Raw genomic sequence first — 57,671 nt, 5'->3', positions numbered from 1 at the left:
GCGAGCGGCCCGATATCGATGCCCGCAACAGTCGGCCACAGACCCTGCGCGATCATCTGCTATGGCAGATGCAAATGACACCGCTGTCGGAAACCGACCGGCGTATCGCCGAAAGCTTGATCGATGCGATCAATGAAGACGGCTACCTCACCTCGCGTATCGAAGAGATTCAACAAATTCTCGCCCGTGGCGCCGTCGGTATTTCTGGTCTCGATGTCGAGGCCGACGAAGTCGAGGCGGTGCTGCACCAAATTCAAAATTTCGATCCGATCGGCGTCGGTGCACGCGACTTGGCCGAATGCCTGACACTTCAGCTCAAAGCGCTCGGCACCGACACGCCGTTCGTGAGCGACGCGTTGCAACTGGCGACGCCCGAACATCTCGCTGCCCTCGCCAACCGCGACTACAACCAGCTGCGGCGCATGCTCAAGGTCAGCCCGGAGACGCTGCACGAAGCGGTACAAATCATCCAACGGTTGAACCCAAAACCGGGTGGCATGGTGCAATCGACCGCCGCCAATTACGTCGTACCCGACATTATCGTTTCGAAGTACAAAGGCGTATGGCGCGCCGAGCTGAATCAAGACGTATCGCCGCGGTTGCGCATTAATCGCCTGTACGAAGGCATGATCCATCGCGGCGATTCGAGCACGCAGAACCGTTACTTGCAGGATCAACTACAGCAAGCACGCTGGTTCATTAAGAGCCTCAATAGCCGCAACGACACCCTGCTCAAGGTGGCGCGCACGATCGTCGACCGGCAGCGGGCGTTCTTCGATCATGGCCCGGAAGCGATGAAACCGCTGGTGTTGCACGACGTCGCCGAAACCGTCGGTATGCACGAATCGACCATCTCGCGCGTCACCACCAACAAATACATGCTGACGCCGCGCGGCATCTTCGAGCTGAAATATTTCTTCTCGAGCCACGTCGGCACCGCCGACGGCGGCGCCTGCTCGGCAACCGCGATCCGCTCGATGATCAAAAAGCTGGTCGAAGGCGAACCGTCGAGCAAACCGATCAGCGACAGCAAGATTGCCGATATTTTGGCCGAACAAGGAATACATGTGGCGCGACGGACGGTCGCGAAGTATCGCGAATCGATCAGTATTCCGCCGTCGAACCAACGTAAATCGATTTTGTAACAGTCGGAGGTAAAGCCTATGCAAATCACGGTAAGTGGTCATCAAATCGACATGACAGAGGCGCTGCGCAACTACGCCTCGGAAAAAATCGGCCGGCTGCAACGCCATTTCGATAACATGACCACGAGTAATGTCGTGCTACATGTAGAGAAAAACCGCCACAAGGCGGAGGCGACGATCTTCGCCAAAGGTGCAACGCTGCACGCCGATGCCCTCGGTAACGATATGTATGCGGCGATCGACGCCCTCGCTGACAAGCTGGATCGTCAGGTGCTGAAGCACAAAGAGAAGATGACGGATCATCACCGCAGCTCGGCGCAGAAGCAGGTGGTATAAGCTTTGCGTACCGCCGCAGCGCCGAGCAAAAAACGAGAGTAATGAATGCCGATGCAAAATCCCCTCTCCCGCCGGGAGAGGGTTGGGATAACGGGATAGTCAAAGCAAACGACGGCGCCATCGAACCGCAGAAATTCGCATCTACGAGCCACTATCCCTTCATTCTTTCCTGCTGCCGAAGGGGGAAGGGACACATTCGCGATTCCATGCCATTGGACGTCGATAAACCTTAGCTATGCCCATCCAAGATCTGCTTTCACGGCAACGCATCGCGCTCGGTGTGCCGGCGACCAGCAAGGATGACCTATTGCGCCAGCTGGGCGTATTGCTGACCACCGACGCCGACGTGCTCAACGCCGCCTTGGCGTCGACCGCACTCGCCGAACGCGAACGTCTCGGCAGTACCGGCCTCGGTTCCGGCTTTGCGCTACCGCACGGTCGCGTGAAAGGATTGGCCCGCCCGATTGGTGCTTTTTGCACGCTCGCGCAACCACTCGACTTTGCCGCCATCGATCACCGGCCGGTCACCGTGGCCTTCGCACTGCTCGTGCCTGAGCATGCTAATAACGAGCACCTTAAAATTCTCGCCGAGCTTGCCGGCTTATTCAGCGACAAGGCCTGGCGCGAACAGCTGCTCACGGCTAAAAATGCCGAAGAACTTTATCAGCATCTCATTCAACATCGCTCAGTCGCGCCGGTACATGACACCCAAGCTCACCGCACAAGATCTGTTTGAAGCCCAGTCGGGCCCGCTCAAGCTCAATTGGATCAGTGGTCAACGCGGCGGTGACCGCCTGCTGGAAGCGGCGACTGCGAAATACCCCGGCATGGCGCTGGTCGGCCATCTCAATTTCGTGCATCCGAATCGGGTACAAGTTATCGGCGACAACGAGGTCAGTTACCTCAAGCGCCTGAAAGGCGACGACCGTAAGGCGCAAGTGAAGGCGTTGTTCGGTTATCCGGCCACTGCCGCCGTCGTCGTTGCCAATGACAACCGTGTGCCGCGCGACCTGATGGCAGCAGCCGATACCACCAAGCTCGCGCTGTTTACCTCGCCGATGCCGAGCCCGGTCTTGATCGACCATCTGCAATATTACTTAACGCGCGCCCTGGCGCCGCGCACTACGGTGCACGGCGTTTATATGGAAGTCATGGGCATGGGCGTGCTGCTGACCGGCGAATCCGGCGTCGGCAAGAGCGAGCTGGCGCTGGAGCTGTTGTCACGCAACCATCGGCTGATCGCCGACGACGTCGTCGAGCTGGTGCGAGTCGGCCCGGACGTGCTGGTCGGTCAGCACCCGAGCGGCACCCTGTCGGATTACCTCGAGGTCCGCGGCTTGGGCATTCTCGATATCCGCACCATGTTTGGCGAGACCGCCGTGCGCCATAAGAAGAAACTCCATCTGATCGTGCGCATGGAATTTCTAAATAAGAAACGCCTGCACAAGGTCGACCGGCTGCAAGCAAAACAACTCACACGTACCCTACTCGACGTCGAAGTCCTCGAAGTTACGCTATTCGTCGGCCCCGGCCGCAACCTGGCGGTCTTGGTCGAAGCCGCCGTGCGCTCGTATATTTTGCGCATGTGGGGTATCGACACGCTCAAAGATTTCATGCAGCGTCACCAAACGCTAATCAACCGACCCGAACCATGAACGTCTTCATCGTCACCGGCCTATCCGGGTCGGGGAAAACTATTGCGCTACAGGCGCTGGAAGACGCCGGCTTTTACTGCATCGACAACCTGCCGGCTGCCTTATTGCCGCAGTTTTCCGAGCATTTGCTGCGCACCCTCGGCAGCGGCAACGCCGCCATCGGCCTCGATGCGCGCAACCGTGCGTTTTTGGCCGACGTGCCGGCAGCGCTGGAACAACTGAAGACCCAGGGCGTTCGCTATCGAATTATTTTTCTCGAGGCCGAGGAAGCGGTACTGGTAAAGCGCTATAAAGAAACCCGGCGCCCGCACCCGATGACCAGCGGCGACACCTCGCTGCCGGAAGCGATTCGTCTAGAAAAGAAACTGCTCGAACCGCTGGCGTTCGCCGCCAGCCTGCACATCGACACCACGCGCCTGACGCCGCACGACCTGCGCAACTACGTGCGCAACTTCGTGCACGGCGAAGAAACCGCCGGCATGACGTTGCTGTTCGAGTCGTTCGGTTACAAGCACGGCACACCGCTCGATGCCGACTTCGTGTTCGACGTGCGCTGCCTGCCGAATCCGCACTGGGAACCGACACTGCGCCCGCACACGGGGCTCGAACAGCCCGTGGTAGAGTACATGGAGCGGCACGACGAAGTGCATGAGATGTACGAAGAGCTCAAGCGCTTCCTCGAAAACTGGCTGCCGCGTTTCGAACGCGAGGACCGCACCTACATGACCGTGGCGGTCGGCTGCACCGGTGGCATGCATCGCTCGGTGTATCTGGTCAACCGATTGGCCAACCATTTCGGCAAACAAGGCTTCAAAACACAGGTTCGCCATCGAGAATTAAAATGATTGGATTATTGATTTTGGGGCAGAAGGAGTTCGGCAACGGCCTGATCAAGGCGGTCGAACATACTTTCAGCTCGCGCCCACCGGCGCTCGAAACCGCCGGCGTCGACTACAGCCAAAAGCCGGAAGCCATCACCGAATTCATCCGCAAAAAAATCGTGCGCGTCGACGAAGGCGACGGCGTGCTGATCTTGGCCGACATCTACGGCACAACTCATACGAATTTAGCGTCGCGGCTACTGGAACGCGGCCGCATCGAGCTCATCAGCGGCGCCAACCTACCGATGTTGCTGCGTGCATTGACGTATCGCCGATTAAAGATGGACGAGCTTATCGACCGCGCCGTTACCGGCGGCACCGGTGGCATCGTCCAAGCTACCAACCCGAACAATAAGAAGGAACGCCGTTCATGAAGTGTATCGACGTCACCATCATCAACAAGCTCGGACTGCACGCGCGTGCCTCGGCCAAGCTCGTGAGCCTGGCGTCCGAGTTCAAGAGCGAGGTCACACTCGAACGCAACGGCCAACAAGTCAATGCCAAAAGCATCATGGGCGTCATGATGCTGGCAGCGGCACAAGGCACGAAACTCAAGATCTGCACCGACGGTAACGACGAGGCCAAGGCATTGGCGGCGGTTGCCGAGCTTGTCGGCAACCGTTTCGGCGAGGACGAATAATGTTGGCACTGCACGGCGCCGGCGTCAGCGACGGTATCAGCATCGGCAAGGCATTCGTGCTCGAGCGCGAACTGCCGGACATTGCCGCGTTGACGTTGGCGCCGGAGCAACTCGACGCCGAGATCGAACGCTTCGTCCGGGCGGTCGACGCCGCCCGGGCGCAACTGATTCACATCCGCGAGCAAATTCCGACCGACGCACCGGTCGAAGCGGCGAGTTTCCTCGACACCCATCTACTCATCCTCGACGACAAAATGATCTCGCAGGCGCCGATCGAGATCATTCGCCATCAACGCCGCAACGCCGAATGGGCGCTCAAGGTACAGAGCGATCGGTTGTCGGAAATCTTCGAGCAAATGGAAGATCCGTACTTGCGCAATAAAAAGACCGACGTGCGTCACGTGGTCGAGCGCGTGTTGCGGCACCTGCTAAACCAGCAGGTCGACGAAGACGATAAGCTCGATCCGGGAGAGATCGTCGTCGCTAACGATTTGACGCCAGCCGATACGGTCGTGCTGAAGCACAAGCGCATTCACGCGTTCGTCACGACCATGGGCGGCCCGATTTCGCATACGGCGATCTTGGCGCGCAGCCTCGGCATCCCAGCGATCGTCGGCGTGCACAATGCCACGCGTTATGTCCGCAGCGGCGAAGAGATCATCGTCGACGGCAAGCGCGGCATTCTGATCGTCGCGCCTGACAAATCGACCATCGCCGAATATCGCCGCCGCCAGCGCGACATTCAGCGCCGGCGGCTGGAGCTGGCGCGGTTGCGTAAGAGCCGCTCGGTCACCCTCGACGGGAAATCGGTGACGTTACAGGCCAACATCGAGCTACCGGCCGACATGAAGGCCGCGCTCGATGCCAATGCCGCCGGCATTGGTCTGTACCGCACCGAATTCCTGTTCATGAACCGCGCGCAACCACCGACCGAAGAAGAGCAGTTTCGCGCCTATGTGCGGGTGGCGCGCGCGCTCGAGGGTAAGCCGGTGACGATTCGTACGATCGACATCGGTGCCGACAAGCAAGTCGACGGCATGGGCCACATCACCGCCGGCGGCCTCAATCCGGCGCTGGGCTTACGCGCCGTGCGCCTGTGCTTACACGACCCGTCGATTTTCCGCCCGCAATTGCGGGCGATCCTGCGTGCCTCGGCGCACGGCAAAGTGCGCTTGATGATTCCCATGCTGTCGAGTCAGGACGAGTTGTTTCGCGTGCTCGATCTCATTGAAGAAACGAAGTGGCACCTCAAGCGCGCCGGCGAGAAGTTCAACCCACGCCTGCCGATCGGCGGCATGATCGAAGTGCCAGCCGCCGCCATTTCCGCCGACATCTTCGCGCCGCACCTCGACTTCTTCTCGATCGGCACCAACGATCTTATTCAATACACGCTCGCTATCGATCGTGTCGACGACTCGGTCAATTATCTCTACGATCCGCTGCACCCGGCGGTTCTGCGTTTGATCTCGATCACGCTCGATGCCGCCCGCAAGGCGCGCATCCCGGTTGCCATGTGCGGCGAAATGGCCGGCGACCCGCGCTACACCGCGCTGCTGCTCGGCCTCGGCCTGCGCGAGTTCAGCATGCACCCGGCGACGCTGCTCATGATCAAACGCAACGTGCGTTTGAGCCATGCCGGTAAACTGGCGCAGTTCGCGCGCAAGGTATTACGTAGTCGGGATACGCACGTGATTCATGACATGGTCAATTCGTTGACCAAAGACGATATTGGTTAACAAAAAACGAGCACGGCAAAAACAAACGGCGCCTAAGGCGCCGTTTGTTTTTATGGACATGATTTACCGCTATGACTAACGCCGCAAATGCTGCGGCCGCGGCGGGCCCATCTCCGCCGCCGTTGCCGGCGGATAAGCGAACCGCGGTGCACTCGACGTTTGGACGATGGCGACTAAACCGTTTTTATATTTGAGCCGCGCGGCACTAAAACCCTCTGTGGTGCGCGGCATGAATGTTTCGCCCACTACCTGGACCGCCGATATTTCCTTGAGGCGGAACGGGCGCCAAAACGGGACCGGGCGGCCGGACGATGAAAAACCGCGAACTTGATAGGCATCGAGCACGAGCGCTGAACGATCATCGGTATATATCGCGTGCGGTTCCACCACACGGATCTCGCGCTGATCGTGGTAGCGCAGCGCCACACAGCGCCGATCCTTGATCGCCTGAGTCAGGACTTGCAGGATATTTGGTGACATAGGACCCCCTCCACTACTCAATATTGCACACACCTAAAGTGGCGCAATTTTCGGCAGACGAAGGGTAGCGATTGGGGGGATCCGCGGCAACCCATCGGGGCTACACCAGTACAAGAGTCGCTAGCCCCAGGAAGGCAAAAAAGCCGACGACGTCGGTCACCGTCGTCAGGATAACGCCGCTGGCTAGCGGCGGATCGATGCCGAGCTTGCGAATCAAGATCGGAATAAGTACGCCGCACAAGGCGGCGAATCCCAAATTGATGACCATTGCCATGGCGATGACCAGCGCCAACAGCAACTGCTGCTGCCAGATCAGCACCACCAAGGCCATCGCCGACGCCCATAACACCCCATTGAGCGCACCTACCAACAGCTCTTTCACCAGCACCCGCCGGGCATTGGCCTCGGTAATAGTTCCGAGCGCGAGGCCGCGAATAACGATGGTGACGGTCTGCAGACCGGCGTTGCCACCCATGCTGGCGACGATGGGCATCAATACCGCGAGCGTCACGACCTTCTGAATCGTACCGGCAAACAAACTGATGACCCAAGACGCCAGCAGCGCGGTCAACAAGTTCACACCGAGCCACACCGCTCGATGGCGGCCGCTGCGTATCACCGGCGCGAACACGTCCTCCTCTTCGGTGAGGCCGGCCGGCGCCAGCAGCGAATGCTCAGCCTCTTCGCGCAACACGTCGACCACGTCGTCGACGGTGATGCGCCCGAGCAACCGGTTGCCGTCGTCGACCACCGGCGCCGAGATCAAGTCGTAGTCCTCGAACGCATCGGCGACTTCTTTCTGCGGCGCCAACACCGGGAATTGCACGACGTCGCGTTCCATCACCTGTGCCACCCGCATCGCCGGGTCGCTAGTCAGGAGCTTGGCGATAGCGAGCTCGCCCGATAGGCGATCGTGCCGATCGACGACGAATAATTTGTCGGTGCTGTCCGGCATCTCGCCGAGCCGGCGCAGATAACGCAGCACCACTTCGATCGTGATGTTCTCGCGCACCGTCACCGCATCGACGTTCATCAGACCGCCGGCGGTGTCGTCGGCATACGACATCACCGCGTCCAGCCGCTGGCGGTTCTGTTTGTCGAGCGCGAACAACACCTCAGCGATGGCTTCGTCCGACAGCTCCGGCAGCAGGTCGGCGATGTCGTCGATATCGAGATTGCGCGCCGCCACCACCACCGACGCCGGATCCATGAGCGCCGCCAGATCGGCACGCACCGGCTCGGACAGCTCGAGCAACGCCTCGCCTTTTACCGCCGGATCGACTTGCGCCCAAATGGCCGGACGCTGCGCCGCCGGAATACTTTCGATCAGCGTGGCGATTTCGGCCGGATGCAGGTCGCTTAAGAGAAGACCGATGCGCTCAGCGGCACCCTCTTCCAGCGCCGCCATGATCTCCGTCAAGGTATCCGGTTTTTCTAGTTGTTCTGTTTGGACCATGCTGACGAACGTGCGTTGTACGGCCGGATGAAAGGTGGCCAATCCTAGAACAAAAATACAGAAAGCACATCCGGCACGTACCTATGTTCACTCAGGAAAAACGATGCGTCATCAGCGATGAAGATCGGCAATGCGTAAGCGTGATAACGGATGCGTTATCACGCTTACATTATAGAAACGATGGAAGATACAAGTGAGACGGTCTTCGTCCGTTTTCTGCGTCGTATATGCGACGCAGAAAACGGACGAAGAAGAGCGGATTAACTACCAGCGATGGTAACGGCGTCGAGCAAAATCGAACCGGTGCGCACATTGCCGCGCACATCGACGTCAGTGCCAACGGCGACGAGATTGCGATACATGTCGCGCAAGTTGCCGGCGATGGTAATTTCTTCGACCGGATACGCTATTTCGCCGTTTTCGACCCAGAATCCGGCGGCGCCACGGGAGTAGTCGCCGGTGAGAAGGTTGACGCCGAAGCCGATCAGCTCGGTGACAAACAAGCCGGTACCCATTTGTTTCAGCAGCTCTTGGAAGCCGAGCTTGCCGGAATCGATCGTCAGATTGTGCACGCCGCCGGCGTTACCAGTGGTTGGCATCTTTAACTTGCGACCGGAATAGGAATCGAGCACGTAACCTTGCACGATCCCGTCGCGAACGATATCGCGCGGCGCGGTGGCCACACCTTCGTTGTCGAACGGCGTGCTGCCGAGTGCGCCGCGCAAATGCGGCTGCTCATGCAAGTGCACGTGCGACGCGAACACCGGCTTGCCAAGGTGATCGACCAAGAACGACGCCCCGCGATAAAGGCTTTCGCCGCGGATTGCACCGATGAAATGCGACAGCAGACTCGCTGCCACCGGCGCGTCGTACAACACCGGCGCCCGGCAGGTGGCGAGCTTGCGCGCCGCCAGACGTTTGACGGCGCGGCTGGCGGCACGCTGGCCGACCGAGACCGGTTCTTCGAGATCGCTGGAACGACGCGAGACGGTGTACCAATAATCGCGCTGCATACCGCTGGCGTCTTGGGCGATGACGGCGCACGACAGGCTGTGGCGCGTGCCGGCGAGGCTGCCGATAAAGCCGGTGCTGTTGGCGTAGACCTCGAGACCTTCGCTGGTCGAGATCGACGCACCTTCGGAGTTGGTAATGCGCGCATCGGCGGCGCGGGCGGCGTCTTCGCATTCGCGCGCTAGCTCGATTGCGCGATCGGCACCGGGGTGCCACGGATGCAGCAAATCGAGATCCGGGATCGTACGCGCCAAGCGATCGGCGTCGGCCAGGCCGGCGCAATCGTCTTCGGCGGTGTAACGGGCGATGGTGCAAGCGGCACGCACAGTATCGCGCACCGCGGTGGGCGATAGATCGGTGGTGCTGGCAGAACCGGTACGCTGACCGAAGTAGACGGTGATCGAAAGACCTTTATCGCGCGTCTGCTCGAGGGTTTCGACCTCGCCCAAGCGCACGTTGATGGAAAGACCTTGCGAAACGTTGGCGGCGGTTTCAGCCGCGCTGGCGCCAAGCTTGCGCGCTTCGGCCAAAGCGGCAGTGGCAACGTCGCTGAGGCGCGTGCGCGCGGCGGCGTCGAAGATCGGGGCTTCGGTACGGATCGGTGCGGTCACGCTCACGTCTGTGTCCCTCCGACGGTAAGCCCTTCGATTTTGAGTGTCGGTTGTCCGACCCCCACTGGCACGCTCTGCCCGTCTTTACCGCAAGTGCCGACACCGCTGTCGAGCTGTAAGTCGTTACCGACCATGGATACGCGCGTCAACACATCCGGTCCGTTGCCGATCAAGGTGGCACCTTTTACCGGCCGGGTAATGCGACCGTTCTCGATTAGATAAGCCTCCGACGCCGAAAACACGAACTTGCCGGACGTAATATCGACCTGACCGCCGCCGAAATTAACGGCGTACAGGCCTTTGTTGACCGAAGCGATGATCTCGCCCGGATCGCTGTTGCCGGCGAGCATGTAAGTATTCGTCATACGCGGCATCGGCAAGTGCGCGTACGATTCGCGCCGGCCGTTGCCGGTAGGGGCAACACCCATCAATCGTGCATTCATCGTATCTTGCATATAACCCTTCAATACACCGTTTTCGATCAACACCGTACATTGCGTCGGCGTGCCTTCGTCGTCGACGTTGAGCGAGCCGCGGCGATCGAGCAAGGTGCCGTCATCGACGACCGTGACGCCCGCTGCCGCCACCTTCTGGCCGACACGGCCGGCGAAAGCCGACGTGCCTTTGCGATTGAAATCGCCTTCAAGACCGTGACCGATTGCTTCGTGCAACAGGATGCCCGGCCAACCGGGCCCCAGGACTACCGTCATCGGCCCGGCTGGCGCGTCGACCGCGTCGAGATTCACCAACGCTTGCCGCACCGCTTCACGCGCATATTCGAGCGCGAGATCACCCTTTAAAAATTCAGCATACGTATAACGCCCACCGCCACCGGCATGGCCCGACTCGCGCCGGCCGCTGCCTTCGACAATGACGGTCACACCCACGCGCACCAGCGGCCGCACATCGGCCGCCATCAAGCCGTCGCTGCGCGCGACTAACACCGTCTCGTGCACACCCGACAGGTTCGCCATCACTTGCTTCACACGCGGATCCTGCGCCCGCGCCTCGCGCTCTATGCGTTCGAGCAACGCGACTTTATCCTGATCGGGCAAGCTCGCCAGCGGATCGGTCGGCTGATAGAACCGCGCCACCTGGCCGCCGCGCCAAGTAATCGGCGCGGTCATCGAATTGCCTTGCGCGGCAATGGCGCGCGCCGCACCGGCCGCTTCGAGCAATGCCGGCAGCACGAAGTCATCGGAATAGGCAAAACCGGATTTCTCGCCAGCGACCGCACGCACGCCCACGCCGGCCTCGATGTTATGTGCCCCTGAATTGACCCGGCCCTCTTCCAGCGACCACGATTCGTGCCGGCTGTACTGAAAATACAGATCGCCGTAATCCACGCGCGCTGCCAGCAATTGCCCCATCAGCCGCGCCAACTCGGTCTCGCCGATACCGGCGGGTTCGAGCAGCGATTTGCGCGCCTGCTCCAAAAAGCTCATCGATGTATCCACGGGAATTCCTCTAAACAGTTGCGCCATGATAACAAAGCGGGGCGGGCGACGTTTGTTAACTACCTGCGAATAAAACCCTTATATCCCCTCTCCCCTTGCAGGAGCGGAGGTCTTTCATAAGTGGGGGGTGTTTGTCAGGCCAACTTAACCAGGCACGCTTGATCCAGCGAAATTACGCCTGCTTTTGCCAATTCCACGGCATGGTGCTCAATTTCGACCATACCGTCGCGCACGGCCTGGGCGCAAATCTGTGCGGCCGGGCGTTTTTCGTTGATTAACTGCCGCACCGCCGCTGTCATCGGCAAAAATTCGTACAGCAATACTCGGCCGACGGTGCCGCTGCCGGCGCACGCCTGACAGCCACGGCTGCGATAAAACATGACGCTCGACGCTATGCCCAAGCGCGCTGCGGTATCTTCGGCAATCGCTTCCGGTTCAAGGCAGTGCGGGCAATTGCGCCGCACCAAGCGTTGCGCCAGCACGCCAAGCAGCGCTCGTCCCAGTAGATACGGCTCGATCTCCATTTCCAGTAACCGACCGATAGCGCCGGCGGCAGCGTGCGTCGGTAGCGTGCTCAATACCAGCTGCCCAGTCATGGCGCTTTCGAGTGCCACCTTGGCAGTGTCACGGTCGAGAATCTCGCCGACGGCGATGACATCCGGATCGTGCCGCAAAATATTGCGCAGCGCGCGATCGAACGTGTAGCCGGCGGCGTTGTTCACTTGAATCTGTTCGACACCGGTTACGTCGACCTCGATCGGCTCTTCGACGCTAATAATGTGCAGATGGCGTTCCACCAGCTTTTTTAATGCGGCATACAACGTCGACGATTTACCGGAACCGGCGCCGCCGGTGATCAAGACGATGCCGGCGCTCCGGCGCAATAATTCTTTCAAGCGCGACAAATCGTGCGGACGCAAACCGAGGTCGTCGAGCGATCTGGCCGCATCCTGCGCATCGAGCACACGGATGACGACGCTCTCGCCGTTCACCGTCGGAATCACCGACACGCGAAAGTCGACCTTGCTATCACCGGCGTCGAACCGCAAGCGCCCGTCCTGCGAGCGCTCGTGCTCGGCGATGTTCATATGCGCTAACAGCTTGATACCGTCCACAACCGGCGCCAGCATCTTTTTTTCGAGCGACTGCTGCAGCTGCAACGTGCCGTTGATGCGGAACAGCACATCGACGGCGTTGGCGTTGGGGCGTATGTGCAGCCCGTTCGCTTGCGCGCGCAGCGCGCCGAGCAAGAGATTATTGACGAAGCGAACGATCGATTCGTGTCCATCAGCGAGCGTCGGCGTTGCGCGCTCGACAACCGGCGGCGTGAACCATGGGTCGGCGCGCCGGCCACCGTAGTGCTTATCGAGCGCCGACGAAATAGCCGGCACCGTCGCCATCACCGCTTCCACCGGCAATTTGCTGCAACCTTGCATCGCTTCGAGCGGCTCCCATTGCATCGGGTCCGCGAGCGCCACAACTAACCGCCCTTCGGCCATTTGCAACGGCACCGCGTGATGCTTACGCGCTAGCTCTTCCGGCACTAACTTCAGCAGCTGTTGGTCGACGTCGAATTGCTGCAAGTCGACAAATGGAACGCCGAGTTTTTTCGCCAACGTCTGCCGCACTGCCCCGTCGTCGGCCAATCCCAGCGCCACCAGAATATCGCCCAAGGGCTGACGCCGACTCTGCTGTTGCTCGTGCAGCGCCGCCGTTAGCTGCTCTTGCGTGATTGCGCCGTCTTGCACCAGCACTTCGCCAACACGAAAACGCGGCGTCTGCTTCTGCCGATCGAGCGCCTGCTCCATCTGCTTGGCCGAAACTGCCTGCACGCTCTGTAAATATTCGCCGATCGGTTGCTCGCGGCGACGCCGTTGCTCTTCTAATCCGGCGGCAACCGCGGTTTCGCTGGCGGCGCGCTCCTGCAGCAAGGCGTTACCCAGCAGCGGACCGATGCGATGACTGTCGATGGCATGGAACGGTACGAACAGGTGGCGATATTCGTTATTGGCTTCGGTTGGAAAAAGATGTAACCCGTTCTTGTCGACACGAAAACTGAAAGTGTACGCGCGCAACGTCGGACCGTTACGTAACGTCAGCTCGAACTCTTGTTGTGGCGGCGGCATCACCACGCCATCGTGCGCCGCCAACGACGGCGGCAGACGAATCAGCTTGCGCGGTTGCGGCACGAACAACTGCTTCAGGTCGCGCAGCACGATGTCCTTCACTTCTATTCCGCGTATCGAGCTAGAACGTAACGTCACCAACGCTTCGTTGACCTTGAACGCCAGCAATCCAGCGGCGAACACTTGTTCGTCGAGCAAGGTGACGTCCACTGGCTCGCCGGGTCGGTAAGCCTGCTGCGGTGGGATATCACTCAGAGGTGGAAACGGCAGCTGAATGGAGTCCATAGTGGAAATTGCTCAGCGCCTCGTTAGTCAATCGCTTTACTAAGTATAGATCCCCGTCAACACGTCATTTGACACGTCGATGCTCGATGCTCGGCAACTGTGCGCGCATGCGGCGCTGACGCTCAAGATCGCAATCGGCGATCGCCATGCCTGGCCCTTGCTCGCAACGGCTCAGCACCTCGCCCCACGGGTCGATGATCATGCTGTGGCCGTAGGTGTCGCGGCCGTTGGCATGATGACCGCCTTGGCCAGGAGCAAGTACGTACGCCAAATTTTCGATCGCCCGTGCCCGCAGCAACGTTTCCCAATGCGCACGGCCAGTTTGGGCGGTAAACGCCGCCGGCACTACCAGGATCTGACTGCCGGCATCGAGCAAGCGCCGGAACAGCTCGGGGAAACGCACGTCGTAACAGACCGACAAGCCGACCCGCCCAGCCGGCGTGTCGGCGGTGACGATCGCATCGCCCGGCTCGATCGCGCTCGATTCGCGGTGCTGCTCGCCATTGGTCAGTTGCACGTCGAACAAATGAATTTTGTCGTAGCGCGCGACACGCTCGCCGCGGTCGTTGTAAAGCAAACTGGCGGCGCGCATCTTCTTGTCGCTGCTGGCGCGCAATAGAATCGTGCCGCCGATCAGCCACACACCGTTGGCGCGCGCCGTGCGCGCCAAGAACGCTTGGATCGGTCCATCGCCGTCGGGCTCGGCCGCGGCTAAACGCTCGGCATCGCTGCCGGCCATCAACGCAAAATTTTCCGGCAGCGCGATCAGTCGCGCCCCCGCCTTAGCGGCCTCGGCGATTAAACGTGCGGCGTCGGTTAGGTTGGCGTCGACTTGCGTGCCAGACACCATCTGGATTGCGGCGATATGAGTCATAGTCAGCGTCCTTTGAGATTACCACCGGGCATCGTTGGTTCGGGCTTGGCGGTCGGTTGCGCCTCGGGTTTGCCAAGCTTAGTAACCGTCGGACTGGCCCACGGCCCTTGTATCACGTAGAACACGCGCGATCCCTCCTGAATCTGCCGCTTGAACAACTTCTGGATCGCGAATATAGCGGCTGCCGCCTGCGGCCCCAACAAATACCAACCCGGTAATACGACGGCATTACCCACTTTCGGCGTCGCTTCAACCACCAGATCATAATCTTCCGTCACCAATCCGACCCGCCCCTTAACGGCAAGGCTAAGTGCTGGGCCTTTCATCCATAGATCGTTGGTATTGGCGTTACCGGATGCGACAGCGACCGTTCCATTGATCTCGTCGAAGGTATAACCCTTACCGAAGGCCGGACTGAAATCGAGTGTGAGATAGCGACCGATCGAACGCAGATCGAGCACACCGAACCATCGTGCGGCGCCGGGGTTGAGGTTCAAAAACCGGCCCTTCTCCGCTTTTATTTGCAGGCTACCGTTCAGTGCAGCCAACGTCGGGCTGCTCGGCGAACCGGGCCATGCGGCCTTGGCCGTTAACTTAACCTTGCCGTCGGCCATTTGCGTCGACGCACCTAACGCCGTTAACGTCCGTCCCATGTCATCGCTTTCAAGCACGCCGCTGAATTCGCTGCTTTGGCGATCGCCGATACGGCGCCAGTCACCGTTGATGGCGAGCTGCATTTCCGGCCGCTTCAAATTGAATCGTTCGATGCGCCATCCTTGCGCCGACGGCAACGCATTGAAATCGAGCTCACCCAGCTGATGCTCGTCGAACTCGAATGCGCGTGAACGCACGTTCAGTGCCGGCAGACGATGCGGGTCGACCGTACTTGCACCTTCTCCGCCTGCCCCTACCGTGTGCTGTTTTTCAGGTACGCGCAAATGTGCCAAATCCAATTGCACACGACTAAAACCGCCGGCCCGCGCCAGAACAAAGCTACCATCGCCGGCAGCGTTCTCGCCGTCGAGCACCGCGTGCCACTCATCCGCGCCGCTGCGCATGAACTGCGCCAACATGCGGCCCCAGCGGCGATCGAAAAATCCGAGCTGACGTACGTCCGCTGTTACCCAAGCGATCACCCTTGGCAATCCCGCCTCCGCTTCACCACCGCCCTTACCGCCGCCACCGCTGAGGAACGGCAACCACTCGTCGATATCTAGCACGTCCGCCTTCAGCCCAATCTGTAATCCGGGCTGATCGGGCAACGTGGCGCTGCTGCGACCGAACTCGATGCGTCCATTCACGAACTGCCAACGATCTTCGGCGCGCGTGTATACCAACTTGCCGCTCGCCTCGGTGCCCGCCTGCATCGCTAACACGAATTGGTTTGCGTCGCTGCGTTCGGTGGCGACGATCAACTGCGCCGGGAACCCACCGTCCGGGCGATTCAGTGGCGGCGGCAGGCGCGTACGTACTTGCGTTAGATTCGAGCTAAAACGAAATTGCGGACCCTGGGCGATGTCGCGCCAATCCAGCGACCAATCGATGCCGCCGCCGACGCGCTCTGCCAGCGCCCGGCGCGAGCGGAGTAATTCCGGTAATTGCAGCTGGCCCTCGGCATGCGCGCGCAACTCGCCGTCGCCGCGCGCCGCCGACAGCGTGATCGGGCCACCCAAGAATTGCCCTTGCAAGTGGCCACCTTCGATACCCGTCTCGGTAAAACGCACAGCACCGTTCGCCTGCGCCAGGCCGGCACCACTCGCAACTTTCAGCGCGGTATCGGTAAAACGATACTCACCGTGCCACGCGGGTTGATGCTGACCCAGCGGAATGCGCAAATCGAGATCGAGCGCACCATCGCCCGACGCCTGCGCGATCTCGCGCACGTACGGTTGCCAATTGGCATTCGTCGGCGACGCCGTCTGTAACAAGCGCACGGCTTCTGCGACCGGACCTTCGAGCCGTCCATGTAGGCTCGCTTCGTACGGGCTAGCAACCGTCGGCCGCTGCAATTCGACGTGTAAATTATTCGTCTGCAATACACCGATTTGCGCTCGACCCGTTACCACGACATGCGAACCGGTGACGGTGACGTCGGCATCGACATTCGTCGCCGGTGCCCACCCCGGGTGATAACGATAAACACCGTCTTCGATATGCGCCTGTACTTCGAAGCGTCCCTGACCCTGCGCGAACGGCCAGTCGTGCACGCGACCGTCGTAAAGCAACCGGCCGCTGACGATATGTCCATCTTGAATCGACGATTCCAGCCATGTGCGCAGCGACGGTTGCAGATGCCGCGTCGGATAGTAACGCGCGGCATTTTTGCCGTTGCCGTTTTTGAATTCGACCTGCAGGCGCAACGCTGGCGACTGCGTGCGATCGTGCGGCAACTCCACTTCCACTGCACCGGAACCGTTAGCATCGGCGCTTTGCACGCGCAAATTGTCGCCGGACATATGCCAAGCATCGTCGGTACGTTGCCAATGCAACATGCCGCTGGTGTAGCGCGTCGCCAACGGCGCGCGGAACAGATTGGGGTAATCGATGACGACGTTACTGGCGTCGAGCGCGAATTCACCGGCGGTGAGACCGGCCGAAAGTCGGCCGCTGACGTTACGAAAACCAGGGAACTCTTTGTAAGGCGCGATGCGCACGCGCGCAAACTGCGCGCCCACATCGAGTGCGGTCGGCGCGGTCAGCGGGCCGTTCAGCTGCAGGCGCACGTTGTCGAGCGAACCTTCCGGCCGCAACGCTAGCCAACGCTGCGCTAGCGGTTGTTCGAGCTTAAGGCCGGCAATGAACTCACTGATGTCACCCAGGTTCAGGTGCTTAACCCGCAACCGGTGCTCGTCCGGCGTCTCATTGAGCTGCAACCGGCCGGCCGACCAGGCGTTGCCGTTCAACGCCAGGTTGAGCCGCGCCAGATCGAGCGACCAACCGTTTTTCTCCAGCTCCCAATCGATCTTGGCCGATGCCTGCCGCACGTTTAACGGTTGCGGTAAATTCGGCCACGGCAACGTGAGCTCGGCAACCGTCGCTTCGCCGCTCACCGCTTGTAACCGACCGGCGCGCCAATCACTCCGCAGCTCCGCATCAACGCGTCCGCGGAGATCGGTCGGCAATCGCTCGCGCAGTAACATCGGCAAGCGACCGATATTGAGGCCGCTGGCCTCGACCTTTAACGCACCATCCCAAGAACCGATGAAGGGATCACCGGCGATCTGCGCCCTCACCGCGCCGCGGCGACATAACGCCGCCGGAAATTGCGCGGTCGCATAAAACTTATGGCGACCGAAACTATTGCGCAGTTGCAGATCGACCTGCGACAAGCTGAGCGAGCCGGCCGGATCGCGCGCGTCGACCCAACGCAACTCGCCATTCTCTACCTCCAGCTGGCGCTGACTCAGCAGCCAATCGCTGAACTTGTCCTTACTCGGCGCCGCATTCGCCACCGGTGTGAATCCGGCCAACCGCACCTGACCGTCCGCTAACCGCATAAACGTCACGCGCGGACGCTGCAGCACCAGGCTGTGCAACTCCATTTGTTTCCACAACAACGGCAACAACGAAAAACTGACGCGTATTTCGTCGATTTGCACGCTCGGCCGGCCGTCGTCGCCGAGTACCGTCACGCCGGCGAAGCGGACACCCGGGTGCAACTTGTCCCAGTACGGCTCGATGCGCTCGGCGCGCACGATATGCTTGGCCTTTTCGCTGATGCGCGCGGCGATATCGCCCTGGCGCGCCAAAATCTCGGGCCAATAGTAGCGACCAATGCCGTAAGCGACGGCGAACAATAAGAACAAGCTGAGACCGGCGTACGCGCCATAGCGACCGAGGCGACGCAGCGGCCGTAGTAAACGAGACAGATTGAATCGTAGTTTTAGTTTCATGCTACCCGCCCCTCTCCCGCTGGGCGGTCGAGACAGCGAGGGCGACGGACGTCGTCCCCTCACCCAACCTCTGCCTGAACACAGAGGGCACCGAATTCACGGCATGCAAAAATTATAGACTCCTGCCATAACAAAACTGCGGCATCACAGCAAAACGACGTCGTATTGCTCCTGGTGATACAGCGGCTCGACCTTCAATTGGATCGGCTTACCGATAAATTCCTGCAGCTTCAACAAGCTGACCGCTTCTTCGTCCAACAGCAAATCGATAACCGCCTGCGACGCTACCACCATATATTCATCGGCGCCGAATTGGCGCGCCTCGCGCAGAATCTCGCGGAAAATCTCATAACTTACGGTATGCGGCGTCTTGAGCGTGCCGCGACCCTGACACGCCGGGCACGGCTGGCAGAGCACATGTTCCAAACTCTCGCGCGTGCGTTTACGCGTCAGCTCGACCAAGCCGAGCGCCGACATCTCGGTCATATAAACCTTGGTACGATCCCGCGCCAGCACTTTTTCCAAGGCACGTAACACCGCACGTCGGTGATCAGGATCTTCCATGTCGATGAAATCGACGATGATCATTCCGCCCAAGTTGCGCAGCCGCAATTGTCGCGCGATCGCCTGCGCCGCTTCGAGATTGGTCTTGAACAGCGTCTCTTCCAGATTGTGGCGGCCGACATAGGCGCCGGTATTGACGTCGATCGTCGTCATCGCCTCGGTCTGATCGATGACGAGATAACCGCCGCTCTTCAGCAACACCTTGCGCACCAGCGCCTTTTTGATTTCGTCTTCGACGCCGTACAGATCGAAGATCGGCCGCTCGCCGGGATAATGCTCGATGCGGTCGGCCACTTCCGGAATAAACTCGAGCGCAAACTCGCGCGCCTTCTCGAAAGTCTCGCGCGAATCGATGCGGATCTCTTCGACCGAGTCGCGCACGAGATCGCGCATCGTGCGAATAGCGAGCGTCAACTCCTCGTGAATCAGCTCGCCGGCGCGCGCGGTTTGGATGCGTTCTTCGCAGGCGCGCCAGATGCGGCGCAAGTAACGGATGTCGGTACGCAGCTCGTCTTCGGTCGCCGCTTCCGCCAGCGTGCGCACGATGTAGCCGCCTTGATCGCCTTCATCGATAGCGGCGCGGATCAGCGTACGCAATCGTTCGCGGACGATGTCGTCGCCGATCTTTTGCGATACGCCGATGTGCGAGCTGTAAGGCATGTACACCAGGTAACGCGCCGGCAACGTGACCTGCGTCGTCAGCCGCGCGCCTTTGCTGCCGAGCTGATCTTTGACGACTTGAACGATGAGTTCCTGACCATCATGCAGCAACTCTTGGATTTTCGGCACCGCCGGACCGGTGCCATTACCGTTACGCGCAACGACGGTAGCACCGATCGTCTCCAGCGGCGGCGCCCGCACGACGCCCTCGGCCGGAGCACGTACGTCGGAGGCATGCAAGAAGGCGGCACGATCGAGGCCGATGTCGATGAACGCGGCCTGCATGCCCGGCAAGATGCGCGCGACTTTACCTTTATAGATATTGCCGACGATGCCGCGGCTGCGGGCACGCTCGATGAAGACTTCTTGCAATACACCGTTCTCGACGACCGCGACGCGGGTCTCCTGCGGCGTGACATTAATTAGTATTTCTTCGCTCATGCAGTTCCCGCCGTTAAGGTTGTCGGCCGACATGTTTCAACAGCTGCACCAGCTCCGCCAGCGGCAAGCCGACGATGCCGGAATAACTGCCTTCGATGCGGGTAATAAACGCCGCTGCGCGGCCTTGGATCGCATAGCCACCGGCCTTATCGGCTGGCTCGCCGGTGGCCCAATAACGCTCGATGTCGTCCTCGGACAGCGGCGCGAACGTCACTGCGCTTTCCGATAACACCCCGTACTCCGCATCCTGATCGACCAAAGTCACGGCGGTCAACACCGCATGCGTCCGGCCGGACAGGCGGCGCAACATGGCCAGACCATGGGCGGGGTCTCGCGGTTTACCGAGGATGTCGTTGTCGATTACCACTTCCGTGTCGGCGCCGAGCACGGGGGCGGGTGGTAGGTTACGCTCGGTGACGAGTTGGACAACGTGGCGCGCCTTGGCGCGCGCTAAGCGGGCGACGTAGTCGCGAGCGGGTTCACCGATATGGGGCTGTTCGACGATGTCCGCGGGTAAGACGTCGAAGGCGACGTCGATTTGACGCAGGAGTTCTTGGCGGCGCGGGCTGGCGGAGGCGAGGTAGATTTTCATCGGACGTATTAGAGACTCACCGATGATACGGCAGATTATTAAGTATGCTCCACGCTCGATAAACCTGCTCAGCAACGACCACACGCACCAACGGATGCGCCAGCGTCAACCGCGACAACGACCAGCGCGCCTGCGCTTGCGCTAAACATTCGGTCGACAATCCTTCCGGCCCACCGATCAACAACGCCAGATCGCCACCGCGCGCCATCTGCGCTTTGACCTCAGTGGCCAAATCCTCCGTGCTGAGCTCACGACCTTGACGATCGAGCGCAACAATGCGCGCGCCCTTCGGCACCGCTGCCAGCAGCCGCTCGCCTTCTTCGCGTAGCAGACGCGCGATGTCGGCACCTTTGGTACGGCGACCGGCGGGAATTTCGCGCAATGTCAGCTTGCATTCGCGCGGCATACGGCCGGCGTATTCGGCGAAGCCGGTCTCAACCCAGGCGGGCACGCGTTCGCCGACGGCAAGGAGATGCAGCTGCATGAGATTAACGGAGCGCTAGAGTTCCTTACCTTCGCCCCACAATTTCTCGAGCTGATAGAACTCGCGAATCGGCGCGCGCATCACGTGCACGACCACATCACCGAAATCGATCAGCACCCAGTCGCCGGTTTCCATGCCCTCGACGCCGATCGGTTTACGGCCACGGCTCGTGAGTTTATCGAGCACTTTATCGGCGACTGACGCAACGTGCCGGTTTGAGGTGCCGGTAACGATGATCATGTAATCGGTGAACTCCGCCACCTTGCGTACATCGAGGTTGATGACATCGTGCGCCTTGGCGTCCTCCAAGGCATCGTTAATATATTTTCGTAATTGAGCAGTACGCATCAGGCAACAAGACTCCGATAAAGCCGGTTATGGCGGATATAGTCCCAAACAGCGGGCGGTAATATTGTCGGCAACGGTTCTTCACCGCGGGCGATGGTGGCGCGCAACTCGGTGGCCGATACAGAATGTGGCGTCACATCGACGAATAAAATGCCGCCGGCCGGTAGCTCGGCGAGATTTTTAGCGTCCGTCTGCAGACGCTGGCGCGCCCATACGGGTAACGCCGCCGGCACCGGCAACGCCTGCCCCGGCCGCTGCATGACCACGAGATGTGCCAGCTCGAACAATTCCTGCCAGCGGTGCCAAGTAGCGAGGCCGGCAAAGGCGTCGGTACCGAGCAATAGACAAAGCGGCGTCGAACCGAGCTCGGCCCGCAATGCTGCCAACGTCGTCACGGTATACGACACGTTGCCACGACGGAGCTCGCAGTCATCGGCGATCAGCCCCGGGAATTCCGCTACCGCCAATTCCACCATACGCAACCGCTGCGCGGCCGTCGCTATCGGCGGCGCCCGATGCGGCGGCACGGCGGCGGGGATCAAATGCACCGCGGAAAGTGCGAGCCGCTCTTTGACTTCGTGGGCCGGCCGCAAGTGGCCGTAGTGAATGGGGTCGAACGTACCGCCGAGGAGACCGATCATGGAAAGCGCGTACCCCGCATAACGCTAGGGCTCCCCTCCCCCCTTGCGGGGGAGGGGACGGGGGAGAGGGGGCGTATTACCGGCACCACACCGATACTAAACCCCCTCTCCCCGTTCCCCTCCCCCGCAAGGGGGGAGGGGAACGCACTAATTATCCGCGCGACTACCATCAAGACCGCACATGCCCGTCGCCGATCACGACAAACTTCTGCGACGTCAGCCCTTCCAACCCGACCGGTCCGCGCGCGTGCAGCTTGTCGGTGGAGATGCCGATCTCGGCACCGAGGCCATATTCAAAGCCGTCGGCGAAACGCGTCGACGCATTCACCATCACCGAGCTCGAATCGACTTCGCGCAGAAAACGCCGCGCACGAGTGATGTCTTCGGTAACGATGCTGTCGGTATGTTGTGAGCCGTACTTGCCAATGTGCGCGATCGCTTCGTCGACGTCGGCGAGCACGCGCACCGCTAGGATCGGCGCCAAATATTCGGCGTACCAATCGTCTTCGGTCGCCGGCTTCGCCTGCGGCAGGATCCGCCGCGTCTCATCGCAACCGCGCAACTCGACGCCCTGCTCCTGATACCGCTTGCCGAGCACCGGCAAAATCTTGTCGGCGACGGCACGCGCGACCAGCAGCGTTTCCATCGTGTTGCAGGTGCCGTAACGCTGACACTTGGCGTTGAATGCGATCTTGATCGCTTTATCGATGTCGGCCTTGTCGTCGATGTAGACGTGGCACACGCCATCGAGGTGCTTGATCATCGGAATGGTCGCTTCGCGCATGATGCGCTCGATCAAACCTTTACCGCCGCGCGGCACGATCACGTCGACGTAATCCTTCATCGTAATCAGCTCGCCGACGGCGGCACGATCGGTGGTCGCGACCACTTGCACCGCCTCGGCCGGCAAACCGGCGGCGCGCAAGCCCGCCTGAATGCAGGCGGCGATGGCGCCGTTCGAATGAATCGCTTCACTGCCGCCGCGCAGGATGGCGGCATTGCCGGCTTTGAGGCACAGGCCGGCGGCGTCGGCGGTCACGTTCGGCCGCGATTCATAAATAATGCCGATGACACCGAGCGGCACGCGCATGCGACCGACTTGAATGCCGGACGGACGAAAGCTCATGTCGGTGATCACGCCGACCGGATCCGGCAGCGTGGCAATTTGCCGCAAGCCGTCGGCCATCGATTTGATACGCGCCGCGTTCAGCTCCAATCGATCGAGCATGGCGGCATCGAGACCGTTAGCTTTGCCGGCATCGAGATCCTTGCGGTTAGCAGCGATCAACGCGTCGCGGTTGCGCTCCAGCTCCGCTGCCATCGCCAGCAACGCCGCATCCTTCGCCGCCGTCTCGGCGCGCGCCAATTCGCGCGCGGCCGCGCGCGCTTGCCGGCCGAGCGCCTGCATATAGGACTGAATATCGGTAGGAGTCGAAAGAGACACCTGCTTCATGACATCGCTCCGTTAATCGTAAATGCGCCGCTGCGCAAACCGCCGAGGGCCAGCGCCAATAGTTCGAGCTCTAACCAAACATCGCCGGCGCGGCGGCCTTTGACGACGCGATCGGCACGCGCCGCCGCCCGAATCATTTGCGGCCAAGCGTCAGCCGGCGTACGCCGCAATACTTTCTGCACCAGCGGCTTACGCCGTTGCCAAACGCGATACTCGTCGAGCACCTGCGCTTCGTTGCGACCGGCGACGATTGCCGCGGCGATGCGCGCCAGCTCGCGGATTTCGCGCACTAACGCCCACAACACCAACGCCGGCGCTTCACCATCGGTCTTCAGACTGCGCAGAATCCGCAGCACCACGCCGACGTCACCCGCCAAACAGGCGTCGGTCAGGGCATACACGCTGAACCGAGCATTGTCGCTGAGGTTACCGGCAATATCATCCGCGCTCACCTGACGGCTGTCGAGCATGGCCAATTTGTCGATCTCCTGGGCGCAAGCGAGCATATTTCCCTCGGTGTAATGCGCCAACATTTCGGTGACGCCGGGCCCCGGCGTCAGTCCGCGCGCGCGCATGCGCCGCTCGATCCAGGCCGGCAATTGCCGCGGCTCCACTGGATAAATCGTGATCATGACACCGGCATTGTCGAGCGCCGTGACCCACTTGGCCGACTTCGCCTGCTTGTCGAGCTTGCCGGCGATAACGAGCAAGATGAGATCGGGCGACGGATCGGCCGCGAGTTCGACCAAGGTCTTGGCGCCTTCTTCGCCCGGCTTAGCAGTCGGCAAGCGCAGCTCGATCAACCGACGCGCGGCGAACAACGAACCGGAGCGGGTGTCGGCGTAGAGCGCCGACCAATCGAAACCGCTTTCGACGGTGTACAGCTCGCGGTTGCCGAAACCGGCGGCCTGCGCCGCGGTACGGATGGCGTCGGCGCATTCCTGTGTCGTCAACGGATCGTCGCCGCTGATGAGATAAACGCTGGCGAGCCCGCGCTTGAGCTGACCGGCCAGCTGATCGGCATTGAGCGGCATGGTTACGGCGCCGGTGTCAGCGCACGTGCTAACCGGCGGACGATGATTTGCGCGGCTTCGTTGCGCATGTCGCGCACCAGCTCGCGTTCCTCTTGTTCCTTGGCCAATGTCAACGCCGGGTCGTAATTGAAATCGCGCTGCAACTGCACATTTTGTGGCGGCAGCGGCTGCGGACCGGACAGCTGGAAGCCGACCACATACCGCAATCGATACTGGTTCGCCTTGGCGGTGGTCGTGCTGACGCCGATCACTCGACTTTCGACGTCCTCGCGCGACAACGATACCGTCGGCACGTCGACCGCGTCGACCACACTGGCACCGGCTTGGGCGAACGCATTGCGCACGGCGACCGCCAGTGGATCGTTGGCAGCCGCCGTGGTCATGACGATGCGCACTTTCGCCAAACTCGCCGGCAGCGTCACGCCGCCGCTACTGCCGCGCAAGTGAAAACCGCAACCGGCCAAGGCCGCTGCGACCAGCACTATCACGCTGAAACGAGCGCGCCGCATTGTCGTTGAACGTCTCACAGGGATACCGTTTTCTTTATGTTTGGGATTAACCGGCGACGACGATATTAATCAAGCGGCCGGCAACGACGATCAGCTTTTTCACCGGTTTATCGCCGATATGCCGCCGTACGCCTTCATCGGCGAGGGCGATTTCGCGCACGCGTTCTTCCGACACATCCGCCGGCACGGTCACGCGTCCGCGCAATTTGCCGTTCACTTGCACGACCAACTCGACTTCGTTCGTCACCAACGCCGCTGCTTCCGGCTGCGGCCACGACGCTTCGAGAATGTCCTGACCGTACTTGAGCTCGCCCCACAAGTAATGACAGATGTGCGGGGTGATCGGCGACAACAGCCGCAGCAGAATGCTGATGCCTTCAGTCACGGCGGTGCGCATGGCCAGGTCGGCCTCGGCACGTGGCGCGCGTTCGAGCGCGTTCAAGATTTTCATCGCCGCCGACGCGACCGTATTGAATTGGAATTTGACGAAGTCGTTGTTGGCCTGCTTCAACACCGCATGGATTTCCCGCCGTAAGCTTTGAACCTCGTTCGATGCCTTCGACCAATCGACCTTCGCCGGCGCGAGCGCCGGATCGATGAACGTGCGGCTGTCGACACCGAAATTCCACAAGCGCTTGAGGAAGCGATGCGCCCCGTCGACGCCGGAATCCGACCACTCGAGCGTCTGCTCCGGCGGCGCGGCGAACATCATGAAGAAGCGCGCGGTGTCGGCGCCGTATTCTTCGATCAATGCTTGCGGGTCGACACCGTTGAGCTTTGATTTCGACATCGTGCCCAACTGCCACTCCACCGGCTTGCCATCTCTCTTTAGAACCTGGCCGATACGATTGCGTTTTTCGTCGTAGTGCACTTCGACATCGGCTGGGCTGAAGTACTCCATGCGGCCAGCTGCCGGTTTACGCGAGTAAATATCGTTTAACACCATACCTTGCGTAAGCAAGCGCGTGAACGGCTCGTCATAGCTAACGAGCTTCATATCGCGCATGACCTTCGACCAGAAGCGCGAATACAGCAAATGCAAGATCGCATGCTCGATGCCGCCGATGTATTGATCGACCGGCATCCAGTATTGCGCGTGCTGATCGGTCATCGCCTTGTCATTGCTCGGACAAGCATAGCGCGCGTAGTACCACGACGAATCGACAAACGTGTCCATCGTGTCGGTTTCGCGCTTCGCCGGCTTGCCGCATTTTGGACACGGTGTGTTTACGAAATCGGTGCGCTTGTTAAGTGGATTGCCGGTGCCGTCGGGCACGCAATCTTCCGGCAGCTTCACCGGCAATTGATCGTCGGGTACCGGCACATCGCCGCATTGCTTGCAGTGGACGATCGGGATCGGGCAGCCCCAATAGCGCTGGCGCGAGATACCCCAGTCGCGCAGGCGGAACATCACCTGCTTGTCGCCCGCGTCCTTCGCCTTGAGATCGGCGGCGATGGCGTCGACCGCTTCTTTATAAGAGAGACCGTTGTACTTGCCGGAATTGACGCAGCGACCGTGCTCTTTGTCGGCGTACCACTCGGCCCACGTCTCGGTGCTGAAGGACTGGCCGGCAACGTCGATTACCGGCTTGATCGGGAGTTTGTACAGCTTGGCGAAATGAAAATCGCGCTCGTCGTGTGCCGGCACCGCCATGACCGCGCCTTCGCCGTAACCCATGAGCACGTAGTTACCGACCCACACCGGGATCGATTCGCCAGTCAGCGGATGGGTCACGCTCAAACCGGTCGGCATGCCTTTCTTTTCGATGGTGGCAATATCCGCCTCCATCACTGAACCTTGCTTGCACTCGTCAACGAACGCCGCCAGCTTCGGATTATTCTTCGCCGCGTACGTGGCCAACGGATGCTCGGCCGCCACCGCGCAGAACGTGACGCCCATGATGGTGTCGGCGCGCGTGGTGAACACCCACATCAGCGCTTCATCCAAACCACCCCCACCCTCTTTCCCTCCCCCTGAGGGAGAGGGAGGCAAGCCGAGGGCGCTGCGCGCGACCCCATTTACTCGAAACGCGAAGCGCACGCCGACGCTCTTGCCGATCCAGTTCGCCTGCATCGTGCGCACGCGCTCGGGCCACTCAGGCAACTTGTCCAGATCGCCGAGCAATTCTTCGGCATACTTGGTGATCGCCAGGTAATACATCGGGATCTCGCGCTTCTCGATCACCGCGCCGGTGCGCCAGCCGCGGCCGTCGATGACCTGCTCGTTGGCGAGCACGGTTTGATCGATCGGATCCCAGTTCACCGTGCCGGTAGTCTTGTAGGCGATGCCGTGCTCCAACATGCGCAGGAACAACCACTGATTCCACTGGTAATAATCGGGCTTACAGGTCGCCAGCTCGCGCTCCCAGTCGATGGCGAAGCCGAGCGACTGCATCTGCTTTTTCATGTAAGCGATGTTGTCGTAAGTCCACTTCGCCGGCGGCACCTTGTTGGCCATAGCGGCGTTCTCGGCCGGCAGCCCAAAAGCGTCCCAACCCATCGGCTGCAACACATTGAACCCATGCATGCGCTTGTAGCGCGTGATCACGTCGCCAATGGTGTAATTGCGCACATGCCCCATATGCAGCTTCCCCGACGGATAGGGAAACATGGACAGGCAGTAATACTTCGGCTTGGCCGAGCCATCCTCGGCACGAAAGGAGCGTTTCTCCTGCCAATACGTATGCGCGTCTTGTTCGACGATTTTGGGACTGTAGCGGTGATCCATTGCGATGAAACGAAAGGTCGATGAGGCCGGAAGGATACCGTATTTCCCTAGCACCGGTCAGGGGCGCGCCGGCCCACCCTGCCGGCACTAACAGCGGCTAAGCTACCTATATAATGATTTACCCCTTCTGGCCTATGAACGATCCGTATTGTCCGCAATGACTGATCTGCTGCTCCAAACCAAACTGCTGCTGCTCCTTGGCGTCGCCAATGGCGCACCGCTGTTCGGCCACAAAGCCTTCCGCGAACGCTTCGCCTGGCCGCTCGATGGCGGTGCCCGCTTTTTCGACGGCCGGCCGCTGCTGGGACCGTCGAAGACGATTCGCGGCGTGGCCCTCGCCCTACTAACGACCCCGTTGGCGGCGTTGTTGCTTGAACTCGATTTCCACACCGGCATCGTCATCGCCGGCTTCGCCATGCTCGGCGATCTGACGTCGAGCTTTACGAAGCGTCGCCTGGGGTTATCGTCGAGCAGCCAGGCCGTTGGCGTGGATCAGATTCCCGAAAGCCTGTTTCCGCTGCTCGCGGTGCAAACCACGTTCGGTTTAGCGGCGCTTGACGTTGGGGTGTTAGTGACGGTATTTCTGGTACTGGAGCTGGCGATATCGCGAGTTCTTTTTAAATTGCGGTGGCGCGATCAACCGTATTAGGTGCCGCGTTACATAAAAGCGCTACGACCGTTAAGGTCGATACAAATCGTCTGCCCGCGCCGTGGTTTCCATGTCCTCCAGCTTGCCGTAGATAGAGATATCGTGACCCATCCCTCCTAACGCCTCCACAGCATCGCGAACGCCACCTCGGGCGGCGCGCTCCAAGTACTGCACCGCAAGTTTCTCATCGGCAGGCTTGCCATACATGGAATACACATAATGGAACATCCCCAGGTGATAGTCAGCGATGGCATAACCTTGCACCGAGGCTGACGTTAATAGCGTGTACATACGCTGACGGCTCTTGTCAGTGGGTGGTTTAGCTGACAGTTCAATAGCAATAGCCAAATACACCTGAGCAACAGGATCGCCGAGAGCAGCGGCTTGCTCATAAAGTGACCAGTGATCATGGCCGGCGGCTTCGATCGATACCATATTGGTCTCTACCAACCGGCCCAACAGCGTCATCGCCTTGGCGCTACCCTTGGCAACCGCTATTCGCAACTGCTCGACCGCTCTCGTCTCATCATTGCCCAGTTCGAGTAGGCGACCGTAATAGAAATACAGATCTGGATCATTTCGGCCGCGTTTAATCAATGCCTCACACGATTTGCTCAGGCCCAATGCTTTTTGTGCGTGCTGTGGATCTTTGCGGTCTGGTGGTACCGATCGACAAACCGCCAACTGCTCGCGATATTGCGCATCGGCGTTGGGATCGGACAGGCACGCGGTGATGGCAATCGTCAATCCGATGGTGGCTATGCAATTAAAAGCAACGATAAATTTTAGAGGGTGACTCATAGGTACGCTTGCCTTTAACGACGCGATACAACTCAACACAAAAATCGGCTTGCGTTAAGGTCGATATAACTCATCTGCCCGAGCTGTGGTGTCCATGTCCTCCAGCTTTCCGTAGATCGAGATATCGTGCCCCATCGACCGCAACATCTCCGCGGCATCACGAATGCCACCTCGGGCTGCCCGTTCTAAGTACGGCACCGCAAGTTTTGCATCGGCGGGCGCTCCATCTCGCGAATACAAATGATGGAACATCCCGAGATAATAGTCCGCCAAGGGATAGCCTTGCGCCGACGCTGACATCAATAGCGTGTACCTACGACGACGGCTCGCGTCGGTAGATGGTTGGGTTGCCAGATCAATAGCTCTAGCCAGATAAACCTGAGCGACAGGATCGCCGAGAGCAGCAGCTTGTTCGTAGAGGGACCAGTGATCACGACCGGCAACTTCGACCGATACCAAATTGAACTCAACCAATTGGCCTAGCAACGTCATTCCCTTGGCGCTGCCCTTGTCGCTTGCTATCCGTAACTGCTCGACTGCTCTTTTCTCGTCATTCCCGAGCTCGAGTAGGCGACCGTAATAGAAATAGAGGTCCACGTCATTGTGGCCTTGATTTATCAGTGCCTCGCACGACTTACTCAGATCCAGCGCTTTTTGCCTATAGGGTGGACCTTTTGCGATCTGTGGCAACGATCTGCACACCTTCACTTGCTCACGATACTGGGCATCAGCATGAGTATCGGAAAGGCAGGCGGTGATAGTTATCGTTAGGCCGGTAATTGCAACACGCTTTAACGTATTGATCGATTTCAAAGGGAGACGCATGGTTTAACGCACTCCTTCGGCCTTCTGTGCAGTGGAAAGCCACCGATGACATTTCATACTAAAGTGCAACGTGAGTGGATCAAAGACCATTCGGAAACGGATTACATTCAACTTTCCGATTATTTCGGCGCAACGTGCTTGCAATCTTTCGCTGTCGCTACCTGTCTGATAGCTCGATTCCTTTAGCCTGGTAATCTCGTGGTGTATGCGAATAACTTCGTCCTGCCCTAACGCACCTTTACCTTGCCTCGCCTTAAATCCGCGTTCGATTTGTTCAATATTGGCCTTGATACGCTGCTCGACGCCCTTCTCAAGCTCGGTTGATCGCTGAGTCAGGTTGCCGAGAATCTTGACGATCTCATCGATCCTTTCCATCTCTGACCGGGAAAAAATCCTGACACATGTCGAATGGTAATTGATCTCATTCACCACACCGCGCCGAACCTCTACCTGGGCCACCATATAAGCTGTAATGTACTTACTCGTCTCTTTATCAATCTCGTTGAGTTCCTTTTCCACATGCTGAAGCGCTTGCGGCCCCAACGCCTGGTGTTCGTCTATTAATTCTTGCCCGTAGTCCATTCCGGCATCGATTAACCCATCCTTTGCCAGATCTTTTGCTTTATCAAGTATGAAATCCATTGGTGACGACATAACGCTCCTCCCTTGTCGAAAGTTAAGAAAAATTGATAGTGCCCTTCATGCTACCGATCGCTCGTCTCAGTCGTATCGATGCGAGCGCTGCTTGAATCCAGAAAAGGGAAACGACGACAAAAAACGCCGAGTGGGTCGGTCGTGTGCCGATACGATGGATAAAAAAGATGGGGATCGAGTTGGGTACGGCTTCACAAGAACATTCCCTTTCTTGATTCTGCTTCTTATTAGCGGGGAGATTCGACCAGACGAAAAGCGGTCGGTCAAGCGACTTGCGTTCTATACAATTCGGGTTGAGGAAATTATTTTGGGTGTGGAGGTGCGTTGTTGGAAGGGTGGGGATGGAAAATAAAAGCCCATTTAACTCACCCCCCACCCTAGCCCTCCCCCGCTGTTGCGGGGGAGGGGATGTGGCCGTTGTAGGGTGGGCAACGTAGTTTTGCCCACGCGGATTCAAATAACGCGTCGGCAGCAAGGCTGCCCACTCCCTACATTGTTAGGTTTTCTTTTTTATATCCCCTCCCCTGCGTAGCGGGGGGTGAGGCGGGGTTTTCGTGAGTGTCCAGTGGACACTCACGCCGGCGAACGGGCGCGCTGAAGTTCGCGCGCACTGGGCGGGAATGGTTAGGGTGGGGGCGGTTGTTGTTGCGGTTGCTATTCCCCCTGTGATGCATGCCCGAGAAGCACAGGCACGTTTGCGCCACCCGGGGGGTGCTTTCTTTTAGTTGCGGGACGGAGCATCCCGCTGATTACATTTATTACTTCGACCAGCATTGCCCCAACGAGGCGATTCAACCCACTCCCCGCCGCAACCGATGCAGCGTCACCTCCGGCGGACAATTCAACCGCACATCAACGATCGACGCCCCGGAACCCGCCGACGTATAACCGCGCAAATTCTCATAACGCCACGCGCCCTTCGTAAAGCGACGCGGACAATTCGTCGTATCGGTGATCAACGGAAATCCACCGGGCAAACAAATCTGACCGCCATGCGTATGACCGCTCAACATGAAATCGAAACCGGCGGCAGCGGCTTCGCGATACGCCTCGGGCGTATGCGATAACAAAATGGCGGTCGTATCGGTGGGCTTAGCGCGGGCGACTTTATCGACGTCATGCAGCCTGTAGTAATGCGCATCGTCAATACCGGCAAGATAAAGCGCCGCACCGGCGCGGTCGATCGTAACGGCCTCGTTCAGCAACACCCGTATGCCAAGTGCCTCCATGCCCGGCACCAGCCGCAACGTGTCGTGATTGCCGAGCACGGCATAGACCGCGCCTTGCAAATGCGGACGCACGCGTGCCAACGCCGCCAGCGTCGGCTGATGCGGGCCGAAGGTGCGCGTACGAAAATCACCGGTGAGCACGCACAGGTCATAGTCGACACGACGAATACAATCGATGAGCACCTCGGGAATGTCGGCGCTCGTATCCAAATGCGGATCGCTGATCTGCAACAGCGTGTAGCCGTCGAACGCCGGCGGTAATGTCGGCAAAAATACCTCGTTCTCGCACAGCCGCACAGCACGGGCATTGCGGCGCGCGCGTTCGTGCAAGCCGACAAGGCGCAGGCTGTTGCGAATCAAGGAATGGGCGGAATACCAGGAATCGAAATGAAACAGGCGATAGCCGAACTGACGCACGTGCTGCGCGTAATCGGCTTCGAGTTGCAGGCGCCGTTCTACGCGGTCGGCGCCGAAACGCCGTGCCAATAAATTCAACGCGTCGTTCTCGGTTTCAGCCGAACCGGCCGAAGGGTCGATACCCAGAGCGAACGATGTGGGATAACCACTCTTCATTTTATGCAGCTACGGACGACGAGATATTCAGCATAACGCAATCCGGGTGTGCCGGCCTACGGTACTGCCGATGGCGCTAACGCGGTCAGTGCGGGCCGTTGGTCTCGGTGACGAGCGGCGGCATCGTCAGGCGCGGGCGCGCGCTCAACAGCTTTACATACTCGTCGTTCGGTATCGGCGGGCTGAAGTAATATCCCTGCATGACATCGCACTCGTGCGAACGCAGGTAAGCCAGCTGATCGGCAGTTTCCACGCCCTCAGCGATGACATTGAGCTGCAGCTTGTGTGCCATGGCGATGATGGCGGTGGCGATTGCGGCGTCGTCGCCGTCGGCGGGGATACCCTTGACGAACGAACGATCGATCTTCAAACGATCGATCGGGAAACGCTTCAAATAACTCAAGCTCGAATAGCCGGTACCGAAGTCGTCGATCGACAACTGCACGCCGATATCGCTCAGTCGTTTCATGTTGGCGATCGTGGTCTCGGGATTGTGCATCAACACGCTTTCGGTCAGCTCAAGCTCCAACCGCTCCGGTGGCAACCCGGTCTCGCGCAACACCTTGGCGACCGTGCTGGCAAAATCCGGACGCTGGAATTGGCGCGGCGAAATGTTAACCGCCAACGTCAGCGCTCCCAAACCGTTGCTATCCCACTCCTTACATTGCGCGCAGGCGGTGCGTAGCACCCACTCGCCGATCGGAACGATCAACCCAGTCTCTTCAGCCAGCGGAATGAACTGCAGCGGCGGCACCATACCGCGTTCCGGATGGCGCCAACGCAGCAGCGCTTCGGCGCCGATAACGTTACCGCCGTTGAGCTCGACGATCGGCTGATAGTGCAGTGTGAACTCGCCGCGATCGAGCGCTCGGCGCAACGCGTTTTCGAGACTCAAGCGATCTTGCGCGTGCGCCGTCATTTCGGCGGCATAGAACTGATAGGTGTTGCGGCCGATTTCCTTAGCGCGATACATCGCTACGTCGGCATTGCGCAACAACTCTTCGACGTCTTGCGAATCGTGCGGATAAAGCGTTAGACCCAAGCTCGCGCTAACGTAAATCTCTTGCCCCAACAACTCGAACGGTCGCCGCAGACTCGTCAGAATCTTGTGCGCTAGGCGTGCGGCGTCGTCGACCTGCGCCATGTCCGCCAGAATTAAGGTGAACTCATCGCCGCTGGTACGGCCGACCGTATCGCCGTCGCGCAAACAATGGCGCAGTCGCTCGGCCATCGCCCGCAACAGCAGGTCGCCGGCTTCATGACCGAGACTCTCGTTGATCGTTTTGAAACGATCGATGTCGAGGAAAGCGACCGCAACTTGGCGACTGTGTCGGCTCGCTTGAAAAATCGCTTGGCGCAGGCGGTCGGCAAACAGCGCTCGGTTCGGCAAGCCGGTCAACGAATCGTGTTGCGCCAAATACGCCAGGCGTTCTTCCGAGCGCTTGCGCCGAACGACCGCCGCGAGCTGCGGCGCCATACTCGACACCGTGCGCACCAGATACTCGTCTTCCGGCCGCACCTGGCGCATGAAAAATTCGATTACTGCCTCGAGCGCATTGCCGCTGTAGACCGGCACGACGATCGCCGCCTGCAAGCCGTCAGCGGCCGCATAGGTCGCACGGCGAAAGTCACGTTGCCCGCTGAGATCGCGACACCACAATGGCAAATGCTCGCGCGCTGCCCGCGCCAACAGACCGGCACCGTTCAGCTCGACATTCCAGGATTCGCAGGTGCTATGAAACGTCTCCAAGCCGGGCGCGCCGCTGTACCACGCCGGGCTGCATTCAAGACGACTGCCGTCGGCATTCGGCAGCCACGCCTGGCCGATGGCCCAACCGGTCGTTTGACAAATCGCGCGCAGCGCCATTGCCAATGCTGATCCCAGATCCTTAGCGTCGTTGACCGCAACCGAAATCGTATGCAACAACTGCAGCTCATCGGCGAGCTGTTTCTGTGGCGTGATGTCGCGCATCACGCCTTCGATCGCGACGCGCTGCCCGCGCTGATCGAGCACATGCGCATAACGTTGCTCGGTCCACACGACCGCGCCGTTCTTGTGCAGCCAACGCAGCTCGACGACCGGCGGCGCGCGGCCGGCGGCAATTTCATCGAGCTGTGCGCGATCATCGGGATAGAGCAGTGTGGCGGCCAGATTTGGATCGGCGCAAATTTCTTCCGGCGTATAGCCGATCATCGATGCAACCGTGGGACTAATGAAGGTAAAACCGCGTTCGGGCAGAAACTGATAGCGATAGATCACATCGCGCGAGCTATCGACCAGCCGCTGATAACGCGCATCACTTTCGCTAAGGGCGGCACGTGTCCGCTGCAGCGCTCGCATCGGTTGCAACAACCGGCGATCGGCGCTGCGAGCCAGCAACAGCAACCCAACGACGGCGATCCAGAGGATATTAAGCGGCGGTGTCTGTGACGAAGAAGGAATCCAATAAACGTAGGCGACAAACAACAACACGGGAATCAGTGCCAACACGAACAGCAGCGACAACCGCCACGCAATGCCCGTTGACTTCCCTGTGCTTGGCAAGTCGACCCCCGCCATCGTGGATTAGCCGAACCGAGTGCCCCCCGACCCCCGTTCTCTGACTATAACCCACGATGGCATTCCCGCAAGGCAAGCCGGCTTTATCCGCCCGACTTGGCGTCGAACCGCTGGATGACCTTGTCCGTCAGGTCTGCTTCGCCGGCGGCGTAAAGCGGCAACTGGCGCTTTTCGAATACTAACAGCAGCTTTTCTTCCTTAGCCAAGTCCTGAATGATGCCCTGGATCACGGGTCCGATTTTCTTCTCGGCCTCCATCTGCTTTTGTTGCAGCTCGTGTTCGGCCGTCGACACCTTCTCACGGAACACTTTAACTTTCGCTTCGAAGTCCTTCTGTTTGTCCTTGCGCTGCTGCTCGGTCATTACCAACTTGTCCTTTTCTAAGGACTGTTGTTGGCTCTTGAGTTGCTGCTCTTCCTTGCCCAACGTTTCTTGGCGTTCTTTGAAGAGCTTTTGGATATCGTCTTTCGCACGCTTACCGGCCTTGCTCTCGTTCGACACCTTGGTCATGTCGACATAGCCGATACGCACTTCATCGGCATGGACTGCTCCCGCACCGATGATCCATGCGCTCAACAACAGTACCGTTCCTAAAATTCGTTTCATTATTACTCCTCGTTAGTGATTAAGATTGATAGAAGTCGGGCACTTTTAACGTGATTCGCCCGTGGGCGCAAGAATGGTGACTTAAAGAAAATGGGAAATCGACTACGGCGGGAACGAAGGAGCAACTCCCTTATCTAATGCCGGCGCTTACGGCGCTTCTGTTCGTACATGGCGCGGTCGGCTTTGGTCATCATTTCTTCGACCGAGGGCGCGATATTCGGGTCGAAGTGCATCGCCCCGATACTTATAGATAACTCGTACGGCCATTTGCCGGTAGCGTTGCGTTCTTGAATCATCTTTTGCAACCGCTGCGGGATCGCCTGCACGGTCTCGTCATTGCCACGCACGGCGAGCGCGGCAAATTCGTCGCCGCCGATGCGGCCGAGGATATCCGACGCACGGAACGTACGTTCGAGGATATCGGCGGCTTGCACCAAAGCGCGATCGCCTTCCTGATGTCCGTAGGTGTCGTTGATGTACTTCAAGTGATCGAGATCGGCGTACAGCAGAATCAATCCGCGCTCGGTGTGGCGCGCGACTTTTAATTGTTGCTCGGCGAGCGTGATGAAACCGCGACGGTTATAAAGACCGGTCAAACCGTCGGTCAGCGACAACGCGTGAACTTCGAGATACATCTGGTGGCGCTCGAGCGCGTGGCGGATATTGCGCACCAACCAGTAACGATCGAACCGGCCTTTGGTGAGAAAATCCTGCGCACCCTCTTGCACCGCCTTCAGCGCCAGCACGTCGTCATCGAGACCGGTGAGCACGACGATCGGAATCTGCGGCACGTGCTCGTGTACGCGCACGAAAGTTTCGAGGCCTTGGCTATCCGGCAAACCGAGATCGAGCAAAATAAGATCGAAACGTTGATCCTGCAAGCAACGCAATGCTTCCGCCAACGATTCCACATGCGCCGTGCGGAACGTTACGTTGGGTTCGTCGGACAACGATTCGCGCAACAGCAAGGCGTCAGTGGGGCTGTCCTCGACGAGCAAGATGTCGATCGGTTTGTCGCGCATTATCCCTTGTCGACACGTGTCGCCACTTCCAACCAAAAGCGCTCAATCAGCCGTATGGTATCGGCAAACTGCGCGTAATCCACCGGCTTAGTCACATAGGAATTAGCGTATGCCCGATAGGCGCCGAGCACGTCGCGCTCCTCGTGCGAGCTGGTCAATACGACGACCGGAATCGTTCGCAGCTCGTCGTCGGTTTTAATATCCATTAAAACTTCTTGGCCGGTCTTTCGCGGCAATTGTAGATCGAGCAGGATCAAATCCGGCCGCGGTGCGGTGCCGTAGGGCCCTTGCCGCCGCAAAAACTGCAACGCCTCCATTCCATCTTCGACGACATACAACTCGCTCGGTACTTTGGCGAGGCTCAAGACTTCCCGCACCATCATGGCATCGGTGGGGCTATCTTCGACCAACAATATTTGTGCTTTGAATGCGTTCGACATACCCGTATTAATGCTGATGGCTGTAACGCTCGGATGACTGTTCATTCTGCACGCCCCCTCCAGGAAGTGTGAAGTAAAAAGTGGCGCCCCGGCCGGCGACCGACTCGACCCAAATGCGGCCGTAGTGACGTTCGACGATCTTGCGACAGATCGCTAAACCGATGCCGTTGCCGGGAAACTGATTGCGTCCATGCAATCGTTGAAACACGCCGAAGATGCGCTCGAAGTATTGCGGCTCGATGCCAATGCCGTTATCACGAACATAAATAATGTGACCGCCGCTCTTGCGCTCGGTACCGACATGAATATACGGCGACTCTTTGCCGCGGAACTTGAGGGCGTTACCGATAAGGTTCTGAAACAACTGCGTCAGCTGTGTCGGATCGGCGCTAACCACCGGCATCTCGTCATACGTCACTCGGGCGCCGGATTCTTTGATGGTAAACGCCAAGTTCGCCAGCGCTTCATCGAGCGGCTGGCTCACGTCGCACGGCTCGAACGGCTTGCCACGGGTGCCGACGCGCGAGTAGCTCAAGAGATCGTTGATCAAGGCTTGCATGCGCACTGCACCGCTGACGGCGTGCTCGATCAGCTCATCGGCGCGACCGTCGAGCTTTTGCTGATAGCGCTGCTGCAACAACTGCACGCATCCGGAAATGGCGCGCAGCGGTTCTTGCAGATCGTGCGAAGCGACGTACGCGAATTGCGCGAGCTCACGGTTACTGCGTTGCAACTCGTCAGTGTAACGTCGCAGTTCCTGCTCGGCGCGTTTGCGCTCGGTAATATCGGTGATTGCCGCCAAGCAAAATTGGCCGTCGCTGCTAGTGAACGGATTAAGGCCGATTTCGATCGGAATTTGCCGGCCGTCTTTGCGACGGCCGTGCAGCTCACGGCCGGGGCCGGCGGCCTGTAACGGCGGGTCGACGAAGAACGCATCGCGTTGGTCCGGCGGCAAACCGCGCACGAGATCGGGCACGAGCAGATCGAGTGGCTGGCCGATCAGTTCTTCGCGGGCATAACCGAACAGCGTCTCGGTCTGACGATTGGTCAGAACGATGTGACCGTTTTCATCGACCATGATCATGCTGTTCGGCGCCGCTTCGACCGCCATGCGGAACTGTTCCTCGGCACGCTTGCGGTCGTCGACGTCGGTAACCGTACCGACCCACTCGCGCAACGTGCCATCGGTCTGATGCAGCGGCACCATACGCAGCGTACAAAAGCGATAACTCTGCGTGCGTGCATGCCAAAAGCGCGTCTCCATCTCGAAGACATCGCACGCATGAAGCGCATGGCGCCAACGCAGCTTCGCCGTTTCGCGATCGTCGGGGTGCGCCGCGCTGAAGCCGCCGACGTCGGCGTAGTCTTCCCACTTCTGCCCGGTATAGGCTTCCCACGACGGCGACCGGTCAAGTACCCGCCCCCGCGCATCGAGACTAAATACTACTGACGTTGTCGCCGCTACCAGCATGCGATAACGCTCTTCGCTCTGACGCACGGCCGCCTCGGCCCGCTTACGCCCGGTAATGTCACGCGTAAACCCGCGGGTGTGCACGAAGTTGTCGTCTTCCCAATAGACGCTGGAGCTGATGAGCACGTCGCAGATCGATCCGTCTTTACGGCGCAGCTGGGCCTCGCACTCTTCGATGACCTCGTGGCGTGCGAGCCGCGCGAGCATGTCGTCGATTACCGAACGATTGCCATGAAAATCGGCGATGGGTCGACCGATATATTCTTCGGCGCTGTAGCCTAGCATCTGCAATTCGTAACGATTAGCCCATTGAATGATGCCGTCCGGGCCGACCCAATGAAGTCCAATGTTGGCGTTCTCGATGAAGTTGGCGATCTGCTCGCGGCTATAACGCAGCTCGACTTCGATACGGCGGCGCTCGATCATCTCGCTGTCGAGCGCCGCGACTCGCTGCTTCAGCTCGTCGCGTGCCTGCTCAAGCTCGTCGCGACGTTTGCCGATTTCATCGAGCATGTCGTTGAAGCCATCGGCCAACACACCGAGCTCGTCGTTGCCGCGCTTGACTGCACGCACCTGCAGATCACGCTCGCGGCCGACGCGGCGCATGAGCTGTGCAAGCTCGGCGATCGGTTCGGTAACGACACGCTGCAACCAGACAGCGACCAAAAAACCGACACTGAGCACGGCGGCGAACAACGTCGCCAAGATGCCGATGAAACCCCATAACGTGCCGGTCCACTGTCCCATGTCGATGGCCAGGTAAACACGACCAATCGGTCGGTCTTTCAAATAAACCGCGCGCGCCAGCGACGCTTGCTCGTGACCTAGCGTTAGCTCGCCCTCGGCCGGACTAGCGTTCGGCAAACGCACGTCGGCACCCGGGCGCACGTAGTACGCAAACAATTGCCCGTGCTCGTCATACAGCCCACCGGCGAGTACGCGCGGGTCGCTGCGCAACGCGACCAACGTCTCCGACGCCGCTTGGTGATCGTTGAATGTCAGTGCCGCCGTGCTGTTAACGCCGATGACATCGGCCAACAGTTGCATCTCTTCCTGGGTTTGCCGCTCGAAGGCAAGACGCGTGTGCCACAACAAACCGGCGCCGGCGAGCAGCAGGCTGATAGCAGCCACATTAAGCATAATGGCGACCACCTTCCAGCGGATCGACACATTACGCAGTGCGCGGTCTAATAATTTCATGGCTGTGTCATCGCTAGATTCAGCAAGCGCGAGCTGATGACCAATCCGGCGCGCTCGGCAACGGGATGATTAATTTGAAAACGAATACGCCCTTGCACTTCCAGCAAATTAATAATGCCGCCGTGTTGCGTGAACTCGCGACTTTCGCCGACGGTGAGCAAGCCGCGTTCCGGCGCCAACGGCATCCAAACGATTTCCTTGGCCGCGCTAACAAACAATAAATGGCAATGAGTCGCGCGCACCGCCGCCGGGCTATCGACGCTGCGCACATGGATCGTATGTCCGTCGATCTGCTCGCCGGCAAGCGCATCCAATGCAGCACCGAAGCGCGACAGATCCGATACGCACAAATTAAACGCGCCATCGGCAGCGAAGGCGTCATCGGGCCAATCGATGAATCGCATAAAGTTATAGAGATAAGACGCCTTGACCTGATACTCCAACGGCGCGTCGGCGGCCGATGCCGCACCCAAGTACAGCAATAGGGCCATCGACCAACGGAAGACTCGTTTGCAGCGCCGTAGTTCCATACTCAGAGCGTCGCCTAATCCGCGCCACCTACATCGCGCCATTTCTCAAAATTCCACACGCAGTTTTCCATAAAACCCCCTTTGCACTTCCGTGGTCGATGTACCGGCGCTTTCCGGATGGTGCGAGTCGAGCAGATCTTGCCCAACCAACGACACTTGCCAGCGTGGGCGCATTAACCAGGTAACGCCGACATCGAGTTTCGTATAAGCCGGTACATCGAACGTTGGTAATTCATCGCAGTGATACAAGGTCGCGTCGAATTGCCAAGTGCGCGAGTAGTCGTAGGCTGAGCGCAGCGTAATCTGCTGCTGCGGGTCGGAACCTTCCATGATCTCCGGCCGCGTGACGTCGATGCTGTCGGCGTCGACCTCGAGATTCATTCTGAGATAGGTGTAGCCAGCATCCAGACGCCACGCCGGCGTCAACTGCCAGCGGGTCGCCAGCTCGACACCGTAGGTATGGCCGTTCATGCGGTTCTCGAACATGAAATCCTGCTCGAGCGTCAGCAATGCACGATAGTCGTTATAAAAAGCGGCGACGTCATACCAAATCCGCGGCGACAACAAATGCCGGAAACCAAGCTCGTAAGCGTAGACCCGTTCCGGATCGAAGTCGTCGCCCAATCGACTGCCAGCGAATACCAAATCGCGCTCCAAACGCGACGGCACCCGCACGGCGCGCGACGCTGCCGCCCATGCCGTTTGATTGGCATTGACGGTCCACGCTAGCCGCACATTCGGTTGCCACTCGCTGCCGGAATAATTATTTCGTTCGACTTTAGTGCCGAGCGTGAGCTGCCAACGGTCCGGCACCAGCGCGATCGTGTCCTGCACGAATAGATTGGTCGTTACATCGGCACGCGCACTCGGATCGATGCTGATCACTGGACCATTGCGAATATCGTCGCGCGTACGCCGATGACCGAAGCCCCAGACCAGTTGATGGTCCGGCAACGGCGTCAGGCCGTGCTGAAATTCGAAGTCGTAGGTATTGCGCGTCTCGCCAAGCTGCAGATTGTCGAACTCGAAGTAATCGTAAAAAAATTGCAGGCGAAAATTTTCGGTCGCCGATAATTTTCGTTGCCAACGAGCGAGCAAGTTGGCGCCCTGATGATTGACATCCTGCACCTGACCCGTGGCGGCATCCGCTTCGCCGAAGTCGCCATTGTAAAAATCGCCCGACACTTGCATGTCGTCACGCGCATCGGCGACCCAATCCCAACGATAACCGGTGCGCACAAGCCGCATATCATCGTGCGCCCCACTCGCCGCCGCACCGGTGTCGCGCTCGGTGGTCTTTGCATACACGCGTGCGTATTGATCCGATTGCGGTTGCCAGCCATAACGCACGGCGCCGAACGCGCGCTCCTCCGTACCCGCGCCGGCGGTCCACAACGTTCCCTGGGTATCGCTGGCCCGCTTGGTAATGATGTTGATCACACCATTGACGGCGTTCGTTTGCCACAATGCGCCGCCCGGGCCACGAATAACCTCAATGCGTTCGACGTCTTCGAGCATCACGTCGCGCGATTCCCAGAACACACCGGAAAAAAGTGGGTCGTACACCGAGCGACCGTCGAATAGCACCAACAACTTGTTGGCGGTACGCGAACCGAAACCGCGAATACTGACAGACCATTTGCTGGCGTCGAGGCGTGCTACCTGCACACCGGGAATCAGCCGCAATGCTTCGGGCAACGACGTCACGTGCGCGCGTTGTATGTCATCACCGGTCAACACGTACAACGCCGATGGCGATGACTGATACGACTCCGCCCGGCGCGACGGCGTGACGACGCTGATCTCCATGAGCTGCTCAAGCGTCAGACGCTTGATATCGAGCCCTTCCGCCGCCGACGGCGTCGCTGTCAGCACTAGGCCCAACCCCAGCATCCCGAGCAATGCCGAGCGGCAATAAGTGAGTAACGTCATTGACGAGGCCAGCGCTTCACGCACTTGCGAGTGCACTCCGACCGCGCTCGACGATGAAGATCAACTTGGCTTTCCTCCCCTGTTGTCAAAATCGGTAAGCAATTCAAGCGATGCCGTACCGAACTCTTCCTTGCCCACAAACCCATCGGCACCTGCTTGTTCCGCCCGACGCCGATAGGCTACATGGTTATGCAGCGTCATGACGATGACTTGCGGCGGCTCGATTCCACGCTTGATCCGCTGCGTCGCCTCCAGTCCGTCCATCTCCGGCATCCGAACGTCCATCAGCACCAGATCCGGATGCAGGCGGTTAACTTGCTCAATCGCCTCGCGCCCCGTCCGGGCCCGACCCACCACTTCACACTCGGGTATCAACGATAGAAACCGAATCGCCGCCGAGGTAAAACTCGGACTGTCATCTGCCAACAAAACACGCATGGCATTCCCTTAGCAATCGCTGCTTCCATTCGGTGTTGTGCGGCGATCAGTACTTACAGTAGCAAGCCAAGACCCCATTACGTACCGGGAGAAACCGGAAATGACCTAGGGAAAACCCCGAGAGGGGTCGATGTATTGCGGAGGAAAGAATAAGGGGAACGCAGGATACTGGGCCATCACCCCTTGAAAAGGGGCGATTCAGCCAAAAACTACGCGTCCAGGGTAACGAGGCCCACACGAATAGCGTATCGCACTAACCCCGCTACATCGTGAATATCAAGCTGCTTCATCAACTGCGTACGATGCGTTTCGATCGTCTTCGGGCTCAAATTCAGCATCTGCGCCATTTCTTTCGAGGTATAGCCCTTAGCGATCAACTGCAAGATTTCACGTTGCCGTTTGGTCAGCTGATCAGTCGAATTGCTCGTGCCGGTCGTGCGCATCAAATAATCATCAATCACGCGCTTGGAGATCGTCGGCGTCAAATACGTCTCACCGCGCGCGACCGCGCGCACCGCTAATTCGAGCTCGGAGGTCGCGGCATCCTTCAACAGATAGCCCGAGGCACCGGCACGCAGTGCCTGCATGACGTATTCTTCACCGGCATGCATCGACAACATAATGACGCGAACCCCAGGAAATTCCTTGGTAAGACGGGCCGCGGTATCGAGCCCATTCATCTCGGGCATTGCGATGTCCATTAACACCACATCGGGTGTATGGGCCCGCGCCATTTCCAAGGCTTTGCGGCCGGTGTCGGCTTCGCCGACAACTTGCACGCCATCGATCTGCATGAGCAGCGCTTGGATGCCGGCGCGAAAGAGACTGTGATCATCGGCGAGTAGTACACGAATGGCGTTCATAGCGTTAGCGTAGTTGTTAAAGGGAACCGAGCGATAACGGTAGTACTGTGCCCGGGTGTCGATATTATTTCTAGACTGCCGCCAGCAAGCAAGGCGCGTTCTTCCATACCGAGCAATCCGAAGCTGTCACCGCTAGCGGCACGGGCACGCGCCGCTTCTACATCGAAGCCGCTGCCGTCGTCGATGATACGCATTTCCAACTCTTCACCAGACAATCGCAGATTCACTTGTACATGCTGTGCCTTTGCGTGCCGCAGAATGTTGGTCAACGCTTCTTGTGCCAAGCGGAAACACGCCGTCTCGATCGTCGGCACCATGCGGCCGTCGACATTATCCGCGACGAATTGCAACTTGAAGCCGCCGCGCTGTGCCTGCCGGTCGAGATACCAACGCAGCGCCGCCGCCAACCCAAGATCATCAAGCATCGACGGGCGCAGCTCAAGCGACAAGTTGCGCGCGGTCGCGAGCACACCTTCGACCACACGAATCGTTTCATCGACCTGCGCCACCATGGTCCGCGGCGGTAAGCGCTTCAACGATTGCAAATTAATTTTGATAACGGAAAGATCCTGACCGATCTGGTCATGCAACTCGCGGGCAATGCGCCGGCGCTCAGTTTCCTGCGCCTCGAGCAATCGCTGCGATAAATTTTGCAAACGATGCGTGTAGTCGCGCAGTCGTTCCTCGACGCGCTTGCGTTCGGTGATATCGAGACAGACGCCGACCATGCGCGCCACTTCACCGCGGCTATCGGTGACCAATGCGCCCTGGGTCAACAAATGGCGTATCTCGCCGCCATTTTGGCGAACGATGCGCTCTTCCAGTGTGAACGGTGTCCGCTCGCGCACAGCGCTGGCAATAATATCCTGCACGCGCCGATGGTCGTGCGGATGCAGGCGTGCCACATAATCGTTGAACTGCAGCGGCGTGCCGGGATCGATACCATAGATGCGGTACAACTCGTCGGACCATTTGAGCGCACCGCTGGCGACATCCCATTCCCAGCTACCGAGGTGCGCTAGATGTTGCGCCTCGGACAATTGCATTTCGCTTTTCTGCAGCAACTCCTCAGCGCGTTTGCGCTCGATGGCAAGACCGAGCTGCGCGGCGACCGTCGATACCAGCTTGACCAAGCGCTCGTCCTCACGCCGCGGTTCGCGCAGGAAGAACGCTAGCAATGCCACAATCTCGCGCTCGACTAACACCGGGAAAGCGATACCGGCGCGCACGCCGACGGCACGTGCTTGCGGCGCGCGACTGAAGTCGTCGTCGATCGTCACATCGGACAACCAGATCGGATGTTTAGCGACCCAGGCACGGCCGATGATGCCTTGGCCGCTGACCGATTCTTGCTCGCGCGTTGGATGCCGGAATTCGTCGAGACCATCGGCGGCGCAATACCATACCGGGCTCGACACCATGTGCTCGCGATCGGACCCGGGCAACCAGACTTCACCCCACACCCAACCGGTGGTCTCGCATAATTGCCGCAGCACCGCGTACAGCGCCGCTTCGTAGTCGCGCGCCTCGCCGATAGCGCGCGTGATCTGCTCGATCAAACGGAACTCTTGCTCGGCACGACGGCGCTCGGTGATGTCATTGGCCAAGACCAAGCGCGCCCAACGGCCCTGGAACAACACTTCATAGACGAACATCTCGACATCGATGATCGTCTCGTCTTGCTTGCGATGCTTCCAGACGCCGATGTAGGCCGTCTCCGGCGCGAACTGTTCGGCGTAATCGAGCATGCGCGACATCTCTTCCGACGGATGCAGATCGTCGATGCTCATGCGCAGAAATTCTTCGCGTGTGTAACCGTATTGCCAAACGGCAGTCTCGTTGGCCGCTAAGATTTGTCGCGTGTTGATGTCAAACACCCACGCCGACAATGGATTACGTTCAAACAGCATGCGGTATTGCGCTTCCGAATCGCGCAAGGCGGTTTCAACGCCCATGCGATCGACGATTTCGTCGCGCAATTGCTGGTTGGCGCGCGCCAGTTCGGCGGTACGCTCGGTAACGCGCTGCTCGAGGTCGTCGCGCGCCTGACTCAACTTTTCTTCAAACTGTTTGCGCTGGATCGCGTTCGCCACGACGTTGGCAATCGATTGCAGAAAGTTAATGTCGTGCGTCGAGAATTGGCGCGGACGCTTGCTGAAAACGCCGAACACGCCGTACGGCCGCTCGTTGTCGCCTTGCACGATGACGCTGGCACCGCTAACGACGTTGTGCTCGAGCAAAAACGCGGCGTCGCTGAAGCGCGTCTCGCTCGGCAAATCGGCGGTAATAACTGGGGTGGCCGCCAACAACGTGTAGCCGGCGTGCGACTCGCGACCGGCGCTGATGACGGTTTTGCCAACACGACCTTCTTGCCAGCCAACGCCGGCGCGCAGGAACAACGTTTTCTGATCGGGCAACAACTCCAATAACTTACACATGTCGACCGATAGCGTATCGGTGACCAGCTGCACCGCTTCGTCCATCAGCGCCTGCAGCGCAAACCCGGCCAATGCGTTTTCGCCCAAGTGCGCCACCGCTTCTTGCTGGCGTACGCGCGCGCTCAATTCCTGCTCGGCGGTAACACGCGCCGTCATATCGAGAATGTAGGCGACCGCCGCGCTCGGCCGGCCACGTTCGTCATGAATGAGCGACAACGACACGTGCCCATACAGTACGTCGCCGGAGCGACGCTGTAAGCGCGCTACCAGCTCGTGCCGACCGGCATGCGCCAACGGCGTAACGACTTGCTGTGCAAACGTATTGCGATCGTCGGACGCATAACACAACGACGCGTGCTGACCGATGGCTTCTTCGGCGGCGTAACCGAACAAGCGTTCGGCGCCTTCGTTCCAACGGGTAATACGGCCGACGCGATCGGTGGTGATGACGGCATCGTGGATGCGGCTCAGTACTTGCGCCTGCAATCGCAACGACTTCTCATCTTCGTAGCGCTCGATGGCGATGGCGGCAGTATCGGTAATGATGTCGATAAAGCGCATCTCATCGGCGGTCGGATGATTGGGCACACGATAGTAAATCGTGAGCGCACCGAACACATCGAGGCCCGAGGAATGAATCGGAATCGACCAAACATTGCGGAAACCGAGTTGCTCGGCGACCACACGCGCCGGCTGCCAATGCGGATCGCTGGCGATATCGGCGACGAAGACCGATTCCGCACCATCGATGTACTCGAGCGCGCCGATGTTGGCATCGAGCTGCATGTCGCTAAGCACGCTGAGCCAATCTTTCGGCAAGCGCCCGGTCGCTACCGGCCGCAAGATGCGGCGCGCATTGTCGAGCAACAGGATCGCGCCCATAGCACCGAGCGTCGATTGCTGCTCGAAGGTATCGACTAATGTTTCCAGTACCGCCGTCAACGGTTCGCCGCGGGCAATCTGCTCGAGCGCTTTCTTCTGGCCGGTAATGACAGTTTCGGCACGCCGACGCTCGGTGACGTCTTCGATTGCACCGATGCCGTACAACGGTCGCTGCTGCGCATCGCGCACTAACGACGCCGTTAACTTGATCCAAATCCAGCTGCCATCTTTACGGCGATAGCGCTTTTCGAGACTGTACGAGCTGATCTTGCCGGCCTTGAGATCCTCGAACAGCCCTTCGTCGATAGCGACGTCGTCCGGATGCGTGAGCTCACGGAAACGCATGCCGTCCAAAAGCTCGTCGCGGCTATAACCGAGGATCGCGCAATACATATCGTTGACACCGATCAAGCGACCGTCGAGCGTCGACTCGCAAATACCGACGGCCGCATGATCGTGCGTCGCTTGCCAGCGTGCCGCCTGCTCGCGCACGACGTCGAACAGCCGGGCATTGTCGATCGCGATCGCCGCTTGCGCGGCAATGCCGGCGACAGTGCGCTCGTGCCGCGCCTGAAAACGTGCCGGCTGCTGATGGCCGAAGAACAATGCGCCCAGTACTTCGCCCGAGCGTGATTTAACCGGTACCGCCAGATAACTTTTTACCGGCGGATGCCCGGACGGCGTGCCGAAGTGCGGTGCGCTCTTACCAAACCGCGGATCCTGAGTTACATCGTCGCAGCGTACGATCGATTCGTCATGGAGCGTCGGCTCGAACAGCGCCGTCTCGCGCGGTAACGACAACTGCGCGAATGACTCCGCCGGCATGCCGGCAACTGCGTATAGCCGATAACCCTCGCCTTGTTGGTCGACGGCGTTATAAAAGAACGCGCCGAGATCGGCGCCGATGGCGGCGGTCGCGGTATCGGTAACACGCTGCAGCAACGTGCGCATGTCGAGCTCGCTGTTCAGCACCTTACCAAGATCGCGCAGCAGCTCGGCTTCGGCACGCGCTTCGCGCTCGGCGGCAAGCGCATGGCTGCGCTCGTCTTCGATCTGTTTGCGGTCGGTGACGTCGACCATGGTGCCGATGAAACCGCGGAAGGTACCGTCGGCATCGTAGCGCGGAACGGCGTAATCGTTGAACCAGCGGTAGGCACCGTCGTGCCGGCGCATGCGAAAGTCCATGGAGAACGGTGCACGCGCATCGAACGCCTGCACGCATTGCGCGAGCACCGGTCGATCGGCGGGATGGACTTGCGCGGTCCAGTCGCCGGCGATTGCTTGCTCGTGCGACTCGCCGATGAATTCGAGCCAACGCTTGTTGAAATACACCGAGCGTTTACGCTCGTCGGTCATCCAGATCATGACCGGCGCGGTATCGGCCAACCGGCGGAAACGCTCTTCACTCTCGCGCAGTGCCTCTTCGGCGCGCGTACGCTCGCTAATGTCGTGCACCAACGCAAAGAAGCCGCGCACACGCCCGCGCTCATCGCGATCGGGCACGTAGCTCGCCTGGACCGCACGCATTCCGCCTTGGCGATACGGCAAGCACGCGTCGTAGGTCACGCGTTCGCCGGCAAGCACCCGCTCCATGTGCGGACGAATTTCGGCGAACACGGCGTCGCCCAGCACCTCGGACAAGTGGCGACCGACGATTTGCTCGGGCGTATGCCCGAACCAATCGTGGTAACAATGGTTGGCAAAGCGATAGCGGCCATTGCTATCGACGTAAGAAATCAATGCCGGCATGGCGTCGCTGACAATGCGCAATTGCGCTTCGTTGGCGCGTTGCGTCTCTTCGGCCTGCTTGCGCTCGCTGATATCGACCACCAGCAAAGCTACGCCTTCGGGCCACGGATAAGCGCGCACATCGAACCAGCGTTGCTGCAGCTCGGAGTAGTAATCGAAACGCGCGTTTTGTTGCTGCTCCATGAGCGCCAATAGGCGCTGATGAAATTCGCTGCCGACGATTTGCGGAAACGAGTCCCACAAGCTGCGGCCGAGCAATTGTTCGCGCGGAATACCGGCCATCGCCACGGCCTTGTCGTTGATATAGGTATGGCGCCAGTCGCGATCGAAAACCGTGAACGCTTCGTCGATGCCGGCGAGCACACGATCGAGCACATGCGGCGTACTAACGCCGGCGGCGGCTGCCGGTTCCGTCTTGATATCGGCGTTTTCGGTCAGCAACACGAATACGCCGACGATGCCGTCACTATCATCGATGACAGGGGTGGACGATAACGCGAAATAACAATCTTCCAGCGAACCGCCGCGCTCGACGATCAGCTGCACATTGTCGGCGCACTTCGCCTCGCCGGTGTCGAATACGGCGAGAACCAACGGCTCGACCGCGTCCCAATGATTCGACCAAAGCTCACGGCCGGATCTGCCGGGCTCAGTCGTACGGCTGCCGCCGATAGCGCCGATACAAGCGTCGTTTGGAATCACCAGATCTTGCCGACAATAAACAAACGCCGGCGTCGGCGTGTTCAGGCACAGATCGACCGCTGCGCGTAACGCCGGCGGCCACTGCTCGATCGTACCCAGCGGTGATCGCGCCCAATCGAACGAACGCAATTTACCGCTCGGTGCGGAGCCGGTTCCCGCGCGCTGCTCGTGGCGTAACGGACGCTTCGTCAAGCGACTGTCCTTCGGGTTGGAGGCGCTAGCGATTCGGGTGGAAGCGGATCAGCCGGCTCATCGATGATCCACTCATTAATAATCAACACAAGAGCACGGCCGCCCGATTCCGCTAGCGCGATGCCACCATATTACTCAAAACGTAAAGATAGGCGCCAGCACAATGCTTATTCATGCACTTCAATGAGGGGGATAACGACGCGCAAATAATGCGCCGAGCGATAGCACGAGGAGCAAGAAAACGACGACCGGCGCGTTCCCGTAGTGTGCATAAGCCGTCATACCAATCATCGGCTGAACCGTTGCGGTGACAACTTGCGGTGTGAATTGCGACGAACGCGCCTGCACCTCGCCGCGATGGTCGATGACCACCGATGGTCCGGTGTTCGCCGCACGCAACATCGGTCGACGCGATTCAAGCGCACGCATGCGCGCCATTTGCACACGTTGATGCGGCGCCAATGAATTGCCGAACCACGAATCTTCGCTGACGTTGACCAACAGCGTCGCTGCCGGCAACGCGTTGATGATCTCTTCGCCGAACGCATCTTCGTAACACACCGATACGCCGATAGTGCGACCGGCGGCGACGATCGCCGCTTGACCGCGCGTACCGGCGCTGAAGTCGGACATGGGAATATCGAGCGTTGCCAGCAAGCGCATGAACAACGTTGGCAGCGGCATGAATTCGCCGAATGGTACGAGATGTTGTTTGCGATAGATTCCGTTACTACGACCGACAACGAACACGCTGTTGTAATAACCGCGGCCGACGCGTTCGCGTTCGACGGCACCGATGAGGAAATCGGTACCGCGCTCGCGGCCGATGCGATCGAGCCGAGGCAGCAATGCCGGCGCAATAGCGTCGAAATAACTCGGCACTGCGGCCTCCGGCCAAACGATAAGGTCGGCGGTTACCTGCTCGCTCAACGCTATGTGGCGATCGATGATCGATTGCCGCTGGTCGTGCCGCCATTTTTCCGTCAACGGAATATTCGCCTGCACCAACGCGACCCGTAGCGGCGCGCCCGTCGGCGTCACCCATTCGCGTTGCCCGGCAATCCAACCACCGAGCCAAAGCAGGAGCACCATCGGCAAATACCACCGCAACGCCCGCCGCCGATCGTTCCAGGCGGCCGCCAGCAAGCCAGCCGTCAGCGCCACGATCAAGCTCATGCCATACACGCCAACCCACGGCGCGTATCCGGCAAGCGGCGTATCGGTTTGACTGTAACCGAGATTGAGCCAGGGAAAACCGGTGAGCAGCCAACCGCGCAACCATTCGACGAGCACGAATGACGCCGGCATGATGACCGTCAAACGCAACGCACTCGGCAGCGCCGCGAAGCGCGCTTGCAATAGGCCAACGATCGCTGGATAGAGCGACATCCCGGCGACGAACAGCAATACCGCGACACCCGCGAGCGGCGGCGACATGTGACCGTACGTGTGCAAGCTCACATAGACCCACGACACGCCGACACCGAAGCAACCGCAGCCATACAGAAAGCCGCGCCAAGCGGCGCGGCCAGTACCGGCCACTTGCCAGGTGGCGAACAAGATCGCCGGCGCAATGGCGGCGAGCGGGAATAAACCGAAAGGGGCGAACGCAAGCGGTGTTAACAAGCCCGCCAACAGCGCGAGCGCGTCTGCTTGGCGGCTACCGATAGAACGACGTTGTGGCGATGCGGTGCGTTTCACGCACCGCATAATACCTGAACTACTCCACTACTCCGCTGGTTGCGCGGTTTCGGAAAGGCGGCTGACTTTGAGCAAGTGCACACGCCGGCTATCCGCGCGCAGCACTTCGAACTGCAAATGGTCAATGTTGATACGTTCGCCGCGCCGCGGTAACCGGCCGAAAGCGCTGATCACCAAGCCACCGACCGTGTCGCTTTCTTGATCGCTGAAATCGGTCTGGAAGTGGCCGTTGAAATCGGCGATCGGCGTCAACGCCTTGACCACGTACTCGCCGTTAACACGCGGCATGATCATGGTGTCTTCGTCGATATCGTATTCATCGGCAATTTCGCCGACGATTTGCTCGAGCACGTCTTCGATAGTGACGAGACCAGCAACGCCGCCGTACTCGTCGACCACGATCGCCATGTGATTGCGGTTGGCCTTGAACTCGCGCAACAACACGTTGAGCCGCTTACTTTCCGGCACGAACACCGCCGGCCGGATCATATCGATGATGCGAAATTGCACGCGCGCTTTCTTGTCCAAGCGGAAGTAACGCAACAGATCTTTGGCCAGCAAGATGCCGAGGACCTTGTCCTTGTCGCCGTCGACCATCGGAAAGCGCGAGTGACCGGATTCGATGATGGCCGGCAGATAACTCTCGGGCGTGCTGTTCTTATCGACCACGTCCATCTGCGCGCGCGGCACCATGATGTCGCGCACTTTCATCTCCGATACCTGGAACACGCCCTCGATCATGTCGAGCGAGTCCGGATCGAGCAGGTCGCGGCGGCCAGCATCGCGCAGAACCTGGATCAATTCTTCGCGCGAGCTCGGCTGACCGAGCAGCGCGTGACTCAAACGATCGAGCAACGACCGCGGGGGACTCGCGGCTTCTTCAATAGGACTTCGGGATTCGTCGGTTCGCATAAGGATGGTGGGCACTCGTCAGGCGTACGGATCGGCGTAACCTAAATCACGCAGGATTGCCGCTTCCCTGCGCTCCATGATCGCGGCTTCCCGCCGCGTCTGATGATCGTACCCTCGGAGGTGCAGTATACCGTGCACCACCATGTGCGCCCAATGGGCTTCGGCCGCTTTACTCTGGGCCTTGGCTTCACGGTTTACGACCGGGGCGCAAATAACAAGATCGCCGAGAGTATCGGTCGGCACACCTCGTGGCGCCTCAAACGGAAACGCGAGCACATTGGTCGACTTCGATTTACCACGATAACGCCCGTTCAAGTCCGCGCTCTCCGCTTCGTTGACGATGCTGATGCCGATAGCGATACGCGGCGTTCGTAACCCGGCCAGCGCCGCCCGCGTCCAACGTAATATCGCCGCTCGCCCCGGCGCCGGTCGGCGCGAGGCCTGATGCAATCCCAACGTCAGCTTCATCGCCGCTCGCTGCGTCCCTGTTCGGCGGCGCGCCCGTGCGCTTCGTAAGCCTCGACGATCTTCTGCACCAGCGCGTGGCGCACGACGTCTTGCGGCGTGAAGTGGGTAAAGGAAATGCCTTCGACGCCACTCAGGATTTCGATGGCCTGTTTCAAACCGGACAGCTGTGTGCGATGTAAATCGATCTGGGTGATGTCACCGGTGATGACGGCGGTGGTGCCGAAACCGATGCGCGTCAAAAACATTTTCATCTGCTCGGCGGTCGTGTTCTGTGCCTCGTCGAGAATGATGAACGATTCGTTCAGCGTACGGCCGCGCATGTAGGCGAGCGGCGCGATTTCGATGATGTTGCGTTCGAGTAAGCGCTGCACTTTTTCGAAACCGAACATCTCGTGCAACGCGTCGTACAGCGGCCGTAAATACGGATCGACCTTGTCTTCAAGATCGCCGGGCAAGAAGCCCAAACGCTCACCGGCCTCGACCACCGGACGCACTAGAATAATGCGCTGCACACGACTCGCCTCGAGCGATTCGATGGCTGCCGCCACTGCCAAATAAGTTTTGCCGGTTCCGGCCGGACCCACGCCGAAATTAATATCGTGCGTCAGGATGCAGCGGATGTATTGATGCTGACACAGGCCACGGGGACGAACAATGCGCTTGGGAGTGCGCAGATCGGTATCGGGCTCGCTCGTTTCTACGGGTGTCGGCATGGTCGAATGTTGCAACGCCGAATGCACGCCGGCGAGCGTCAATGGCTCCTGATCATCGGTGGCATCGTACAACGCCTTAAGCACGCGCTCGGCATTGCGACTTTTATCGGCAGGGCCAATCACGCGGAAACCGTTGCCACGGTTCGCGATTTCAACGCCTAAATACTCCTCGATTTGACGCAGGTGCTCATCATGTTGACCACAAAGACTGGCCAACCGGCGATTATCGGCGGGGCTAAGGCTGAATTCGATGCGCTTAAGCTTGGCGCTCAACTCGGATTAGTAAAACGAGGCGATGCCATAAAGTAAGTATAGAGTAGACCGGAACGGCAAAATCGAATCAAGCCGCTACTAACGGGGTCTTTAAAACCCGCCGTCCACGCAGGGAATTGGTCAGTGCTTCGGTAATTTCGATGTCAAGAAACTGGCCAATCAATGACTTAGGCTCGGTACCTGGAGGAACCTCAAAATTTACGACGCGATTGTTCTCGGTCCGGCCGCAAAGTTGATCTTCTTTACGGGCCGCACCTTCGACCAAAACCCGCTGATAAGTCCCCACCATCTGCCGGCTCCCACGCGCGGTCAGCGCCATCAGGCGGTGCTGTAATTTCGTTAGGCGCTCATGTTTAACCGAATCGGATGTGTCATCAGGCAACTGTGCTGCCGGTGTGCCGGGACGGGCGCTATAGATAAAACTGAAGGCACCGTCGAATTCGATCTCCTCGACCAACTGCAGGGTCGCTTCGAATTCGGCGTCGGTCTCACCCGGAAAACCGACGATGAAGTCGCTGGTAATAGCGATATCGGGCCGGGCGACACGCAACCGCCGGATTTTTTGTTTGTATTCAAGCACCGTGTGGCCCCGCTTCATCAACGCTAACACGCGATCAGAGCCGCTCTGCACCGGCAAATGTAAATGGCTGGCAAGCTTCGGCACTTCGGCAAAAGCCGCAATTAAGCGATCGTTGAATTCGACTGGGTGCGACGTGGTAAAACGGATGCGACCGAGTTCCTCGATCTCCGCCAAATAGCGAATCAACAGCGCCAGATCAGCGCTGCCACCGCCATGCATCGCACCGCGATAGGCGTTAACGTTCTGACCCAGCAATGTCACCTCGCGTACACCGCGCTCGACTAAACCGACGACCTCCGCCAGCACATCGTCGAACGCACGCGAGAATTCTTCGCCACGGGTATATGGCACGACGCAAAAGGTGCAGTACTTACTACAACCTTCCATGATCGACACGCACGCACGCGGGCCTGATACCGATGGCTCCGGCAGTCGGTCGAACTTTTCGATCTCGGGGAACGACACATCGACTGCGGATCGGCGCGACGCGACCACCTGATCAAGCATCGCTGGTACGCGCTGCAACGTTTGCGGCCCGAAGACAATGTCGACGAAGGGCGCGCGCGTCACGATCGCTTTCCCTTCTTGGCTGGCGACACAACCACCGACGGCGATCATCACACCCGGGCGGGATTCTTTGAACGACCGCCAGCGACCAAGCTCGCTGAATACCTTGTCCTGTGCTTTCTCGCGAATCGAGCAGGTATTGAGGACTAACAGATCGGCCTGCGTCGGATCGTCGGTGGATTCGTAGCCATGCGAAGCCGCGAGCAGATCCGCCACCCGGGCGGAGTCGTACTCGTTCATCTGACAGCCGAACGTCTTGATATAAAGCTTGCGCGACACGGGTCGAGAGGCCGGTAAAGGGGCGTTAATTTACCGTCGATCGAATGACCGCGCCAGCGAACCGGCGCCCTTTCCCGTTGCGGGAAACGGGAGACCGTGCAGGATGGCCACGCTGCCTACACGGGCGGGCAAAAATTATTCTTTCTGCTTCATACGCTTAATGGCCAGCTCCATACTGGCGCGCAAACGGGCGAGCGCCAGCGTCAGCTGGCCTAGCTCATTGCGGGGTCTTTTGCGGAATGTTGCTGGTATTCAATTCCACCGGCTTACCGAGAGATATTTTCTCAGCATCGTTAGTCAGCTGCTTGATCGGCTTGACCACACCGAAGTGCATGAACAAGTACAAAATGACGAACGCCAACACGATCAATGCAATTTCGATCGGCCCAAATACCTGGAACGACGCCGTTAACAACGATTCTGCCGGCAGCGTTACGCTGATGACACCGGCAACATCGCCCACCTTAAATCTGTAACCTCGTTCGCTACCGTAACATCGCGCGGTGCGGTAGTGGGACTGCCATGGCACTTGATACACGATTCGGCGAGGTATTCTTCAGCATTGGGTTCCCTTCTAACTAAAGAGTTACCGGCGCGAACGCGCCGGTTTTATGTTTTGCGGCCGGTCTGCAACTGGATGCGCTGGCGAACAGCGCTTCGCACTGCTCGACCAAAATGGGTGAAAAGTAATGCGACAAGCGACCTGTTGTGACGAGGGCCCCCAGCGACAAATACCGATCACGACGCAGCAACATTTGCCGCGTCGATGAACCGTCACTGAGGATATTGCAGTTGAGGTGCCGGCCAATGACGCCAGGTTTTAGCGGTCGTCTCTACCGTCCAACGGCGGGCCAAAGCCCATAAAGAGCGAGATTAAGGCCAGCGTCAAAATCACCAAACTGTAATCAGCGCGGACAGCGGGGGACGAAAACAGAAAGGTCACTAACGGGGGCGCACCAACCCACAAACCGATCTTCACCATAACTGCCTCCCAACGGGATAGTATTTTTCTTAGTAATCCCTATGAAACATTGGCCACGGCCGGCCGACCTTCAACTAAAGACCGACGTAAGGTGGCGGCGATACGACGAACCGATGCAAAGGGGTATGTGACTAACGCTACTTAACTTAAGCGATAGCGCGCATAACCCACAGCGCGTACTGCCTATCTGCAAACCAGATCCCCTCTCCCCCGTGTTTTTCGGGGGAGGGTTAGGGAGGGGGTATTCCGGCGACGGCGCTCTTTCACGCGCCCCTTCTTAGTCCTCCCTCTTCTTCCCCACAAACAGGGCCGCTTCGGCGGGGCACAGGAACCGGCCAACGCCGGTCAGCGGCCGCTCCATTTGCCGCCCAAGAAAAAATCAGCGAGTTGATGGAAAATCTAAAACGCACGACCAAGACGGTCGCGGCCGCGAAGGAATCGCGCAAGTGAACAACCGATGGAGGCTATAGATGGAAAACGTTGAAAAACTAAGATTTGATTTGAAGAAGCCGTTGTTGATCGTCAAGGCGAAGAACGGATTCCTCGCTTGTGGTTACATCAATCCAGAAACCTGCAACAAGACCGACGAGGCCTGCGCCATCGTCACCGGCGTCAGCAACTACGACGATATGTACAAGGCATCCGTGGTCGCTGTATCCAAGAAAGCCATGGAGCTTGGCATCAACCCGGGCGACTCGGGTGAATCGGCGGTGCAGAAGATGTGTTGACGAGCTAATCAATCGTTAGGGATCGTGCCGCTACCGTCGAAGTAACCTTTTGTTACTTCATTATTTACAGTTTCCCGTTGTTGTATGGGCCGGCGGCACGCATCTTTAGTTTGCTGATTATTGTTGGCGGGAGCAGCAAATTTATTTTGGAGAATCGCCGCCGCACTTCCACGCAGCGAGCCATGCATCAAGCGCGGTGCCGCTGAGGTCGGCGGGGATTTTCTGAAGGCATTGGACGATTAATACAGTTGAAATCACCCCGAACTGTCGAGCTATTGCCGCATCAACATAAAAAGCGCGCTTGTTATTCCGCATGCCAGCATTGTCATAAACCACGCCCTTCATGTTGATGCCAATTTTGTTAGATCGAACCGTCGAAGATCCGGATGTTGATCCGAATGATTCGCCTGTCCCAGCACCATCCTCACCATAGAAACCAACCGGCAAGCCGTTGGACAGGATGCAGTCCGCATGCTGCGCCATCACACTCGGCTCATGCGCGGCACTGTTTTTGCCGCGCACAATCAGCGCGACGGTGGAACCCGTAAACTGGATAATCGTCACGGTAATCCTCCACGGATTTATCGTTATCGCTTTTGGTTCGTGGTCGGATCGAAACCGAACGCCTTGGGCGCAACCGTGCGGCCGTCTTCGTCGAATTCGATGTACTTGT

Annotated in this window: 47 protein-coding genes (1 of these 47 running past the window's edge); 10 read left to right on the top strand and 37 right to left on the bottom strand. The window is 59.2% G+C overall.

The genetic code is table 11. The features are described from left to right. The 8 genes from HY308_00235 to ptsP all read left to right on the top strand — a co-directional run. Positions 1-1,145: the 3' portion of an RNA polymerase factor sigma-54 gene (locus tag HY308_00235; protein MBI3896704.1), read on the top strand. The gene continues 355 nt to the left of window position 1, outside the view; only the last 1,145 of its 1,500 coding nucleotides appear in the window; the start codon falls outside the window, past its left edge; its stop codon occupies positions 1,143-1,145. 18 nt (positions 1,146-1,163) lie between these two features. Continuing rightward, positions 1,164-1,481: a ribosome-associated translation inhibitor RaiA gene (gene raiA / locus HY308_00230; protein MBI3896703.1), complete on the top strand. Its 318-nt coding sequence runs from the start codon at positions 1,164-1,166 to the stop codon at positions 1,479-1,481. Between the two features lie 235 nt (positions 1,482-1,716). Beyond that, on the top strand, positions 1,717-2,217 hold the full coding sequence (locus tag HY308_00225) for a PTS sugar transporter subunit IIA (GenBank protein MBI3896702.1): 501 nt from the start codon (positions 1,717-1,719) through the stop codon (positions 2,215-2,217). Further along, positions 2,183-3,136 carry an HPr kinase/phosphorylase gene (locus tag HY308_00220; GenBank protein MBI3896701.1) on the top strand — a complete coding sequence of 318 codons (954 nt, stop codon included), beginning with the start codon at positions 2,183-2,185 and terminating at the stop codon, positions 3,134-3,136. Before HY308_00225 ends, HY308_00220 begins: the two co-directional genes overlap by 35 nt. After that, complete coding sequence (gene rapZ, locus HY308_00215; protein MBI3896700.1) at positions 3,133-3,981, top strand: RNase adapter RapZ; 849 nt, start codon at positions 3,133-3,135, stop codon at positions 3,979-3,981. The genes HY308_00220 and rapZ overlap by 4 nt, the downstream gene beginning before the upstream one ends. Further along, positions 3,978-4,391 carry a PTS fructose transporter subunit IIA gene (locus HY308_00210; GenBank protein ID MBI3896699.1) on the top strand — a complete coding sequence of 138 codons (414 nt, stop codon included), beginning with the start codon at positions 3,978-3,980 and terminating at the stop codon, positions 4,389-4,391. The genes rapZ and HY308_00210 overlap by 4 nt, the downstream gene beginning before the upstream one ends. After that, positions 4,388-4,657 carry an HPr family phosphocarrier protein gene (locus tag HY308_00205; GenBank protein ID MBI3896698.1) on the top strand — a complete coding sequence of 90 codons (270 nt, stop codon included), beginning with the start codon at positions 4,388-4,390 and terminating at the stop codon, positions 4,655-4,657. Before HY308_00210 ends, HY308_00205 begins: the two co-directional genes overlap by 4 nt. Next, on the top strand, positions 4,654-6,393 hold the full coding sequence (gene ptsP / locus HY308_00200) for a phosphoenolpyruvate--protein phosphotransferase (protein ID MBI3896697.1): 1,740 nt from the start codon (positions 4,654-4,656) through the stop codon (positions 6,391-6,393). The genes HY308_00205 and ptsP overlap by 4 nt, the downstream gene beginning before the upstream one ends. A gap of 75 nt (positions 6,394-6,468) precedes the next feature. Here the strand turns inward: ptsP and HY308_00195 are convergent, their stop codons facing one another. The 16 genes from HY308_00195 to HY308_00120 all read right to left on the bottom strand — a co-directional run bounded on the left by HY308_00195 (position 6,469) and on the right by HY308_00120 (position 28,040). Beyond that, complete coding sequence (locus HY308_00195) at positions 6,469-6,873, bottom strand: WYL domain-containing protein (protein ID MBI3896696.1); 405 nt, start codon at positions 6,871-6,873, stop codon at positions 6,469-6,471. A 100-nt stretch (positions 6,874-6,973) separates the two neighbouring features. Further along, positions 6,974-8,329, bottom strand: a complete 1,356-nt coding sequence (gene mgtE / locus HY308_00190) for a magnesium transporter (GenBank protein ID MBI3896695.1) — start codon at positions 8,327-8,329, stop codon at positions 6,974-6,976. 260 nt (positions 8,330-8,589) lie between these two features. Then, entirely contained in the window at positions 8,590-9,921 is a 1,332-nt protein-coding gene (gene pmbA / locus HY308_00185; protein ID MBI3896694.1) for a metalloprotease PmbA, read from the bottom strand. 32 nt (positions 9,922-9,953) lie between these two features. Next, the gene (gene tldD / locus HY308_00180) at positions 9,954-11,396 is read right to left on the bottom strand and encodes a metalloprotease TldD (GenBank protein ID MBI3896693.1); all 1,443 of its coding nucleotides are present in this window, start codon (positions 11,394-11,396) and stop codon (positions 9,954-9,956) included. A gap of 146 nt (positions 11,397-11,542) precedes the next feature. Beyond that, on the bottom strand, positions 11,543-13,819 hold the full coding sequence (gene tadA / locus HY308_00175) for a Flp pilus assembly complex ATPase component TadA (GenBank protein ID MBI3896692.1): 2,277 nt from the start codon (positions 13,817-13,819) through the stop codon (positions 11,543-11,545). A gap of 64 nt (positions 13,820-13,883) precedes the next feature. Continuing rightward, entirely contained in the window at positions 13,884-14,693 is an 810-nt protein-coding gene (locus HY308_00170) for a carbon-nitrogen hydrolase family protein (GenBank protein MBI3896691.1), read from the bottom strand. Positions 14,694-14,695: 2 nt separating this feature from the next. Beyond that, complete coding sequence (locus tag HY308_00165) at positions 14,696-18,586, bottom strand: TIGR02099 family protein (protein ID MBI3896690.1); 3,891 nt, start codon at positions 18,584-18,586, stop codon at positions 14,696-14,698. A gap of 144 nt (positions 18,587-18,730) precedes the next feature. After that, positions 18,731-20,251 carry a ribonuclease G gene (gene rng, locus HY308_00160; GenBank protein ID MBI3896689.1) on the bottom strand — a complete coding sequence of 507 codons (1,521 nt, stop codon included), beginning with the start codon at positions 20,249-20,251 and terminating at the stop codon, positions 18,731-18,733. 13 nt (positions 20,252-20,264) lie between these two features. Next, the gene (maf, locus tag HY308_00155; GenBank protein ID MBI3896688.1) at positions 20,265-20,843 is read right to left on the bottom strand and encodes a septum formation inhibitor Maf; all 579 of its coding nucleotides are present in this window, start codon (positions 20,841-20,843) and stop codon (positions 20,265-20,267) included. 16 nt (positions 20,844-20,859) lie between these two features. Further along, entirely contained in the window at positions 20,860-21,327 is a 468-nt protein-coding gene (gene rlmH / locus HY308_00150; GenBank protein ID MBI3896687.1) for a 23S rRNA (pseudouridine(1915)-N(3))-methyltransferase RlmH, read from the bottom strand. A 15-nt stretch (positions 21,328-21,342) separates the two neighbouring features. Then, positions 21,343-21,675 carry a ribosome silencing factor gene (rsfS, locus tag HY308_00145; protein ID MBI3896686.1) on the bottom strand — a complete coding sequence of 111 codons (333 nt, stop codon included), beginning with the start codon at positions 21,673-21,675 and terminating at the stop codon, positions 21,343-21,345. After that, positions 21,675-22,316, bottom strand: a complete 642-nt coding sequence (gene nadD / locus HY308_00140) for a nicotinate-nucleotide adenylyltransferase (GenBank protein MBI3896685.1) — start codon at positions 22,314-22,316, stop codon at positions 21,675-21,677. Before nadD ends, rsfS begins: the two co-directional genes overlap by 1 nt. Positions 22,317-22,485: 169 nt before the next feature. Next, the gene (locus HY308_00135) at positions 22,486-23,769 is read right to left on the bottom strand and encodes a glutamate-5-semialdehyde dehydrogenase (GenBank protein ID MBI3896684.1); all 1,284 of its coding nucleotides are present in this window, start codon (positions 23,767-23,769) and stop codon (positions 22,486-22,488) included. Further along, on the bottom strand, positions 23,766-24,803 hold the full coding sequence (locus HY308_00130; protein ID MBI3896683.1) for a DNA polymerase III subunit delta: 1,038 nt from the start codon (positions 24,801-24,803) through the stop codon (positions 23,766-23,768). The genes HY308_00135 and HY308_00130 overlap by 4 nt, the downstream gene beginning before the upstream one ends. Positions 24,804-24,805: 2 nt before the next feature. Next, entirely contained in the window at positions 24,806-25,312 is a 507-nt protein-coding gene (locus HY308_00125; protein MBI3896682.1) for a hypothetical protein, read from the bottom strand. Between the two features lie 46 nt (positions 25,313-25,358). Further along, positions 25,359-28,040: a leucine--tRNA ligase gene (locus tag HY308_00120; protein MBI3896681.1), complete on the bottom strand. Its 2,682-nt coding sequence runs from the start codon at positions 28,038-28,040 to the stop codon at positions 25,359-25,361. 157 nt (positions 28,041-28,197) lie between these two features. Between HY308_00120 and HY308_00115 the strand changes: the two genes are divergently transcribed. Continuing rightward, positions 28,198-28,689: a CDP-archaeol synthase gene (locus HY308_00115; protein MBI3896680.1), complete on the top strand. Its 492-nt coding sequence runs from the start codon at positions 28,198-28,200 to the stop codon at positions 28,687-28,689. Positions 28,690-28,719: 30 nt separating this feature from the next. Here HY308_00115 and HY308_00110 read toward each other — a convergent pair whose 3' ends face one another. From HY308_00110 to HY308_00015, 20 genes are all read right to left on the bottom strand, one after another. Next, the gene (locus HY308_00110) at positions 28,720-29,490 is read right to left on the bottom strand and encodes a sel1 repeat family protein (GenBank protein ID MBI3896679.1); all 771 of its coding nucleotides are present in this window, start codon (positions 29,488-29,490) and stop codon (positions 28,720-28,722) included. A gap of 54 nt (positions 29,491-29,544) precedes the next feature. Continuing rightward, positions 29,545-30,315 carry a sel1 repeat family protein gene (locus HY308_00105; GenBank protein ID MBI3896678.1) on the bottom strand — a complete coding sequence of 257 codons (771 nt, stop codon included), beginning with the start codon at positions 30,313-30,315 and terminating at the stop codon, positions 29,545-29,547. A gap of 3 nt (positions 30,316-30,318) precedes the next feature. Next, a complete protein-coding gene (locus tag HY308_00100) occupies positions 30,319-30,969 on the bottom strand; it encodes a hypothetical protein (protein ID MBI3896677.1) in 651 nt (216 codons plus the stop codon). A 791-nt stretch (positions 30,970-31,760) separates the two neighbouring features. Further along, on the bottom strand, positions 31,761-32,771 hold the full coding sequence (locus HY308_00095) for a metallophosphoesterase family protein (protein ID MBI3896676.1): 1,011 nt from the start codon (positions 32,769-32,771) through the stop codon (positions 31,761-31,763). Positions 32,772-32,856: 85 nt separating this feature from the next. Next, the gene (locus HY308_00090; protein ID MBI3896675.1) at positions 32,857-35,316 is read right to left on the bottom strand and encodes an EAL domain-containing protein; all 2,460 of its coding nucleotides are present in this window, start codon (positions 35,314-35,316) and stop codon (positions 32,857-32,859) included. Positions 35,317-35,414: 98 nt separating this feature from the next. Beyond that, positions 35,415-35,936 (bottom strand): OmpH family outer membrane protein, encoded by a 522-nt coding sequence (locus HY308_00085; protein MBI3896674.1) that lies wholly within the window; start codon positions 35,934-35,936, stop codon positions 35,415-35,417. Positions 35,937-36,070: 134 nt separating this feature from the next. Next, positions 36,071-36,958 (bottom strand): diguanylate cyclase, encoded by an 888-nt coding sequence (locus HY308_00080; GenBank protein MBI3896673.1) that lies wholly within the window; start codon positions 36,956-36,958, stop codon positions 36,071-36,073. Next, positions 36,958-37,398 (bottom strand): response regulator, encoded by a 441-nt coding sequence (locus HY308_00075; protein ID MBI3896672.1) that lies wholly within the window; start codon positions 37,396-37,398, stop codon positions 36,958-36,960. The genes HY308_00080 and HY308_00075 overlap by 1 nt, the downstream gene beginning before the upstream one ends. A gap of 7 nt (positions 37,399-37,405) precedes the next feature. Beyond that, entirely contained in the window at positions 37,406-40,069 is a 2,664-nt protein-coding gene (locus tag HY308_00070) for a PAS domain S-box protein (GenBank protein ID MBI3896671.1), read from the bottom strand. Beyond that, positions 40,066-40,560 (bottom strand): YfiR family protein, encoded by a 495-nt coding sequence (locus HY308_00065; GenBank protein MBI3896670.1) that lies wholly within the window; start codon positions 40,558-40,560, stop codon positions 40,066-40,068. The genes HY308_00070 and HY308_00065 overlap by 4 nt, the downstream gene beginning before the upstream one ends. 84 nt (positions 40,561-40,644) lie before the next feature. Continuing rightward, positions 40,645-42,555, bottom strand: coding sequence for a TonB-dependent receptor (locus HY308_00060; protein MBI3896669.1), 1,911 nt, complete (start codon positions 42,553-42,555; stop codon positions 40,645-40,647). A gap of 36 nt (positions 42,556-42,591) precedes the next feature. Continuing rightward, positions 42,592-42,969, bottom strand: a complete 378-nt coding sequence (locus tag HY308_00055) for a response regulator transcription factor (GenBank protein ID MBI3896668.1) — start codon at positions 42,967-42,969, stop codon at positions 42,592-42,594. A gap of 209 nt (positions 42,970-43,178) precedes the next feature. After that, positions 43,179-43,832, bottom strand: coding sequence for a response regulator transcription factor (locus HY308_00050; GenBank protein ID MBI3896667.1), 654 nt, complete (start codon positions 43,830-43,832; stop codon positions 43,179-43,181). After that, positions 43,829-49,795, bottom strand: a complete 5,967-nt coding sequence (locus HY308_00045) for a PAS domain S-box protein (GenBank protein ID MBI3896666.1) — start codon at positions 49,793-49,795, stop codon at positions 43,829-43,831. The genes HY308_00050 and HY308_00045 overlap by 4 nt, the downstream gene beginning before the upstream one ends. A 180-nt stretch (positions 49,796-49,975) precedes the next feature. Then, complete coding sequence (gene lnt / locus HY308_00040; GenBank protein MBI3896665.1) at positions 49,976-51,496, bottom strand: apolipoprotein N-acyltransferase; 1,521 nt, start codon at positions 51,494-51,496, stop codon at positions 49,976-49,978. A 27-nt stretch (positions 51,497-51,523) separates the two neighbouring features. Next, positions 51,524-52,408, bottom strand: coding sequence for a CBS domain-containing protein (locus tag HY308_00035; protein ID MBI3896664.1), 885 nt, complete (start codon positions 52,406-52,408; stop codon positions 51,524-51,526). Between the two features lie 18 nt (positions 52,409-52,426). After that, positions 52,427-52,876, bottom strand: a complete 450-nt coding sequence (gene ybeY / locus HY308_00030; protein MBI3896663.1) for an rRNA maturation RNase YbeY — start codon at positions 52,874-52,876, stop codon at positions 52,427-52,429. Then, on the bottom strand, positions 52,873-53,862 hold the full coding sequence (locus HY308_00025; protein ID MBI3896662.1) for a PhoH family protein: 990 nt from the start codon (positions 53,860-53,862) through the stop codon (positions 52,873-52,875). The genes ybeY and HY308_00025 overlap by 4 nt, the downstream gene beginning before the upstream one ends. Positions 53,863-53,929: 67 nt before the next feature. Then, on the bottom strand, positions 53,930-55,288 hold the full coding sequence (gene miaB / locus HY308_00020; GenBank protein MBI3896661.1) for a tRNA (N6-isopentenyl adenosine(37)-C2)-methylthiotransferase MiaB: 1,359 nt from the start codon (positions 55,286-55,288) through the stop codon (positions 53,930-53,932). A 217-nt stretch (positions 55,289-55,505) separates the two neighbouring features. Beyond that, entirely contained in the window at positions 55,506-55,751 is a 246-nt protein-coding gene (locus HY308_00015) for a hypothetical protein (GenBank protein ID MBI3896660.1), read from the bottom strand. A 989-nt stretch (positions 55,752-56,740) separates the two neighbouring features. Between HY308_00015 and HY308_00010 the strand changes: the two genes are divergently transcribed. Further along, the gene (locus HY308_00010; protein MBI3896659.1) at positions 56,741-56,998 is read left to right on the top strand and encodes a DUF1805 domain-containing protein; all 258 of its coding nucleotides are present in this window, start codon (positions 56,741-56,743) and stop codon (positions 56,996-56,998) included. 141 nt (positions 56,999-57,139) lie between these two features. Here the strand turns inward: HY308_00010 and HY308_00005 are convergent, their stop codons facing one another. Then, entirely contained in the window at positions 57,140-57,562 is a 423-nt protein-coding gene (locus HY308_00005) for a hypothetical protein (protein MBI3896658.1), read from the bottom strand. Between the last annotated feature and the right edge of the window lie 109 nt (positions 57,563-57,671).

This window comes from Gammaproteobacteria bacterium, assembly GCA_016199745.1.
Lineage (GTDB): Bacteria > Pseudomonadota > Gammaproteobacteria > Acidiferrobacterales > Sulfurifustaceae > JACQFZ01.
The sequence above is the reverse complement of the archived record's forward strand: the minus strand, read 5'-3'. Positions and strand labels throughout refer to the sequence as shown.

Bases quoted from the DNA above. Each gene is read 5' to 3' on its own strand.
- raiA (MBI3896703.1), top strand. From the start codon at position 1,164: ATGCAAATCACGGTAAGTGGTCATCAAATCGACATGACAGAGGCGCTG.
- HY308_00225 (MBI3896702.1), top strand. From the start codon at position 1,717: ATGCCCATCCAAGATCTGCTTTCACGGCAACGCATCGCGCTCGGTGTG.
- HY308_00220 (MBI3896701.1), top strand. From the start codon at position 2,183: ATGACACCCAAGCTCACCGCACAAGATCTGTTTGAAGCCCAGTCGGGC.
- rapZ (MBI3896700.1), top strand. From the start codon at position 3,133: ATGAACGTCTTCATCGTCACCGGCCTATCCGGGTCGGGGAAAACTATT.
- HY308_00210 (MBI3896699.1), top strand. From the start codon at position 3,978: ATGATTGGATTATTGATTTTGGGGCAGAAGGAGTTCGGCAACGGCCTG.
- HY308_00205 (MBI3896698.1), top strand. From the start codon at position 4,388: ATGAAGTGTATCGACGTCACCATCATCAACAAGCTCGGACTGCACGCG.
- HY308_00195 (MBI3896696.1), bottom strand. From the start codon at position 6,873: ATGTCACCAAATATCCTGCAAGTCCTGACTCAGGCGATCAAGGATCGG.
- mgtE (MBI3896695.1), bottom strand. From the start codon at position 8,329: ATGGTCCAAACAGAACAACTAGAAAAACCGGATACCTTGACGGAGATC.
- tldD (MBI3896693.1), bottom strand. From the start codon at position 11,396: ATGAGCTTTTTGGAGCAGGCGCGCAAATCGCTGCTCGAACCCGCCGGT.
- tadA (MBI3896692.1), bottom strand. From the start codon at position 13,819: ATGGACTCCATTCAGCTGCCGTTTCCACCTCTGAGTGATATCCCACCG.
- HY308_00170 (MBI3896691.1), bottom strand. From the start codon at position 14,693: ATGACTCATATCGCCGCAATCCAGATGGTGTCTGGCACGCAAGTCGAC.
- HY308_00165 (MBI3896690.1), bottom strand. From the start codon at position 18,586: ATGAAACTAAAACTACGATTCAATCTGTCTCGTTTACTACGGCCGCTG.
- rng (MBI3896689.1), bottom strand. From the start codon at position 20,251: ATGAGCGAAGAAATACTAATTAATGTCACGCCGCAGGAGACCCGCGTC.
- maf (MBI3896688.1), bottom strand. From the start codon at position 20,843: ATGAAAATCTACCTCGCCTCCGCCAGCCCGCGCCGCCAAGAACTCCTG.
- rlmH (MBI3896687.1), bottom strand. From the start codon at position 21,327: ATGCAGCTGCATCTCCTTGCCGTCGGCGAACGCGTGCCCGCCTGGGTT.
- rsfS (MBI3896686.1), bottom strand. From the start codon at position 21,675: ATGCGTACTGCTCAATTACGAAAATATATTAACGATGCCTTGGAGGAC.
- nadD (MBI3896685.1), bottom strand. From the start codon at position 22,316: ATGATCGGTCTCCTCGGCGGTACGTTCGACCCCATTCACTACGGCCAC.
- HY308_00135 (MBI3896684.1), bottom strand. From the start codon at position 23,769: ATGAAGCAGGTGTCTCTTTCGACTCCTACCGATATTCAGTCCTATATG.
- HY308_00130 (MBI3896683.1), bottom strand. From the start codon at position 24,803: ATGCCGCTCAATGCCGATCAGCTGGCCGGTCAGCTCAAGCGCGGGCTC.
- HY308_00125 (MBI3896682.1), bottom strand. From the start codon at position 25,312: ATGCGGCGCGCTCGTTTCAGCGTGATAGTGCTGGTCGCAGCGGCCTTG.
- HY308_00120 (MBI3896681.1), bottom strand. From the start codon at position 28,040: ATGGATCACCGCTACAGTCCCAAAATCGTCGAACAAGACGCGCATACG.
- HY308_00115 (MBI3896680.1), top strand. From the start codon at position 28,198: ATGACTGATCTGCTGCTCCAAACCAAACTGCTGCTGCTCCTTGGCGTC.
- HY308_00110 (MBI3896679.1), bottom strand. From the start codon at position 29,490: ATGAGTCACCCTCTAAAATTTATCGTTGCTTTTAATTGCATAGCCACC.
- HY308_00105 (MBI3896678.1), bottom strand. From the start codon at position 30,315: ATGCGTCTCCCTTTGAAATCGATCAATACGTTAAAGCGTGTTGCAATT.
- HY308_00100 (MBI3896677.1), bottom strand. From the start codon at position 30,969: ATGTCGTCACCAATGGATTTCATACTTGATAAAGCAAAAGATCTGGCA.
- HY308_00095 (MBI3896676.1), bottom strand. From the start codon at position 32,771: ATGAAGAGTGGTTATCCCACATCGTTCGCTCTGGGTATCGACCCTTCG.
- HY308_00085 (MBI3896674.1), bottom strand. From the start codon at position 35,936: ATGAAACGAATTTTAGGAACGGTACTGTTGTTGAGCGCATGGATCATC.
- HY308_00080 (MBI3896673.1), bottom strand. From the start codon at position 36,958: ATGCGCGACAAACCGATCGACATCTTGCTCGTCGAGGACAGCCCCACT.
- HY308_00075 (MBI3896672.1), bottom strand. From the start codon at position 37,398: ATGTCGAACGCATTCAAAGCACAAATATTGTTGGTCGAAGATAGCCCC.
- HY308_00070 (MBI3896671.1), bottom strand. From the start codon at position 40,069: ATGAAATTATTAGACCGCGCACTGCGTAATGTGTCGATCCGCTGGAAG.
- HY308_00065 (MBI3896670.1), bottom strand. From the start codon at position 40,560: ATGGCCCTATTGCTGTACTTGGGTGCGGCATCGGCCGCCGACGCGCCG.
- HY308_00055 (MBI3896668.1), bottom strand. From the start codon at position 42,969: ATGCGTGTTTTGTTGGCAGATGACAGTCCGAGTTTTACCTCGGCGGCG.
- HY308_00050 (MBI3896667.1), bottom strand. From the start codon at position 43,832: ATGAACGCCATTCGTGTACTACTCGCCGATGATCACAGTCTCTTTCGC.
- HY308_00035 (MBI3896664.1), bottom strand. From the start codon at position 52,408: ATGCGAACCGACGAATCCCGAAGTCCTATTGAAGAAGCCGCGAGTCCC.
- ybeY (MBI3896663.1), bottom strand. From the start codon at position 52,876: ATGAAGCTGACGTTGGGATTGCATCAGGCCTCGCGCCGACCGGCGCCG.
- HY308_00010 (MBI3896659.1), top strand. From the start codon at position 56,741: ATGGAAAACGTTGAAAAACTAAGATTTGATTTGAAGAAGCCGTTGTTG.